The 56,567-nt window shown below is 65.3% G+C and carries 56 protein-coding genes (1 of these 56 running past the window's edge); 29 read left to right on the forward strand and 27 right to left on the reverse strand.

Annotation, left to right across the window (positions count from 1 at the left end; all coding sequences use genetic code 11):
• Positions 1-577: 577 nt before the first annotated feature.
• Positions 578-859 (reverse strand): hypothetical protein, encoded by a 282-nt coding sequence (locus ATO9_RS07830; protein ID WP_043747438.1) that lies wholly within the window; start codon positions 857-859, stop codon positions 578-580.
• A gap of 216 nt (positions 860-1,075) precedes the next feature.
• On the opposite strand from ATO9_RS07830, the gene ATO9_RS07835 reads away from it, so the two are divergent.
• The 4 genes from ATO9_RS07835 to ATO9_RS07850 all read left to right on the forward strand — a co-directional run bounded on the left by ATO9_RS07835 (position 1,076) and on the right by ATO9_RS07850 (position 4,761).
• Complete coding sequence (locus tag ATO9_RS07835) at positions 1,076-2,314, forward strand: MobA/MobL family protein (RefSeq protein WP_043747439.1); 1,239 nt, start codon at positions 1,076-1,078, stop codon at positions 2,312-2,314.
• A gap of 231 nt (positions 2,315-2,545) precedes the next feature.
• Positions 2,546-3,070: a hypothetical protein gene (locus ATO9_RS24225; protein ID WP_156127821.1), complete on the forward strand. Its 525-nt coding sequence runs from the start codon at positions 2,546-2,548 to the stop codon at positions 3,068-3,070.
• Between the two features lie 72 nt (positions 3,071-3,142).
• Positions 3,143-3,562 carry a hypothetical protein gene (locus tag ATO9_RS07840; RefSeq protein ID WP_156127822.1) on the forward strand — a complete coding sequence of 140 codons (420 nt, stop codon included), beginning with the start codon at positions 3,143-3,145 and terminating at the stop codon, positions 3,560-3,562.
• Between the two features lie 647 nt (positions 3,563-4,209).
• Complete coding sequence (locus ATO9_RS07850) at positions 4,210-4,761, forward strand: 3'-5' exonuclease family protein (protein WP_162183061.1); 552 nt, start codon at positions 4,210-4,212, stop codon at positions 4,759-4,761.
• Between the two features lie 30 nt (positions 4,762-4,791).
• Here ATO9_RS07850 and ATO9_RS07855 read toward each other — a convergent pair whose 3' ends face one another.
• From ATO9_RS07855 to ATO9_RS07900, 10 genes are all read right to left on the reverse strand, one after another.
• Positions 4,792-6,123 (reverse strand): DUF6538 domain-containing protein, encoded by a 1,332-nt coding sequence (locus ATO9_RS07855; RefSeq protein WP_043747442.1) that lies wholly within the window; start codon positions 6,121-6,123, stop codon positions 4,792-4,794.
• Positions 6,124-6,525: 402 nt separating this feature from the next.
• Entirely contained in the window at positions 6,526-7,617 is a 1,092-nt protein-coding gene (locus tag ATO9_RS23420; protein WP_052418182.1) for a TonB family protein, read from the reverse strand.
• Entirely contained in the window at positions 7,614-7,994 is a 381-nt protein-coding gene (locus tag ATO9_RS07865; RefSeq protein ID WP_337588274.1) for an ExbD/TolR family protein, read from the reverse strand. The genes ATO9_RS23420 and ATO9_RS07865 overlap by 4 nt, the downstream gene beginning before the upstream one ends.
• Entirely contained in the window at positions 7,991-8,368 is a 378-nt protein-coding gene (locus tag ATO9_RS07870) for an ExbD/TolR family protein (RefSeq protein WP_420329715.1), read from the reverse strand. The genes ATO9_RS07865 and ATO9_RS07870 overlap by 4 nt, the downstream gene beginning before the upstream one ends.
• Positions 8,368-9,288: a MotA/TolQ/ExbB proton channel family protein gene (locus ATO9_RS07875; RefSeq protein WP_043747444.1), complete on the reverse strand. Its 921-nt coding sequence runs from the start codon at positions 9,286-9,288 to the stop codon at positions 8,368-8,370. The genes ATO9_RS07870 and ATO9_RS07875 overlap by 1 nt, the downstream gene beginning before the upstream one ends.
• Before the next feature lie 3 nt (positions 9,289-9,291).
• Entirely contained in the window at positions 9,292-11,238 is a 1,947-nt protein-coding gene (locus tag ATO9_RS07880; protein ID WP_043747445.1) for a TonB-dependent receptor domain-containing protein, read from the reverse strand.
• A 127-nt stretch (positions 11,239-11,365) separates the two neighbouring features.
• On the reverse strand, positions 11,366-12,118 hold the full coding sequence (locus ATO9_RS07885) for an iron ABC transporter ATP-binding protein (RefSeq protein ID WP_043747446.1): 753 nt from the start codon (positions 12,116-12,118) through the stop codon (positions 11,366-11,368).
• The gene (locus ATO9_RS07890) at positions 12,115-13,080 is read right to left on the reverse strand and encodes an iron chelate uptake ABC transporter family permease subunit (protein ID WP_043747447.1); all 966 of its coding nucleotides are present in this window, start codon (positions 13,078-13,080) and stop codon (positions 12,115-12,117) included. Before ATO9_RS07890 ends, ATO9_RS07885 begins: the two co-directional genes overlap by 4 nt.
• Before the next feature lie 37 nt (positions 13,081-13,117).
• Positions 13,118-14,062, reverse strand: coding sequence for an ABC transporter permease (locus tag ATO9_RS07895; RefSeq protein ID WP_043747448.1), 945 nt, complete (start codon positions 14,060-14,062; stop codon positions 13,118-13,120).
• A 12-nt stretch (positions 14,063-14,074) separates the two neighbouring features.
• Positions 14,075-14,983, reverse strand: a complete 909-nt coding sequence (locus ATO9_RS07900; protein WP_043747449.1) for a siderophore ABC transporter substrate-binding protein — start codon at positions 14,981-14,983, stop codon at positions 14,075-14,077.
• A 137-nt stretch (positions 14,984-15,120) separates the two neighbouring features.
• On the opposite strand from ATO9_RS07900, the gene ATO9_RS07905 reads away from it, so the two are divergent.
• The 6 genes from ATO9_RS07905 (at position 15,121) to ATO9_RS07925 (ending at position 17,316) form a co-directional block, all read left to right on the forward strand.
• Complete coding sequence (locus ATO9_RS07905) at positions 15,121-15,405, forward strand: DUF2218 domain-containing protein (protein ID WP_043747450.1); 285 nt, start codon at positions 15,121-15,123, stop codon at positions 15,403-15,405.
• A gap of 2 nt (positions 15,406-15,407) precedes the next feature.
• Complete coding sequence (gene hemP, locus ATO9_RS23860) at positions 15,408-15,560, forward strand: hemin uptake protein HemP (RefSeq protein WP_081979535.1); 153 nt, start codon at positions 15,408-15,410, stop codon at positions 15,558-15,560.
• A 153-nt stretch (positions 15,561-15,713) separates the two neighbouring features.
• Entirely contained in the window at positions 15,714-16,346 is a 633-nt protein-coding gene (locus ATO9_RS07910) for a TetR/AcrR family transcriptional regulator C-terminal domain-containing protein (protein WP_052418183.1), read from the forward strand.
• Positions 16,343-16,675, forward strand: a complete 333-nt coding sequence (locus tag ATO9_RS07915) for a TfoX/Sxy family DNA transformation protein (RefSeq protein WP_043747451.1) — start codon at positions 16,343-16,345, stop codon at positions 16,673-16,675. The genes ATO9_RS07910 and ATO9_RS07915 overlap by 4 nt, the downstream gene beginning before the upstream one ends.
• A gap of 60 nt (positions 16,676-16,735) precedes the next feature.
• Positions 16,736-16,909, forward strand: a complete 174-nt coding sequence (locus ATO9_RS23865; protein WP_043747452.1) for a YqaE/Pmp3 family membrane protein — start codon at positions 16,736-16,738, stop codon at positions 16,907-16,909.
• Positions 16,906-17,316: a DUF4112 domain-containing protein gene (locus ATO9_RS07925; RefSeq protein WP_052418184.1), complete on the forward strand. Its 411-nt coding sequence runs from the start codon at positions 16,906-16,908 to the stop codon at positions 17,314-17,316. The genes ATO9_RS23865 and ATO9_RS07925 overlap by 4 nt, the downstream gene beginning before the upstream one ends.
• 11 nt (positions 17,317-17,327) lie before the next feature.
• On the opposite strand, the gene ndk is transcribed toward ATO9_RS07925, so the two are convergent.
• Complete coding sequence (gene ndk, locus ATO9_RS07930; protein ID WP_043747453.1) at positions 17,328-17,750, reverse strand: nucleoside-diphosphate kinase; 423 nt, start codon at positions 17,748-17,750, stop codon at positions 17,328-17,330.
• Positions 17,751-17,940: 190 nt separating this feature from the next.
• On the opposite strand from ndk, the gene ATO9_RS07935 reads away from it, so the two are divergent.
• From ATO9_RS07935 to ATO9_RS07945, 3 genes are all read left to right on the forward strand, one after another.
• Positions 17,941-18,405: an NUDIX hydrolase gene (locus ATO9_RS07935; protein ID WP_043748477.1), complete on the forward strand. Its 465-nt coding sequence runs from the start codon at positions 17,941-17,943 to the stop codon at positions 18,403-18,405.
• Positions 18,406-18,440: 35 nt separating this feature from the next.
• Positions 18,441-19,922: an inorganic phosphate transporter gene (locus ATO9_RS07940; protein WP_043747454.1), complete on the forward strand. Its 1,482-nt coding sequence runs from the start codon at positions 18,441-18,443 to the stop codon at positions 19,920-19,922.
• 133 nt (positions 19,923-20,055) lie between these two features.
• Positions 20,056-21,912: an ABC-F family ATP-binding cassette domain-containing protein gene (locus ATO9_RS07945; RefSeq protein WP_043747455.1), complete on the forward strand. Its 1,857-nt coding sequence runs from the start codon at positions 20,056-20,058 to the stop codon at positions 21,910-21,912.
• Here ATO9_RS07945 and ATO9_RS07950 read toward each other — a convergent pair.
• Positions 21,909-22,283, reverse strand: coding sequence for a hypothetical protein (locus ATO9_RS07950; RefSeq protein ID WP_156127823.1), 375 nt, complete (start codon positions 22,281-22,283; stop codon positions 21,909-21,911). The two genes, ATO9_RS07945 and ATO9_RS07950, sit on opposite strands and share 4 nt — an antisense overlap.
• A 247-nt stretch (positions 22,284-22,530) precedes the next feature.
• Between ATO9_RS07950 and ATO9_RS07955 the strand changes: the two genes are divergently transcribed.
• Positions 22,531-23,154 (forward strand): MarC family protein, encoded by a 624-nt coding sequence (locus tag ATO9_RS07955; RefSeq protein WP_043747457.1) that lies wholly within the window; start codon positions 22,531-22,533, stop codon positions 23,152-23,154.
• A 49-nt stretch (positions 23,155-23,203) separates the two neighbouring features.
• Complete coding sequence (locus tag ATO9_RS07960; RefSeq protein WP_238318691.1) at positions 23,204-23,764, forward strand: retropepsin-like aspartic protease family protein; 561 nt, start codon at positions 23,204-23,206, stop codon at positions 23,762-23,764.
• On the opposite strand, the gene ATO9_RS07965 is transcribed toward ATO9_RS07960, so the two are convergent.
• Together ATO9_RS07965 and ATO9_RS07970 are read right to left on the reverse strand one after the other, a co-directional pair.
• Positions 23,761-24,231, reverse strand: a complete 471-nt coding sequence (locus ATO9_RS07965; protein WP_043747459.1) for a DNA polymerase III subunit chi — start codon at positions 24,229-24,231, stop codon at positions 23,761-23,763. The genes ATO9_RS07960 and ATO9_RS07965 overlap by 4 nt on opposite strands.
• Positions 24,232-24,247: 16 nt before the next feature.
• Complete coding sequence (locus ATO9_RS07970; protein ID WP_043747460.1) at positions 24,248-25,729, reverse strand: leucyl aminopeptidase; 1,482 nt, start codon at positions 25,727-25,729, stop codon at positions 24,248-24,250.
• 220 nt (positions 25,730-25,949) lie between these two features.
• Between ATO9_RS07970 and lptF the strand changes: the two genes are divergently transcribed.
• The 5 genes from lptF (at position 25,950) to rsmA (ending at position 32,500) form a co-directional block, all read left to right on the forward strand.
• Entirely contained in the window at positions 25,950-27,125 is a 1,176-nt protein-coding gene (lptF, locus tag ATO9_RS07975) for an LPS export ABC transporter permease LptF (protein ID WP_052418246.1), read from the forward strand.
• Positions 27,122-28,219 carry an LPS export ABC transporter permease LptG gene (gene lptG, locus ATO9_RS07980; RefSeq protein ID WP_043747461.1) on the forward strand — a complete coding sequence of 366 codons (1,098 nt, stop codon included), beginning with the start codon at positions 27,122-27,124 and terminating at the stop codon, positions 28,217-28,219. The genes lptF and lptG overlap by 4 nt, the downstream gene beginning before the upstream one ends.
• Positions 28,216-30,369 carry an LPS-assembly protein LptD gene (locus ATO9_RS07985; RefSeq protein WP_043747462.1) on the forward strand — a complete coding sequence of 718 codons (2,154 nt, stop codon included), beginning with the start codon at positions 28,216-28,218 and terminating at the stop codon, positions 30,367-30,369. The genes lptG and ATO9_RS07985 overlap by 4 nt, the downstream gene beginning before the upstream one ends.
• A 63-nt stretch (positions 30,370-30,432) precedes the next feature.
• Complete coding sequence (locus tag ATO9_RS07990; protein ID WP_043747463.1) at positions 30,433-31,656, forward strand: peptidylprolyl isomerase; 1,224 nt, start codon at positions 30,433-30,435, stop codon at positions 31,654-31,656.
• 1 nt (position 31,657) lies between these two features.
• Positions 31,658-32,500: a 16S rRNA (adenine(1518)-N(6)/adenine(1519)-N(6))-dimethyltransferase RsmA gene (gene rsmA / locus ATO9_RS07995; protein ID WP_043747464.1), complete on the forward strand. Its 843-nt coding sequence runs from the start codon at positions 31,658-31,660 to the stop codon at positions 32,498-32,500.
• A gap of 203 nt (positions 32,501-32,703) precedes the next feature.
• Here the strand turns inward: rsmA and ATO9_RS08000 are convergent, their stop codons facing one another.
• From ATO9_RS08000 to ATO9_RS08010, 3 genes are all read right to left on the reverse strand, one after another.
• Entirely contained in the window at positions 32,704-34,053 is a 1,350-nt protein-coding gene (locus tag ATO9_RS08000; RefSeq protein ID WP_043747465.1) for a cytochrome P450, read from the reverse strand.
• On the reverse strand, positions 34,050-35,279 hold the full coding sequence (locus ATO9_RS08005; protein ID WP_043747466.1) for an alpha/beta hydrolase family protein: 1,230 nt from the start codon (positions 35,277-35,279) through the stop codon (positions 34,050-34,052). The genes ATO9_RS08000 and ATO9_RS08005 overlap by 4 nt, the downstream gene beginning before the upstream one ends.
• Before the next feature lie 85 nt (positions 35,280-35,364).
• Positions 35,365-36,114: a cytochrome c biogenesis CcdA family protein gene (locus tag ATO9_RS08010; protein ID WP_043747467.1), complete on the reverse strand. Its 750-nt coding sequence runs from the start codon at positions 36,112-36,114 to the stop codon at positions 35,365-35,367.
• 92 nt (positions 36,115-36,206) lie between these two features.
• Here ATO9_RS08010 and ATO9_RS08015 point away from each other — a divergent pair, with 92 nt between their 5' ends.
• Positions 36,207-36,431, forward strand: a complete 225-nt coding sequence (locus ATO9_RS08015) for a sulfurtransferase TusA family protein (RefSeq protein ID WP_043747468.1) — start codon at positions 36,207-36,209, stop codon at positions 36,429-36,431.
• A gap of 310 nt (positions 36,432-36,741) precedes the next feature.
• On the opposite strand, the gene ATO9_RS08020 is transcribed toward ATO9_RS08015, so the two are convergent.
• The 6 genes from ATO9_RS08020 to ATO9_RS08045 form a co-directional block, all read right to left on the reverse strand.
• Entirely contained in the window at positions 36,742-39,570 is a 2,829-nt protein-coding gene (locus ATO9_RS08020; protein WP_043748491.1) for an Rne/Rng family ribonuclease, read from the reverse strand.
• Positions 39,571-40,371: 801 nt separating this feature from the next.
• A complete protein-coding gene (locus ATO9_RS08025; protein WP_043747469.1) occupies positions 40,372-41,712 on the reverse strand; it encodes a sigma-54-dependent transcriptional regulator in 1,341 nt (446 codons plus the stop codon).
• 19 nt (positions 41,713-41,731) lie between these two features.
• Positions 41,732-43,531 (reverse strand): sensor histidine kinase, encoded by a 1,800-nt coding sequence (locus ATO9_RS08030; protein ID WP_081979498.1) that lies wholly within the window; start codon positions 43,529-43,531, stop codon positions 41,732-41,734.
• A 60-nt stretch (positions 43,532-43,591) separates the two neighbouring features.
• Positions 43,592-44,260, reverse strand: a complete 669-nt coding sequence (purQ, locus tag ATO9_RS08035) for a phosphoribosylformylglycinamidine synthase subunit PurQ (RefSeq protein ID WP_043747470.1) — start codon at positions 44,258-44,260, stop codon at positions 43,592-43,594.
• An 11-nt stretch (positions 44,261-44,271) separates the two neighbouring features.
• A complete protein-coding gene (locus ATO9_RS08040; protein ID WP_043747471.1) occupies positions 44,272-45,309 on the reverse strand; it encodes a zinc-binding dehydrogenase in 1,038 nt (345 codons plus the stop codon).
• A gap of 262 nt (positions 45,310-45,571) precedes the next feature.
• The gene (locus ATO9_RS08045) at positions 45,572-46,075 is read right to left on the reverse strand and encodes a hypothetical protein (RefSeq protein ID WP_052418185.1); all 504 of its coding nucleotides are present in this window, start codon (positions 46,073-46,075) and stop codon (positions 45,572-45,574) included.
• Positions 46,076-46,263: 188 nt separating this feature from the next.
• Between ATO9_RS08045 and ATO9_RS08050 the strand changes: the two genes are divergently transcribed.
• The gene (locus ATO9_RS08050) at positions 46,264-47,424 is read left to right on the forward strand and encodes a M24 family metallopeptidase (RefSeq protein WP_043747472.1); all 1,161 of its coding nucleotides are present in this window, start codon (positions 46,264-46,266) and stop codon (positions 47,422-47,424) included.
• Entirely contained in the window at positions 47,421-48,167 is a 747-nt protein-coding gene (locus tag ATO9_RS08055; protein WP_043747473.1) for a maleate cis-trans isomerase family protein, read from the forward strand. Before ATO9_RS08050 ends, ATO9_RS08055 begins: the two co-directional genes overlap by 4 nt.
• 4 nt (positions 48,168-48,171) lie before the next feature.
• Here the strand turns inward: ATO9_RS08055 and purS are convergent, their stop codons facing one another.
• On the reverse strand, positions 48,172-48,402 hold the full coding sequence (gene purS / locus ATO9_RS08060) for a phosphoribosylformylglycinamidine synthase subunit PurS (protein ID WP_043747474.1): 231 nt from the start codon (positions 48,400-48,402) through the stop codon (positions 48,172-48,174).
• Positions 48,403-48,413: 11 nt separating this feature from the next.
• Positions 48,414-49,172, reverse strand: a complete 759-nt coding sequence (gene purC / locus ATO9_RS08065) for a phosphoribosylaminoimidazolesuccinocarboxamide synthase (RefSeq protein WP_043747475.1) — start codon at positions 49,170-49,172, stop codon at positions 48,414-48,416.
• A 154-nt stretch (positions 49,173-49,326) separates the two neighbouring features.
• Between purC and ATO9_RS08070 the strand changes: the two genes are divergently transcribed.
• From ATO9_RS08070 to bmt, 3 genes are all read left to right on the forward strand, one after another.
• Positions 49,327-49,638 (forward strand): DUF1476 domain-containing protein, encoded by a 312-nt coding sequence (locus ATO9_RS08070; RefSeq protein WP_043747476.1) that lies wholly within the window; start codon positions 49,327-49,329, stop codon positions 49,636-49,638.
• Positions 49,639-49,873: 235 nt separating this feature from the next.
• Positions 49,874-51,745: a phosphatidylglycerol lysyltransferase domain-containing protein gene (locus ATO9_RS08075; RefSeq protein ID WP_052418186.1), complete on the forward strand. Its 1,872-nt coding sequence runs from the start codon at positions 49,874-49,876 to the stop codon at positions 51,743-51,745.
• Positions 51,746-51,832: 87 nt separating this feature from the next.
• Positions 51,833-52,852: a betaine--homocysteine S-methyltransferase gene (bmt, locus tag ATO9_RS08080; RefSeq protein ID WP_043747477.1), complete on the forward strand. Its 1,020-nt coding sequence runs from the start codon at positions 51,833-51,835 to the stop codon at positions 52,850-52,852.
• A 142-nt stretch (positions 52,853-52,994) separates the two neighbouring features.
• On the opposite strand, the gene ATO9_RS08085 is transcribed toward bmt, so the two are convergent.
• Positions 52,995-54,101, reverse strand: coding sequence for a PQQ-dependent sugar dehydrogenase (locus ATO9_RS08085; protein ID WP_043747478.1), 1,107 nt, complete (start codon positions 54,099-54,101; stop codon positions 52,995-52,997).
• A 144-nt stretch (positions 54,102-54,245) separates the two neighbouring features.
• Between ATO9_RS08085 and ATO9_RS08090 the strand changes: the two genes are divergently transcribed.
• The 3 genes from ATO9_RS08090 to ATO9_RS08100 all read left to right on the forward strand — a co-directional run.
• The gene (locus ATO9_RS08090; protein WP_043747479.1) at positions 54,246-55,439 is read left to right on the forward strand and encodes an ABC transporter substrate-binding protein; all 1,194 of its coding nucleotides are present in this window, start codon (positions 54,246-54,248) and stop codon (positions 55,437-55,439) included.
• 100 nt (positions 55,440-55,539) lie between these two features.
• On the forward strand, positions 55,540-56,319 hold the full coding sequence (locus ATO9_RS08095) for an ABC transporter ATP-binding protein (protein ID WP_043747480.1): 780 nt from the start codon (positions 55,540-55,542) through the stop codon (positions 56,317-56,319).
• 58 nt (positions 56,320-56,377) lie between these two features.
• Positions 56,378-56,567, forward strand: the 5' portion of a protein-coding gene (locus ATO9_RS08100) for a hypothetical protein (RefSeq protein ID WP_162183062.1). The gene runs 299 nt beyond the window's last position; 190 of the gene's 489 nt are visible here — the first part of the coding sequence; its start codon is at positions 56,378-56,380; the stop codon falls past the right edge of the window.

Below are 56,567 nucleotides of genomic sequence, written 5' to 3' on the forward strand. Positions count from 1 at the left end.
CATAGGCGGCTGAGAAACAACGCTCTTGTTACAAGAGTGCGCCGGGTCCCATCAGTTAGCCGCCGCGTAGGCGGTAGAGGAGAAAAAGGTGTTTCCGTGTGCAACGGCTCCACCCTATCTCCTTGTCAGGGACCCGGCGTGAGCCGCCGCATAGGCGGCTGAGAAACAACGCTCTTGTTACAAGGGTGCGCCGGGTCCCACCAGTTAGCCGCCGCGTAGGCGGTAGAGGAGAAAAAGGTGTTTCCGTGTGCAACGGCGCCAACCTATCTCCTTACCAGGGACCCGGTGTGAGCCGCCGCGTAGGCGGCTGAGAAACAACGCTCTTGATACAAGAGTGCGCCGGGTCCCATCAGTTAGCCGCCGAGTAGGCGGTAGAGGGACCTGGATCTCCGGCCCGAACTCTGTGATCCTTGCGTTGAAGATGCGGATATCGCCCCGGTGGAAGATCGCAGGTCCCCAAGGAAAAACCTTCGGAGACGGCAGTCAGATTGCCAATCTCTCAGGTCTCAACCGCTCCGATTCAGTTCTTCATGGAATCACCCGGTAGCTGCTGATCGCGACTAACGGTCGATGCTGGCTATTGCTTCTCTCCGGGCGACGCGGGCAGAGGCTCAAGACCGAGAAACTTCCGATCTGTCGGTCGATTGATGTGTTTGTCGATGAACCGTTCCAACCTCTTGCGATCCTCCGGGCTGGCCTTGGCCATCGCCGCCAGAAACGCACCACCGTGGATGTATTTACGCCGATCGTCTTCCTTGCGCTGACGCTTCTTCTCCTCGCCCTCCGCAGATTTCAAGCGCGCCTGCGCCTGCTCCAGTTTTTCCCTGAGCATCTCTACCCGTTTGCTGCGATCTGTCATGGGAACACCTCCTGATTTCTCATCTCCGAAAGGGAGATGTTGCCCGGCCTTGCTTCGCGCACCCAAAAATCGGAACGACGACGCGGGAACAGCTGTGCACGGCACCCGTCCCCGCCGCCGAGAGGCAAGGGCGCAGTTACGCAAAGTTGAAACTTTGCCGCGCGCTGCCGCGAGCATTGAGGAGCGGATACCCGCCCCGAGCACGATTTCATTTCTATGAAACACTTGCGCCCACATCCAGCCAGCCATTGCCCACTCCTGGTCATTTCCCGGTCGGACGGACGGTCATCCGTCGCCGCGGCCGCTTACGCCTCTCGGAGCCGGATGACCGATCATCGGACTGGTCTGATTTTCAACTATCGCAATGTTCCGGGTCTCCTGCACGAGGGCCTCGTGGGCTGGAAATCCTCTGCCGAGGAACTTTGGAACGCCGCCGAGAAATCCGAGGTGCGAAGCAACGCGCGTGTCGCGAGGGAACTGAGGCCGGCCCTGCCCGCTGAGCTGCCGCACAACGAGCAGATCCGTCTGGTTCACGGGTTTGCGTGCTGGCTGCGAGACTCGTTCGGTGTTGCCGTCCATTATGTGACCCACGCCCCCAGATTCTTCGACGAAGAATGGGGGAAGGCGCTCTGGAAAAACCGTGGGACGGAGGTCGGCGAACAGGACTATTTTACCGCTCTAAAAGACCCAACAAAGAGCAATATCAACTTTCATGCGCACATCCGGTTCACGACCCGGGAAGTCGAGCGCGATAGTGGCGTTTTCGGAGAGAAAACGCGTGTGCTCGACGCACGGGACACCGGTGCCGCCTGCGTCCTTCTCATGCGCCAAGAATGGGAAAACCGAACAAACGCCGCGCTCAAACGCTGTGGATCATCCGCTCGTATCGACCTGCGTTCCTATGCCGATCAAGCAGCGGCTGGCGACGCGCCGGAAGGGCTTGAGCCCCAGAGGCACGAGGGACCGAAGACGGCAGCGATCAAAAGAAAACGGCGGCAGGCAAAAGCAGCACCAGCGGGGGCCAGACAACGGGACCGCGCGACCGTGCGCTCAAGGAATGAGGCTCTGTGGCAGGCGTGGGATCTGAAGCGCGCAAGGCAACGGGAAGAAGCTCGGAGATCCGGAGAGTCGCAGCATATCGCGAACAAGCGGGAGGCTGAGCGCCGACAGGAAGCCACGGCTCATGCTGACAGGATCCGTTCGGCCGATACTGATGAAGCAATAAGGGCCGCGGTCGAACAGTCACACTCCGTCGAGAGCACTCGAGCTGGATGCGGCTGGGCCCAGGCTATCAGCGACGCAATGGCCGGACGCGGTCCCTTCGCCGAAGGTTTCGAGAACGACGAAACGATAGATCCCGAGAACTGCAATCTGCCCCATGCTCCGGAACCCGAACCGATCATGCGGCCGGTCGCGGTGAAGCGCCGCTCTCCGCGGCAGCGCACACGGGGATAGAGGCGCGGCACAGGCGACGGTTTGTTGCTGAGGCACTCCGCATTTCTCCTACCGACTGTATGCCCGCCCGCCTCCAATAGCGCCGAAACGAGGTTAAGCGGCGATCCTGCTGCACTTCCACCGAGAGGGATATCTGCACCGGCTGCACGCGCGTTGTGACGCGCATCCGGTGGCCGATACCCGAGAGAGGCAATGTTGGACCGCGTCGATCATCGAAGCCAGGAGATATTGATGTTCGATCACACAATCCATGTCGCAGCCAACTGGGCCGAATATGTCGAGCCAGGTCATGTCGTGCTGTTTCGCTTCCCCGTTCGCTATCCGCAAACGAAAGACGGATTGCCGACGGCCCGCCCCTGCCTCGTGCTCGAAGTCGATGGCGAAGGAGCTTCCCGCAAACTCGTGCTTGCCTATGGGACAACTGCGACATCGATTTCACACACCGGCTACGACATTCGCCTCACACGCTTGTCCGACCTAAAAAGTGCAGGTTTGAAACGGCCCACTCGCTTCATCGGCGCTCGTCTGTTGTCGGTCAGTCCGAACCATGATGGCTTCCCCATTGGAATGACCGGCACACCGGTCACAGGTCGTCTGGCAGATGCCCCTTGGGAAAGGATGCAATGGGTGCGCGCGCGTCTCCATGCCGAGCACGGTATAGCCGTCGAGCACCAGAGGGAACGCAGCTCAACCTCCGTCGCCGTTGAGCATCGCATGCGGCGAACGATGAAATCGGGACGCCAATCGGCAGTCTAACCACCGGCAGTATGACCGGCCCCTCCATGGTGAGGGCCGGTCGCACTCCGGCTCGCAGACTTGGAGAGAAACATGTTTCCGAAACCCACCACATACGCCAACGGCAACAACCATCGCATGGTGCATTTCTTCGATCAGAAAATGCATGGAGATTTCGAGAGGATGGAGGACATCCTCGCTGACGCGTCACGCCATACCCGAGCGGCGTGCGAAGAGATCAGCCAGCTTCCCTACGAGGCGTGCAAACCACTCCAGCGGTGGTCTGGCGATCTCGACAAGCATCTCGAACAAAACTCACTGCTCACTGAGGATTTCCGCCACGCTACTCGTTCGGCGCTTCGCGAAATGGCGAAGCTGGAGCCGGAGCTGGCCCCCGGTCTGATAGACGATGCCATGCGATTTTTGCGCGATGCTCTGGAGGCGTCCTACCGGGTCTGCGACTTGCTCGCAGCGGAGCAAGCCATCGCCAAGCACCGGGGAAACCGTAACTGACGCCGAGATCGCCGGGGCTGGATCCCCCGGCGCCAGGGCGCGCTGGCCCCACTCACCTTTCTTTTGCTCAAGTTGGCGCGCCCGTCCTGACACCACCGCCTTTACCGGCAATGAATACCAGGAAGTGATCATCGTTCCCGGAAAGACCGATCACAGGTCAGAACGAACTGTTTCCTATACAGATGTTTATCCCGCGAAATCTGTCGGCTACTTTCAACCTCAGCACGAACGGAGCCACTTCATGTAGCGAACACCTTCCATGCCCTCGAAACCAGCCGCATCCCTGCGGTGGTCGGGCATGGAGTGCTATGTCGAAAAAGACAACCGCGCGGGCCGCGGCGAACGCAAGAGCCCAAGTCTCCCTGACCTCCTCGACCGCGCGGATCGAACAGGTCAGAACTACCCTCTGTCAGGCAGCGAGGCTGATCACCCAGGGCGAAACCTGGATGCTCCCATACCTGAAAAGGCTCAAGGCCGAACTTGATCGGCTCGAAGACGACCAAGACCTTCTCCTTCAAGCCCAAGAAATCGCCAACGCCGCCCCTCGCAGGGCGGCGTAATGCTTTCACATCTACCGGAAACGGAGTGATCAGCGCGTGCAGCTTAACATGGCGTGCATGTCGTATGGTGCTATCGTCGAGAGAGATATGTCCGACAACACAGAAAACACTGAAAAAAAGGCTGCTATGTCACACTATGCGGTCATCGACTTCGAAGCCAGCAGCCTTTCGTCTGACAGCTGGCCGATCGAGATCGGTTTGTCATGGCTCGACGAAGGTCAGGTTAGGACCTGGTCATCTCTTATGCGGCCATCCAGATCATGGAACCTCGATGACTGGTCTGATGAGAGCGCAGCAGTTCACCGGATCCCCATAGAAATCGTCCACGCTGCGCCATGCGTCGATGTAGTCGCGGCCCGTTTCTTCGAAGTCCTCGGAACGCGCCAGTTGGTCTCCGACGCGCCGGTCTTTGAAACACACTGGTTAACGAGAATGACCGAGGCCGCTGACCAGCCGGCCAAAGGACCGGTGCTCGATTTCCACCGGGTTTCATTCGCGAACTTCAGCGGCCTTGCCCTCGATTTGCTATACGAAACGATCGAGAGAAAGGTTGTGCCGCATCGAGCTGGCCCCGACAGCGCCCGATTGGTTGCTGGTTGGCGCAGAGCCCTTGCGCATCATGAGGACCACCTCTCGTAGATTTTGCCGCAGCACCCGGTTTTGCCACGATCATGCGAGATGATCGGGCACCGGCAAGGACAGCTGCTGGGCAATCTCGTGCCGCTTTTCGAGCGTCACATCGTCACCGTAGACCGGCCGCCCCCGGATCTTTTTGATGCTGTGGCCCATCATGTGGCCCTTCTCCGTTTCGCTCACCCGGAACGCCTCCATCCTGCTCTCCCAGGAATGCCGCAGACCTCCGATCGTGTGCTCTGGCGAAGGAAAGAGACCACTTGTCCTAAGACGGCCATTCACATTGCCGGAATACCCACCCCTACCGCGATACCTGGGGAACCCATCCGGGTTTCGCCGTGCCGCCGCCAAGGCGACGCCCACCAATGGCACCTGACGCTTCGACGCATGGTTCTTGATTTCGCGCCGGTGCTCGCCGCCGCTATTCGCGACGAGGATGTGGGGAATGGCTGCATCCAGCACGATCGCCTCAGGCGGGAGATCGTGGATTTCAGATTGTCGACACCCAGTCTCAATGGAGATCAGAAGGATGTCCCGCGCTTCGGCATTGAGATTGTCGAACGCCCCAGGTGCGAACCATTTCTCGACGATCCAGTCGGTCGGAATCTCCAGCTTCCGGTTTTCATCATTGTGCCGATCACGCAGACTGACCCTCCGATACGGCTCGGGAGGGTTCGGTCGCGCGATGTTCTCGTAGTAACGCCTAAGCATTCCTGCGAGGTTGGCGAACTCTTTGTTTGCGCTCTCAATCGCGAGGCCTTCGGCAGCCACCCTGCGCTTCCACCACGCTCGATGCCGTAGCGCGACCGCATGGTCGATATCCTCCACGAGGATGTCGGCACCGTCCAACGCCGCCCGTAGGTTGCTGGCAGCCCGGATTTTCGCATTGCGCCAGACCCGCATCTGGTTGGGATTTTTGAACCGATTGTCGAATGCAGCAAGCTGCTCATCAGCAGCCGCGAACTGGGATAGTCGCAGGCCCGTCTGCTCCACGCCGCCAAGCAAGGCCGTCGCGACCTTTGGATCGCTTCCATGCCTTTCCACGGCGGCGAACCGACCCAACAACTCATCCAGAGGCGCTGTCACGAGATCCGCGACCGGGCGATAGGGAAATCCTTCATTGGCCGCGATATGCGATGCAGCGGCCAGTTGATCTACGGTGCCTGACATTTCCGGTGTGAGTGCCCGCATCGCTTCAAGATCCTTGAGAATCTGAGCTTCAGCAGCGGGCAGAAGCTCGCGCGCGCGTCGCTCGCTGTCCGTTCGTAGACTGCGATGAATCTCACTGCGACCGGCGACATCGAGATATCTCCGCGGCACCCGCATCCGGAGATGCCAGATGCCGTTTCGCTTGTGCAATCCCGCCATGATTTCCCCCGTATCCGAGCCGGACCCGATTCCACAGATTCAGCCGGGTTTGCTCCACATTTTGCTACACAATGCCCGGCATGTCTCGCATCGTGATGTGTCGCAACTATCTTGAAATCATGGCTTTTTCAGGATGCAGATTGTCGCATTCGAATCCCTGTCTCTCCGCCACTTTTCCTTGATTTCACTGCGAAATCTGGAAAAGTGACAACCACACCAACGCTCTGATGAATTTTCAGCTTTTCGTCAGCCGGTATGTTCGTCGGTTTGAAGACGCAAACCTTGCTTTGGCCTCCTGCTTCATTCTGCTTTTCGGTTGGTCGCAGAAGTTCGCAAACACCGCTGTAATCCGACGCCAAAGGTCCACGACCCGAGGCCCCCGGCAACCAGTCACAAACGACTCTACCGGAAATCCATCGGCAGGCTGAAACTGCGGGGGGCGCCGCCCAGTTCACGGGGCGCGCGTGGCATGCGACCGGCAGAGCGGATCGCCTGCACCGCCGCACGGTCCAATGCGCCAAGGCCGGAGGATCGGCTGATGCCCGCCGCCGTGACCTGTCCAGACGGCGACACGGTAAGCGACACGACCACACGCCCGCCACGGCCACCGGGATGGCGCTTGCGGCTTTCGATACGGGCGCGGATCTTGGCCCCCCAGACCGAGATCAGACGTTGCTGCTGGGCACGGCTCAGGCTGCGCGCACCGGATGCCGTGGCATTACCGGCCTGTGCCGCCCCGCCCGTCCCGGCAGAGCGTTGCGCGTTCCGGTTCGTGTCGCCCTGCCCCTGGTTGCGCGTCTCGGCCTGACGCGGTTCGGGACGCCGCTGCGGTTCGGGGCGCGTCGCCTGCTGGACAGGAGCGGGCCGCTCCACGCGTTCGGGGCGCTGCGGCGGCGGACGCAGGCTGGTGCGCGGGATCGTTTCGGACGACGCCTGCTCCTGCGGTTCAGGCTCCGGCTGCGGCTCTGGCGGCGTCGTGTCAATCTGGGGCAGCGCGGCCATGCGTTGCGGCGCCTGTCGCTGCGGCGGCTCTGGCCGGTCGGGCGTGGTGTCGCGGGTGGGCTGCGGCAGGTCCGGCGCGGCATCGGGCGTCGCGGTTTCCGCGCGTTCCGGCGCGATGGCCTCCGCCTCGGGTTCGGGCGGCAGTGGCGTTTCGGTGTCAAAGCTCGGCAGGGCCACCTGCCCGTCCATCATCGCAGGACGATCCGGCAAGGCCTGCGGCACGGCACGATCGACCTGCGGCGCCGGCGGCGGCGGGGCGATATCGGGCTGGGCCACGGGTTGCGGCGCTTCGGTGACAGGCGCGATCTCGGGCGGGCGCTCCCACTCCTCGACCATGGCGGCCAGCTCTGCAGAGGCGGCGGTCATGGTGACGGAATTCTCACCGCCCTGCCCGCCTGTCTCCTGCCCGCCATCCTCCTGCGGCCATTGCGCAAAGAACAGGACGTGCAGACCGGCGGCCAGTGCCACGAATACCGGGAAATCAACCTTCATTGCGGCACCGTCACCAATTCGACCGATCCCACGCCGCGCCCGGCCAGTTCCGCCAGGACCCGCGCCACGACCGACGCCTCGACCCCGGCATCGGCGCGCAGACGCGGCGCATCCGCCGCGGCTTCGGCAAAGGCCGTCACGGCCGCCTCGCCCCGCAGATCGCCATAGGCCAGCGTGCCGTCCGACCCGACATAAAGGATTGCCGGCGCCTTGTCGGCGCTCTCGCCCTCCGCCTCGGGCGGCGTGACCTCGACCGGTTCCGGCGGGGCCAGTTCGGATGTCATCAGGAAGAAGATGAGCAACAGGAAGACCACGTTGATCATCGGCACGACGGATTCGGTCGCGCGGCGTTTCACGGGGGTGGCAAAATCCATCATTCCACCAGAACCAGGGCCGAGAAGCCTTCGGCGCGCAGCGCTTCGGCCACGCCCAGCACACGTTGCAGATCGGCGGCATCGCGGCCGCGCAGGATGATCGCATTATCGGGGCCCGACATCATGCCTCGCAGCGCGTCCGGCAACGCCCTCAGATCCGTATCGATCCCGTTCAGGCGCAGCGCCTCGGGCGCGATATCGACCAGACGCGGCGGCCCTGAATATCCCGCACCGGCCCCGCCAAGCGGCATGGGCATCACGGTTTCGATCCCGAAACGCGAGGCCAGCATGAAGAAGACCAGCAGCAGAAAGACCACGTCGATCAACGGGGTCAGACTGGGCCGCCTGCGCGGCCGGGACTGCGCGAACAGCATCATTATTCGGCGGCCACGCGGGCCTGTGCCTCCTGCGTCGCGCCCGACGCCGGGGTCACGAAGATGCGGGCGGCGATGTCTTCCATGTCCGCACGCACCGACTCGATCACCGATTCAAACCAGGTCAGCGCGGCCGAGGCGGGGATTGCCACCGCCATGCCTGCCGCCGTGGTCAGCAGCGCCTCCCAGATGCCGCCGGCCAGCATGGCCGGGTCGGCGCGGCTGCCCGCCTCCTGCAACGCCTGGAAGGCCGAGATCATGCCAAGCACCGTGCCCAGAAGGCCCAGCAGCGGCGCGATGGTCGCAATCAGTTCAAGCGCGCGAAGGCCTGCGGATTGGTCGGCCATCTGGCGTTTCGCGACCCGCACGGTTTCCTCGCGGGCCAGGTCGTCCGACATATTGTGACGCGCTAGCATGGCCGCATGGGTCAGCTTGCTGCGCAGACCCTTGCGGCTGCCGACGATCGCCACCGCTTCGCTTTCGCGGCCCGCTTCCCATAGCTCTACCGCGCGGAACGAGGCCTTGCGCGACCAGGCACCGGCGCGGAACAGGCGCCACAGCTTCCACAGGATCAGCGCGGCGGTCAGAACCGAAAGCGCGGCGATCACCCAGATCGCAGGCCCGCCATCCACCAGGAACCGCAGCGCCTGATCCAGGGCAGAGCCCGGCGCGACACCGTCGATCACCGGCGTGACCTCGGGCGTTTCGACGGCAGGCACGGTTTCAACAGACGGTGCCGTATCGACGGATGGCGCCGCATCGACCGAACCGCCCGCCTCGCCCGCCGGGGCAGTTTCAACCGGATCGGTCACCGGCGCCGCCTCAGGGGCGACGTCGGGCGATGGCGTCCCGCTCTCCTGCGCGACGACCGCGCCCGGCAGGGACAGGAGAAGAACAGGGGAAACGGAACGCATCATTTTCATGGCTCAGAACTTCGTGCTGACGGTGAGGGCAATGGTCCGGCCGGGTTCGGTCAACGGCACCACGCGGGCAAAGTCGATGCCGTCCGACGACCGGTTCGAATAGGTCTCGTTGAAGACGTTGCGCACATCCAGCCGGACTTCGATATTGTCGTAGCCGCGCGGGGTGTAGGTGCCGAAGACGTTGAAGACCTCGTATCCGGGCAGCTGCGTGCCGCCGTTATTTTGGTCCAGAACGATTTCCGCGGTACCACCCAGGGTGATCTCGGGCGTCACGTCATAGGCGGCGGACAGGCCGAAGATATGGCCCGCCGGACGACCCCAGTAGTAATCGGTCGACCCGATGGCCTGGCCGTCCTTGCGCACGTCGGCATAGGTGTAGTTCGCCTGGAAGTACCCCATGGCCGCGTCATAACGCAGCGAGGCATCGACCCCCTTGGTCGTGAGCGTCGGATAGAAATCCCCCGGTCCGCCATTGCGGCTGCCGTCGAAGAGGTAGGGCGCATCCTTGATCTCGGTGTAGAAGACGGCCGCGTCGGCGGTCCAGCCACCGGTCTGGTAGCGCAGACCGATCCGCGCATTGTTCGCGCGCGAGGCCCGCATCACCCCGTAGGTCCAGGGTCTCGGAGCCCCGCGGGAGGAGTTGATCAGCGCAGCTTCGCTCAGCTCGTAGCCGCCCCAGACAGAGGCCGCGCCGATGTTCAGCGACAGCGCCTCGGTCAGCATGATGTCGGCAGCGGCATTGACGCTGACGCCTGCCTCTTCATGGGTCGAGCCATCCGCCAGTTCGAATTTCTGCATGTCGGCGCGCATACCGTAGGACAGCGACACCCGGTCGCTCAGATCCTGGCGCATCTGGGCAAAGACGCCCACGTTGTTCAGGGTTTCCTTCGCGCCCGGCGCATTGCCGGCGCCCGTGCCCTCTGCGGTGTCGTGGAAGAAATCCGCGCCCGCAGTCAGCACGCCGTTGCCCAGGGTGAACTCGTTCTTGAACGTCCCGCTGAGGCTGGTGTTCTTGCCCTGCGCCTGGCCCGCATCCACCAGCTGTTCGTTATAGGCCAGCTGGATGATCGGCGCCCAGGCCCCCTGCGGCGCCTCGTCGGTATAGGTGAAGGTGTAGGATTTCCGCTCTGCCACGGCCTGTTGCAACGTCGTCGGACGCCCCACGACAGCGGCAAAGTCGGGCCGGGCAAAGCCGCCCTGGAACGCGCGTTGGCCCGCATCGCGGGTATGGTCGGCCGAGAATTCCAGCCGCTTGCCGTCTTCGGTGGTGAAGGCCAGCTTTGCGACATAGTTCGACACATCCGCGCCGGTGCCGATCACCGTATTGCCCGAACCGTCGGTGTAATCGTCGCCCTTGGTGCGGGTGCCGCTCAGCAGGTATTCGAACCCGCCCTCGCGCCCGAAGATCGTCAGGCTGGACCGCAGCGTATCGCCGTTGCCCGAAAATCCGACACTCGCCTGACCGCCGAAATTATCCCCGATTTCAAGCAGATCGCGGGCATCCTTCGTCTCATACGCGACCGAGCCGCCCAAGGCGCCCGGCCCCTGATCGGCGGGTGCGAGACCCGAAGACACCTCGACCTGCTTCAGAAGCGCCGGGTCGATCAGCACGTTGCCGGTATGGTGGAAGGCCGACTTGTTCTGCCGTGCCCCGTCGATGGTGATGGAGAGCAGGCTTTCCTCGATCCCGTGCACAAAGACCTTCTGCGCGATCGAGGCCCCGCCGCTCGCGGTGATCTCCGACTCGCCTTCGAACACGTCCGCCATGCTGGCCGGGTTGCGCTGTTCCAGGTCTTCCTGGGTGACCGTGGTGTTCCCCAACACCTGCTGCGCTGCTTCGGATTCGACGCGGATCGCGTCCAGTTCGATCACTTCCTGCGCCTGCAATTGTGCCATCGGCACCAAGATTGCCGCGCTGGCCAACAGCCATGCCTTACCCTTCAAGGTCATCGTCACGTGTCCCGTTATTCGTTTGTGATGGAGTGCTTGCGGAACGCGGGCAGGCCGACGTCTGGCTGGCTTTGGGTGAGCGGATATTTTTTCCTAGTATTTTTGTCAACAACTGGCGGCGATTATTTCATACGATCACGACCGGCCGCCCATCGACCATGCGCACCCCCGCTTGGGTGCCGAAAACCTCACCGATCATGGTGTCGGTGATGACATCCCCGGGCGTTCCCTGCGCCGCGATCCGCCCGTCCTTCATCACGACCAGTCGGTCGGCAAAGGCGGCAGCGTAGTTGATATCGTGCAGCACGATGACGATCGTGCGCCCCTCCTCGTCCGCCAGCTCCCGCATCAGGCGCATCAGGTCCCGCGCGGCGGCGATGTCGAGGTTGTTCAAAGGCTCGTCCAACAGCAGGTACGGCGTGTCCTGCGCATAGGCCAACGCGGCAAAGGCGCGCTGTTTCTGCCCGCCCGAGATCTCGTCGAGGAACCGCTCGCGCAGCGGGTCGAGGCTGAACCGTTCCAGTGCCCGGTCGACAATCGCATGATCCGCCTTGCCCGGCCGCCCCCGGTGCCAGGGATAACGGCCAAAGCTCACCAGGTCGGCGACGCGCAGCCGGGCGCTGACCCTTGTTTCCTGCGGCATCACCGCCAGCACGCGGGCCAGGTCCTGGTCGCTCACCTGCCCCACGGCGTGCCCCGCCACGCGGATATGGCCCGACTGGATCTTGCGCAGCCGTGCGACCAGCGACAGCAACGTCGACTTGCCCGCGCCGTTGGGCCCGATCAGCGCGGTCATCCCGCCTTCGGGGATCACAAGGTCGACCCCGTTCAGGATAGGTGCCTTGCCGATGGAATGATGCAGGGCCTCGATCTCGATCATGCCGCACGCCTTTTTATCAGAAGGATCAGGAAGACCGCGCCGCCGATCAGCTCGATCACAACGGTCAGGGGGGTCTGGAAGCCCAGCAGCCGCTCCATGACCAATTGTCCGCCCACCAGGATCACGGCCCCGATCAGCGCCGCCGAGGGAATCAGCACTGCGTGACGATGCGAGGGCGTGACGATATGGGCAAAGGCCGTGACGATCAGGCCGAAAAAGCTCGACGGTCCGAACCCGCCCGAGGCCAGCGGCCCGACCAGCGCCGTCGCCGCCGCCACCAGCACGCAGATCAGGATCAGCGCCTGCCGCTGCAACCGCGCCGGCGGTTCGCCCAGGCCTGTCGCGGCCGCGTCGCCCAGGGCCAGCACGTCCATACGGTGCCGAAGGCGCCAGGCCAGCACCAGCGCCACGGCGATCGCGACAAAGGACAGCGCCAGCAGCGTCCCGTCGATCTGCGTGAACCGGGCAAAGGACAGTGACTGCACCATCTGGAACTCGCTCGGGTCGATCATCCGTTGCAGGAATTCCGTCAGCGCCCGGATCAGCAGGCCCAGCACGATGCCGCACAGGACCAGCCGAACCATGTCGCCCCCCGCCAGCCGCATCAGCCCCGCGAACAGGACCAGCCCCAGCACCGACATCGCCGCCAGGTTCCCTGCGAACAGCCAGGCCGCACCGATCTGCGCATAGCCGCTCGCCCCCAGCGAATGCACCAGCAGCGTCAAGACCAGTACGTACAGCGCGTCGAACCCCATCAGCGACGGGGTCAGGATGCGGTTTGCCGTGACCGTCTGGAACATCACTGTCGCCACCGACAGCGCCACGCCCACGAGGATCAGCGCCGCCAACTTGGTGGCGCGATAGGGCAGCAGAAAGCTCCACGGCCCCTGCGCCTTCAGCACCATGTAGGCCAGCGCCGACAGAACCAGCACGGCGGCCAGGATCGCCAAGCGCCCGGACATGGAAGACCGGGATATCGAAGGCCTGAACAGCGAAAGACTAGACACGCGCCGCCCCCCGCCGGATCAGCACCAGGAAGATCAGCGCCCCGATCACCGAAATCGTCGTCGCCACCGGCACCTCGTAGGGCGCTCGGATCCAGCGCCCCAGCATGTCGGCCACCAGCACGATCAGCGCCCCGGCCAGCGCCGTCAGCGGCAGGGCCCGGCGCAAATTGTCCCCCGCCATGCGCACCACGAGGTTCGGCACGACCAGCCCGACAAAGGGGATCGCGCCCAGCGTCACCACCACAAGCGCCGTGACCACCGACACCGCCACGATGGCCGCCGCGGTGATGCGACCCACGTTCACGCCCAGCGTGCGCGCCGTATCCTCGCCCAGGCTCAGCAGGGTCAGCCGATCCGCGATCAGGAAGGTCGCGGCCGAGGCGATAGCGGCGATCCACAGCAATTCATACCGCCCGCGCAGCACGCCGGACAATTCGCCCGTCAGCCAGACCCCGAGGAACTGCATCATGTCGCCCTGGTAGGCGACGAAGGTCACCACCGCGCCGATCACGCCGCCATAGACAAGCGCCACCAGCGGCACCAGCAGGGGCTGCGTCGGCGGCAATGGCCGGATCAGCGCCATCAGGCCAAGGCTGCTGACCAAGGCCGCGCCAGAGGACGCGACCATCTTGGCCCAGATCGGCGCGCCGGGCACCAGCAGCGTGATCACCAGGATGCCAAGCGCCGCGCTCTGCCCCGCGCCCGCCGTCATCGGCTCCACGAAGCGGTTGCGTGCCAGCAGTTGCATGATCTGTCCGGTGATCGCCAGCCCCGCCCCGGCCAGCATCGCGGCCAGGGTGCGCGGCAAACGGCTCTCCCAGATCAGCGCGCGCGCCTCCGCGTCGCGGAAAACGTCACCCGGCGCGACATCCGCCACGCCAAGAAACAGCGAACAGATCGCCATCAGGGCCAACAGGCCCAGCCCGAAAAGGCGCATTCCTTCGCCCCTTCACATCGCGTTCAGGGCAGCGGCGACCTCGTCCAGCGTCCGGTTCAGGGACCCGACCCCGCCCGTCGCGATATACAGCTCGGCCGAGGACAGGTAGATGATCCGCCCCGCCTGCGCGGCCTCGGTGCCCGCGATCAGGCTGTTGTCCAGCGTGGCCTGCGCCGATTGCGTGCCGTCCCCGATCGCCGCGCCGCGGTCCACGACCAGCAGCGTGCCGGGATCGGCCTCGGCCACGTATTCAAAGGACACGGCCTCGCCATGGCGGTTCTCGGTGATGCCCTCGACCGCGGGGGTGAACCCCAGCTCCGTATGCAGCCAGCCAAAGCGGCTGCCGGGGCCGAAGACCGACATTTTCGGCCCGTTTGTCATCAGGATCAGCGCGGTGCCGCCCTGGGCCTCCACCGCCTCGCGCAGTTCCGCCCGCTTGGCCTCGAGCCCCGAGGCGATCTCTGCGGCGGCGTCTTCGCGGTCCAGCATCCGGCCGAACCCTTCCAGCCTTGCCAGCCCGTCCGACATCGCGTCAGTGCCCACGCTCATATCCGCCACCGGGGCGATATGGCTCAGCGGGTCGGCCATGGCGACGGCGCGCGGGCCGACCACGATCAGGTCGGGCGCCAGTGCGGCGATTGCCTCGAAATCGGGCTCGAAGAAGGACCCGACGGTCGGCACCTCGGACAGCGCCTCGGGCAGGTAATCGACATAGAGCGGCGTGATCACCCCGACCGGCGTGACGCCAAGCGCCGACATCGTGTCCAGCGCCGAAATATCCAGCACCACGATCCGCTCCGGCGCCGCGGGGAGCGTCATTTCTCCGGTCGCGGTTTCGAAGGTCACGGGGTCGGCAAGAACGGCAAATGCAGAGCTGGCAAGAACGGCGACTGCGGACAGGACGCGGCTGGCATAGCGCATGGCTGTATTACTCCTCGGAGGGGATCGAATGTGCTGGCTTGCGACGCGACGCTGGCTGTTGACACGGTTCTAAGGGCTTGGCAAATCAGGGTCAACGAAATACCTTACAAAAAGAATCGAGAAATGAGAGTCGCACCATGAAGACGGCAAATGCCCGATATGAAACGGAAAATGCTTCACGCTACCTCCAGCAATTGTGCAAGCATTTCGCGCATAAAGTGAAGGTCGAATACGATTCGCATAGCGGCCATGCAGAGCTGCCCCCGGGTCCCGCACGGCTCAAGGCCGATGAAAACGCCCTCGATATCGAGGTCACCGGCCCCGATGACGAAGGCCTGACCCGCGCCAAATTCATCATCGAGGATCACCTCAAACGCTTTGCCCACCGGGAACAACCGGATGCGCTGACATGGACGGCGTGAACATGACAGGGGACAGCGGACAAGCCTCTGACGACAAACCCCGCTACTCGGCACGGGAGCTGACAGGCTCCGGCCAGACCGCCGAGATCGTGCTGGACGGCCAGATCTACACGCTGCGGATCACCCGCTCGGGCAAGCTGATCCTGACCAAGTAGGCACAGCCGTTGGTGCCTGTTATTTCATCCCTGGACCTGGGGCCGCCGACAGCCATGTCGCCGGCCCCTTTTTTGTCCCGGATCGCCCTTGCCTGCGTGAAACTTACGCCGTAATTATACAAAAACTTACGACGTAAGCACATCAGATCAATCATGCCCAGAACACCCCTGTCCCGCGAACGCATCCTGTCCAAGGCCATGGAAATGGCCGATGCCGAGGGGCTGTCGGCCCTGTCGATGCGCAAGGTCGCCGCGCAGCTGGATGTGGAGGCGATGTCGCTCTACAACCACGTGAAAAACAAGGGCGACATGATCGACGGCATCACCGATCTGGTGGCCGGAGAGATCACCCTCCCGACCCCCGATTTCGACTGGAAGGGCGAGATGCGCGCCCGGTCGCAATCTGCTCACCGCGTGCTGATGCGCCACCCCTGGGCCGTATCGGTCTTTGTCGAATCCGGCCTGCCCGGCCCCAACATGATGACCTATCTCGACGCCTCGCTGGGCTGCCTGATGGCCGTCGGTTTCACCCCGGTCCAGGCCGACTTGGCCCGCAACACGATCGACAACCACATCTACGGCTTCACCCGCCAGCAACTGGCCCGCCCGCGCCGCGCCCGCGACTTCAAACGCGTCGCCAAGGCCGAGGCAAAGGCGATCCCCAAGGACAGCTACCCTGCCCTGCACCGCCGCAGCCTCGCACTGGCCGACACCACCGCCGAGGAACGCGAAGATTTCGATTTCGGCCTGACCCTGATCCTCGACGGCCTCGAAGCGCTGCTATGAGCGGCGCGCCCCTCACCTCGATCCGCAATATCGGCCCGGCCATGGCGCAGGAGATGCAGCGCGCCGGTTTCCGTGATGCCGACCACTTGCGCGACCTTGGCGCCGATGCGGCCTATGCGCGGATGATCGACACCGGCACGCGCCCCCATTTCATCGGCTATTACGCCCTTGTCATGGGGCTTCATGGGCGACCCTGGAACGATTGCCAGGGGGATGAAAAGACCCGGTTGCGCGCCAGCTTCGACGCGCTTTGCGCCGCAAGAAAGACCCCCGACAACAGCGCGATAGAGGCAGAGCTCGACAAGCTCGGGCTGGGCCTGCGGCGCTGATCGGGGAACATTTTACCCCCTGTCCCTGTTGACCCCGCAACCGGATCGAAAGGACAGACCATGGATATTCTCCGCATTCTCATCGCCATTTTCATCCCGCCCTTGGGCGTCTTTCTGCAGGTCGGTCTTGGCGGCGCCTTCTGGCTGAACCTGCTGCTGACGATCCTGGGCTACATCCCCGGCATCGTGCACGCCCTCTACATCATCCTGTCGCGCGGGCCCGAACACGCATGACCCTCGATGATCACGCACGATTTGCGCGTCTGGAACGGCTGGAGCGTCTGGCCAACACGATGGACAGCGCGGTCCGGATCCCCGGCACGGGGATCCGGCTTGGCCTCGATTCCATCGTCGGCATCATCCCCGGCATCGGCGACCTGCTGACTGCCGGCCCCTCCGCCTACATCGTGTCCGAGGCGCATAACCTCGGCCTGCCGCGCCGCACGCTGGCGCGGATGGGCCTCAATATCGGGGTCGACTGGCTGATCGGCACCGTGCCGCTGATCGGTGACATCTTCGACATCGGCTGGAAGGCGAACCTGCGCAACGTCGCGCTGATCCGCCAGCATCTCGAACGCGGCACCCTCCCTGCGGACACGAAAAAGGCCGCACCGGGAACGGCGCGGCCTTCGATCGGTTGACGCGGGTTGGCTTAGCCGACCAGCTCGAGGCCCGAGAAGAAGTAGGCGATCTCGACAGCGGCGGTTTCCGGCGCGTCGGAGCCGTGGACGGAGTTTTCGCCAACGGATTCAGCGAATTCGGCGCGGATGGTGCCAGCGGCTGCTTCGGACGGGTTGGTGGCGCCCATCACTTCGCGGTTCTTGGCGATTGCGCCTTCGCCTTCCAGAACCTGCACGACGACCGGCTCGGACGCCATGAATTCGCACAGTTCGTCGTAGAACGGACGCTCGGCATGCACGGCATAGAAGACGCCGGCCTGTGCCTTGGTCAGGTGGATCCGCTTCTGGGCGACGATGCGCAGGCCGGCATCTTCGAACTTGGCGTTGATCTTGCCGGTCAGGTTGCGGCGGGTGGCGTCGGGCTTGATGATGGACAGGGTGCGTTCGGTAGCCATGTGCGTCGTCTCTCTTTCAAAGGCGGAGCCTGCGGGCTCCAGATAAAATCCGCGCCCGCGTATCACGCGGTCGTCACTTTGAAAAGCCACCATTCGATGACAGCCCGCGCCCGCGTGCCGCGCCCCCCGGGGTTGAGCCACGGCGCCATTGACGTTAGAGAACCCCGTCTTGAACCCGGAGTGCAACAGCGTGTTCGCAAAAATCTGGACCGACTACATTGCGCCCCTTCTCGGGCGCCCACCCCGCTTCCAGGCGGCAGCCCTGTGCTATCGTTACGGCGATGCGGGGCTCGAAGTGCTGCTGATCACCTCCCGCACGACCAAGCGCTGGATCCTGCCCAAGGGCTGGCCCAAACCCGGCACGGATGCCGGTGGCACCGCGCTGGAAGAAGCATGGGAAGAGGCCGGGATCAAGCCACGCGGCGGTCGCCCCCGCAAGATCGGCCGCTACCGCTATGACAAGGTGCTGAGCGGTGGCCTGCCGGCCGCGACCGATGTCGATGTCTACGCGATCAACGTCGAAAAGCTCTATGACGACTTCCCCGAGGTCGGCCAACGCGATCGCCGCTGGTTCACCCCGCAGGAGGCGGCAGAGCTGGTCGATGAAGAAACGCTCCGCGATCTGCTGCTGACCCTCCCCGCCGATCTCGCCTGATCGCGCTGCCCGCGCCCTCACAGAAAGACCGACCCGTGCCGCAGGACACCCCCACCAATCGCTGGAAGACGCTGGACCAGGACCTCAACCGGCTGTCCCGGCTCGAAGCGGCCTCCATGTACGCTTCCCGCCCCCTCGTGGGCGTCGGCGCGTCGCTGGTCTTCGTCACCCTCGCCGCCCTTGCTGCCGCGATCTTCACCGGCGGCGAACCGCAAAGCCTCGCGGTGATCGTGGCGGCGGCCTTCGGCGCCTACATGGCACTGAACATCGGGGCCAATGACGTCGCCAACAACATGGGACCCGCCGTCGGCGCCAAGGCGCTGTCGATGCTGGGCGCCATCGCCATCGCCGCGATCTTCGAAAGCGCAGGCGCGCTGCTGGCGGGCGGTGACGTCGTCGCCACGATCTCCAAGGGGATCATCGACCCCGCAGGCTTCACAGATGTGCGCATGTTCATCCGCGCGATGATGGCCGCGCTGCTGTCGGCGGCGATCTGGGTGAATATCGCGACCTGGGTCGGGGCGCCGGTTTCAACCACCCACTCCGTCGTGGGCGGCGTCATGGGGGCCGGCATCGCCGCGGCGGGCCTTGCCACCGTCGACTGGGGCACGATGGGTGCCATCGCCGCCAGCTGGGTGATCTCGCCGCTGCTGGGGGGCGTGATCGCCGCCGCCGTGCTGGCCTTCATCAAGTGGCGCATCATCTACGTCGAGGACAAGATCGCCGCCGCCCGCACCTGGGTGCCCGTGCTGATCGGCCTGATGACCGCCGCCTTCGCCGCCTATCTCGCGCTCAAGGGGCTCAAGCGGATCATCAAGATCGACATGACCGACGCGCTGCTGATCGGCGCCGTGGCAGGCATTGCCTTGGGCGCGCTGTCTGCCCCGCTGATCCGCCGCCAATCCGAGGGGCTCGAGAACCGCAACCGCTCGCTCAAGGTGCTGTTCCGCATCCCGCTCGTCGTCTCTGCCGCGTTGCTGTCCTTCGCCCATGGCGCCAATGACGTGGCCAACGCCGTCGGGCCGCTCGCAGCTGTCGTCTATGCCCAGCAATCCGCCGGTGTCGCCGGCGAGGTGTCGATCCCGCTCTGGGTCATGATCATCGGCGCGCTCGGTATTTCCTTCGGCCTCGTCTTCTTCGGGCCCAAGCTGATTGGCATGGTCGGCAGCCAGATCACCAAGCTGAACCCAATGCGCGCCTATTGCGTCGCGATCTCGGCCGCGATCACCGTCATCGCCGCATCGTGGCTGGGGCTGCCGGTTTCCTCGACCCATATCGCCGTGGGCGGTGTCTTCGGGGTCGGGTTCTTCCGCGAATGGCACGCCGCACGCCGGGCGCGGAAATTCCAGGCGGGTCAGCCGCCCGCCATCCGCTTGCCCGGCCAGGAACGCGCCCGTCGGAAACTGGTCCGGCGCTCGCATTTCCTGACCATCATCGCGGCCTGGGTCATCACCGTGCCCGCCGCGGCCCTGTTGTCGGCGGGCTGCTTCGCCCTGCTGCACGGGCTGGGCTTCTGATCGCCGACACAAGCGGCGCCCCGACCGGGGCGCCCCCTGCGGCACACACGATCCGGACAAAAGCGCCCGGCCCACTTGGCACTGGCACAAACGCCTCTGGCCCCCGCCCGAACCCTCTGCTACGTCGCGCCTCATGCTGCGCATTCAGAACATATCTTTCGCCATGGCCGGCCGTCCCCTGATCGAGGACGCCTCCGTCACCATCCCCGAAGGCCACAAGGTCGGCATCGTCGGGCGCAACGGCGCCGGCAAGACCACCCTGTTCAAGCTGATCCGCGGCGAATATCCCGTCGATACAGGCTCCATCTCCATGCCCGAACGCGCCCGCATCGGCGGCGTCGCGCAGGAGGTGCCGGGCAACGAGGTCTCGCTTCTCGATACCGTTCTGGCCGCCGATACCGAACGCGCCGGGCTGATGGCCGAGGCGGAAACCGCCACCGATGCCACCCGCATCGCCGACATCCAGACCCGCCTCGCCGATATCGACGCCTGGTCCGCCGAGGGCCGCGCCAGCGCGATCCTCAAGGGCCTGGGCTTTTCCGAAGCCGAACAGCACATGCCCTGCTCGGCCTTCTCCGGCGGCTGGCGGATGCGTGTGGCGCTGGCGGGGGTGCTGTTCTCGCAGCCCGATATCCTGCTGCTCGACGAACCGACCAACTACCTCGACCTCGAGGGCGCGCTCTGGCTGGAAAGCTACCTGCAGCGCTACCCCCATACCGTGCTGATCATCTCGCACGATCGCGGGCTGCTGAACCGGGCCGTGGGCGCGATCCTGCATCTCGATGACCGCAAGCTGACGCTCTATTCCGGCCCCTACGACCAGTTCGCCCGCCAGCGCGCCGAACGCCGTGCCGTCATGGTCGCCGAGGCCCGCAAGCAGGAGGCCCGCCGCGCCCACCTGCAAAGCTTCGTTGACCGGTTCAAGGCCAAGGCCTCCAAGGCGAAACAGGCGCAATCCCGCGTCAAGATGCTGGAAAAGATGGAAAAGATCACGCCGCCCGAAGAGGCCGCGCGCACCGTCTTCTCCTTCCCCGAACCCGAGGAACTGTCGCCCCCCATCATCCGGATCGAGGATGGGGTCACCGGGTATGGCGACAAGGTCGTCCTGCGGCGTCTGAACCTGCGCATCGACCAGGATGACCGCATCGCCCTGCTGGGCCGCAATGGCGAGGGCAAGTCGACCCTGGCCAAGGTCCTGTCCGACCGACTGGCCCTGATGGAGGGCAAGATCACCCGGTCGTCCAAGCTGCGCATCGGGTTCTTTGCCCAGCACCAGGTGGATGAACTGCATATCGACGAAACGCCGCTCCAGCACATCCAGCGCGAACGCCCGAACGAGGCGCCGGCCCGGCTGCGCGCCCGTCTCGCCGGGTTCGGCCTGATGGCGGAGCAGGTGGAAACCGAGGTCGGCCGCCTCTCCGGCGGCCAGAAGGCGCGGCTGTCGCTGCTGCTGGCCACGCTCGACGCGCCGCATCTGCTGATCCTCGACGAACCGACCAACCACCTCGACATCGAAAGCCGCGAGGCCCTGGTCGAGGCGCTGACCGCCTATTCCGGTGCCGTGGTGCTGGTCTCGCACGACATGCATCTTCTCAGCCTGGTCGCGGACCGGCTCTGGCTCGTGAAGGATGGCAACGTGTCCTCCTTCGACGAGGATCTGGAGGCCTATCGCGCCTTCCTTCTGAACCAGAACAAGCCCTCCGAAGACGCTGATAAGAAAAAGGAAAAACCCAAGCCCAAGCGTGCCTCCCGCGATCAGATCCTGGCCCTGCGCGCAGAGGTCCGCAAATGCGAGGAACGCCTGCAGAAGCTTCAGGAGATGGCCGACAAGCTGTCGAAAAAGCTGGCCGATCCCACGCTCTACGAACAGGAACGGATCGGAGAGCTCGAGGTCTGGAACAAGAAATATGCCGAGGTGTCAGAGGCCATCGAACGTGCCGAAACCCTCTGGATGCAGGCCGAGGAAAAGCTGGAAACCGCGCAGGCCTAGACCGCCTGGTCCACCGGCATCAGCGGTTTGACCTCGGGCAGGATCTCCTCGAGGTACTCGATTGTCTTCAAACGGAATTTCCGCGCCTTCACCTCAGCGGGCAAGCGGCTGAGCCAGTGGGAATTCTGGTTTCGGAACTCGCTGACCGACCCGTCGGGCCAGACATGGCGGCGCGGCAGCATCAGCGGCCGGAACACGTCGATCATGTGCTGCACCTCGTGGACCGACGCGAACCGGAAGGTGAAGTCGTCGATTTCGACCCACAGCATCGGATAGCCCTCCGCCACCCGGTGCGATGAGGGCATCAGGACATTGTAGCTCATCGGGGACGCCTGCCGCGTGGCCGAATAGGTGATCCAATAGCGTTTCACATCAATCGCCGGTTTGCTTTCAATGCCATAGGCAGACTCAATCCTGCCCCAGAGCCTCCGCGCAACCTGCAACTGAACGTGTTGGTTCATCTTGCTCACAAATCCTTATGGACGCGTCATTATTCAGCATCCGGCAACAATCGATTTACCCGAAGATGGTTAACATCCCGTCGCCCCCGGCACGGCGGGCAGAGCGCCATGCAAAACAGGGCTTTTCCTTTGCGCCGCCGCGTGGTCCAAACACCCCATGGATACCGGATTTCTCATCACTGCCTTCGTCACGCTTTTCGTGATCATCGACCCGGTCGGCCTGACCCCGCTTTTCGCCGCGCTGACCCAGGGCCAGTCCGCCCGCCAGCGCCGCGCGATCGCCATCCGCTCCTGCGGGATCGCCCTCGGGCTGCTGATCCTCTTTACCCTGCTGGGCGAGGCCGTGATGGGCTTTGTCGGAATCTCCATGCCCGCGTTCCGGATCGCCGGTGGCATCCTGCTGTTCCTGACCGCGCTGGAAATGCTGTTCGAACGCCGCTCCAAGCGCCGCGAAAGCCAGACGGAACAGGCCGAAGAGGACCTGCCGGACCCGTCCGTCTTCCCGCTGGCCACGCCCCTGATCGCCGGCCCTGGCGCCATCGCCACGGTGATCCTGCTGGCCGGCCGGCAATCCGATCCGCTGGGCATTGCGCTGGTCGTGGGCGTGGTCGCGGCCGTGCTGCTGGTGGTCTTTTCCTTCTTTCTGACCGCGACACTGCTGGAGCGCATCCTGGGCCGCACCGGCATCAACGTGGTCACCCGCATCCTCGGCATGCTGCTCGCGGCATTGTCAGTGCAATTTGTCCTCGACGGGCTCAAGGATTTCGGTCTGGCCGGGTGACGGGCCTGAACCGCGGCCCTATATCTTTCTCATGGATACGAATTCTTGGATGAACCTCGCATACCTCGTCCTGCTCGGCGGTGCCCTGGGCGGTTGGGTGATCTACCAGAACCGGGGCCGGATGAACCAGATGATGCAAGGTGCCGTCGCCTGGGGCCTGATCTTCATCGGTGTCGTCGCCGCGATCGGGCTCTGGGGTGACATCCGGCAATCCGTCGCCCCCCGCCAGGCCGTCCTCCAGGGCGGAGAGATCACCGTCCCCCAATCCCCTGACGGCCATTACTACCTGACCGCCGAGGTCAATGGCGAACCGCTGCGCTTCATGGTGGATACCGGGGCCAGCGACATCGTCCTGACCCGTGCAGATGCCGCGCGGGTCGGCATCACCGAAGACGACATCGTCTTTTCGGGCCGCGCCCTCAGCGCGAACGGAGAGGTGCGCATCGCGCCTGTCCGCCTCGACAGCGTCGCGCTTGGCCCCGTCGTGGCACAGGGCGTCCGCGCTATGGTCAATGACGGAGAGATGCGCCAATCCCTCATGGGGATGAGCTATCTCCAGACCTTTTCCAAGATCGAGATCGGCGACGGCGCCCTGCTTCTGAAACCCTAGGCGTCCTTCGCGGCGCTTTCGGCCTTCATTTCCCAGCGGCCCCCGGCCTCGGACCAGTATTTCGCACCGCATCCGGCATCGACCAGCGTCCTCCACTGCACCCGCGCACGTTGCAACGCGTCGTGGTCATTGCCGTCGAACAGCACGCAGACCCGCTCCATCGCCCTGACCTCCTCCGGGGTCAGTTCGGCCCCGTCGATGGTCATCAGGCAGGCCGGGTCGTTGGCGGCGGCCCCGGTGGTCAGCAGGATCGGTTGCAGCGCATCGTGTTCGCCGCCCGCCAGGCCATGGGGCAGGAAGTCCTCCTCCGGCCCCAGCCACAGCTTTTCATCCAGCCAGGCCAGACGGTCGGGCTGGCCACCGCGCACGGTGATCCGCCAGCCCGCGCCGCGCGCCTTGCCCAGAAGCATGGGCAAGGTCTGGTCCACGGCGGACATGGTCAGGTGGTAGAAATAGGCCTCTCCCACGGCGTGGCCTCCGGTCTCAATCCTTGACGGGCTTCGGCTCGAACTTCAGCTGGACCAGCTGGTCCAGTGCCCGCACGCCCCATCCGGTGGCGCCGGCCGGGGCAAAGGTCGTTTCGCTCTTCACGCTGGCCACGCCTGCGATGTCGATATGGCACCAGGGCGTCTCGTCCTTGACGAAGCGGCGCAGGAACTCCGCGGCGGTGATCGACCCGGCCGGGCGACCGCCGGTATTGCCGACATCGGCGATCCGCGATTTCAGCTGCTTGGCATAGGCCGCGCCAAGCGGCATCCGCCAGGCGCCTTCGCCCACCGTTTCGGCGGCACGCAGCAGCCCGCGGCACAGGCTGTCATCGGTCGAGAAGACACCGGCATTCTCATGCCCCAGGCCAATGATTATCGCACCGGTCAGCGTGGCAAGGTCAATCATTCCAGTGGGTTGGAAGCGTTCCTGCGTGTACCACATGACATCGCACAGAACCAGGCGACCTTCGGCGTCGGTATTCGTCACCTCGATCGTGTCGCCCTTCATCGAGGTCACGACATCCCCCGGACGATAAGCGCGGTCCGACGGCATGTTCTCGACCAGCCCGACCAGGCCCACGACATTGGCCTTGGCCTTGCGCAGGGCAATCGCCCGCATCGCGCCGGCCACGGTGCCCGCGCCGCCCATATCCATGGTCATGTCTTCCATGCCCGCGGCGGGTTTCAGCGAAATCCCCCCGGTATCAAAAACGACGCCCTTGCCGACCAACGCCAGCGGCTTCTCGTCGCCGCCACCGTTCCACTGCATCACCACGACCTTCGACGGGCTGGCCGATCCCTGGCCCACGGCCAGCAGCGCGCCCATGCCCAGCTCTTCCAGCTTGTCCTCTTCCAGAACCTCGACCTCGAGGCCAATTTCCTTCATCGCGGCCAGGCGGTCGGCGAATTCGGTGGTGGTCAGCACGTTGGCGGGCGCGTTCACGAGGTCGCGGGTAAAGAACACGCCCTCGGCCACGGCCAGCTTGGGCGCGGCGGCGGCTTCGGCGCTTTCGGGGTTGGAACACATGACCGTCACCGCGCCCAGCGTCTTGGGATCGTCGGTCTTCTGGTCAACGTAGGAATAGGCCATCAGCACCAGCGCCTCGACCAGCGCGGCGGGCTGGCGGAATGCCCCCGCAAGGATCAGCATGTCCTTTTCGCCCAGGCCCTTGCCCAGCGTGGCGCCGGCCTTGCGCACGGCCTCGGCCTCAACCCGGCGGTCCAGAACGACCACCTCGAGACTTTCGGCGGCCATGCCGGTGGGCCAGCCCAGGCTGATGACCGCGCCGCCCTCTGCCTTGCCGAAGGCCTCGCTTTCCACCAGCCGTTTCAGCGCGCCCTTGGTCAGGCGGTTCACGCGCCGCGCGGCGGGCGACATGCGGCCTTCCTTGTCGACGATCACGGCGACCTTTCCGGGCGCCTCTGCGATGGCGTCGATATCGGTGGCGGCAAAGCTGACTTTGGCGGTCTGGGTCAAGGGTCTCTCCTGTGGATCGGTTTCGGCCCGGCCGGTCACGGCGGGCCCGTTTGTCTGGCATTCTGTCGCGTCGGGCCGCGCGGCATTCCACCCCGCACCCGGCCTCCGGGCGAAGCTAGCGCCGCCCCGCCGCTTTGACCAGATAGCAGTTTTCCCCCGCATTCAAATCCGCTAGGTTCGGCCCAAGCCCGAGAACGGGCGGCAAGACTTGGGGGAATACTTGGCACGTTTCGACAGATATCTCCTGTCGCAGTTCATGGTGCTGTTTGGATTCTTCTCGCTGGTCCTCGTCTCCATCTACTGGATCAACCAGGCGGTGCGACTGTTCGACCGGCTGGTGGGCGACGGGCAAAGCACCTTCGTCTTCCTGGAATTCACGGCGCTCAGCCTGCCCAACGTGATCCGCATCGTGCTGCCGATGGCCTGCTTTGCGGCCACGGTCTACGTGACCAACCGGCTGTCATCCGAATCCGAACTGGTGGTGATGCAGGCCACCGGGTTCTCGCCCTGGCGCCTGGCCCGACCCGTCCTCGCCTTCGGGCTGATCGTCGGGCTGATGATGTCACTTATGACCCATATCCTCGTCCCCGCCTCCATGTCGCAGATGCAGGAACGGCAGGAGGACCTGCAACGCAACGTCACCTCGCGATTACTGACCGAGGGCACGTTCCTCCACCCGATCGACGGGATCACCTTCTACATCCGCGACATCGCCCCCGATGGCACGCTGACGGACGTCTTCCTGTCCGACCGCCGCGATCCCGAAGCGCCCCAGACCTACACCGCCGCCCGCGCCTACCTTGTCGCCGATGGCAGCGGGGCCGAGGGCGCCAGCGGCAAGCTGGTGATGGTCGACGGGCTGGCGCAGACGCTGAACTCGGAAAACAACCGGCTCTTCACCACGCATTTCAAGGATTTCACCTATGATATCGGGCGGCTCTTCGGTGATGTCGGACAGCCCTTCGTGCATGTGCGTCACTTCTTCACGCCGCAGCTATTCCTGCAGCCGGAAACCGTAGCGACCCTGACCAGTTCCTCGCTCGGCTCCGTCCTGGAAGAGGCGCATGGCCGGTTCGGTCAGGCGCTGCTGTGCGTGGCCGCCGCGCTGATCGGCTTTGCGACGCTGATGATCGGCGGCTATTCCCGGTTCGGCATCTGGCAACAGGTCGTGCTGGCGATCCTGCTGATGCTGATCGTCAAGGGGGTCGAGGGCGTGGTGCAGGACCCGGTCCGCAACAATGCCGCGCTCTGGCCGCTGGTCTACCTGCCGGGCCTCATCGGCATCGGCATCGGCACCGGGCTGCTCTGGCTGTCGACGCAATCCAGCCGCCCCTGGCTGCGCCGCCGCACCGTGACAACCCCGGACGCCCCCCAGGATGCGGGGACCGCCCCGTGATCCTGAACCTCTACTTTGCCCGCCGCTTCCTGCGCTCCTTCCTGGGGCTGCTGGTGGTGTTCCTGGGCATGTCCATCGTGATCGACCTGGTGGAACATCTGCGGCGGCTCTCGGGCACCGACACGACCTTCGTGCAGGTGTTCCAGCTGACCCTGCTGAACGCGCCCAAGGGGATCTACACGATCCTGCCGCTGGTGATGATCCTGTCCACCGTGGCGCTGTTCCTCAGCCTCGCGCGGTCCTCCGAACTGGTGGTGACCCGCGCCGCCGGACGCTCCGCCCTGCGGTCGCTGATCTCTCCGGTCGTGGTGGCGCTGCTGATCGGCGCGGTCGGCGTGACCATGATCAACCCGATCGTCGCCGCGACCTCGAAACGCTACGCCGTCATGCTGGAGAACTACCGTACCGGCACGATCGACGCCGTCTCCGTCTCGGCCGAGGGGCTTTGGCTGCGCCAGGGCGGCGATGACGGCCAGACCGTGATCCGTGCCGCTCGCGCCAATCCGCAGGCGACCGAACTCTACGACGTGATGATGATCGACTATGCCGCGACCGGCGGCCCCGAACGCCGGATCGAGGCCCGCCGCGCCCGTCTGATCGCCGGCGCATGGGAGCTGACGGACGTCCGCATCTGGCCGCTCTCCATCGGGGCCAACCCCGAGGCGCTGACCCAGCAGGTCGAACGGATCGAGATCCCCTCGACCCTGACCGAGGCCCGCATCCGCGACACGTTCGGCGATCCCTCGGCCATCCCGATCTGGGAATTGCCCACCTATATCCACCTGCTGGAGGAGGCCGGGTTTTCCGCCCGCCGCCACGCCGTCTGGTTCCAGATGGAGCTGTCGCGCCCCCTCTTCCTCGTCGCCATGGTTCTGATCGCCGCGGCTTTCACCATGCGCCATGCGCGCTTCGGCAAGACCGGGGTCGCGGTGCTGTCGGCGATCATGCTGGGCTTCGCGCTCTATTACATCCGCAGCTTCGTCCAGATCCTGGGCGAAACCGGCCAGGTGCCCGTCGCGCTCGCCGCCTGGGCGCCACCGGTGGCATCCTTGCTCTTGGCCATGGGCCTGCTTCTGCATATGGAGGACGGATGACCCGCCTCCTGCGCCTCGTTTCCCTCACCCTCGCGCTGCTGCTGCCCGCCACCCTGCACGCCCAGCAGGACGATGAGGCGATGCCGGCCATGCTGGTGGCCGACCAGGTCCGACTGGATGGCCGCACCCGCCTGGTCGCCGAAGGAAATGTCGAGGTTCTTCAGGGCGATACCCGGCTGCGCGCGGCCCAGATCACCTATGACCGCGACACCGAGGAATTGCTGATCACCGGCCCCATCGTCATCACCAATGGCGAGGACGAGCTGATCCTGGCGGACGAGGCACGGCTGGAACGCGATCTCCGCAACGGCCTGGTGCGCAGCGCCCGGGTCGTTCTGGACCAGCAATTGCAGCTGGCCGCGGCCAGGCTAGACCGGGTCAACGGTCGCTATTCCCAGCTGACCCGCGCCACCGTGTCCTCCTGCAAGGTCTGCGGCACGCAGGCACCGCTCTGGCAGATCCGCGCCCGCCGCGTGGTGCACGATACCGAGGCCAAGCAGCTCTATTTCGACGATGCCCGGTTCGAGGTGAAGGGCATCCCGATCTTCTACCTGCCCCGCCTGCGCCTGCCCGACCCGACCCAGACCCGCGCCACCGGTTTCCTGATCCCCTCGATCCGGCGCAATTCGCAGCTGGGGACCGGGGTGAAAATCCCCTATTTCATCCGGCTCGGCGATCACCGCGACCTGACGATCACGCCCTATATCTCACCGCGCACCCGGACGCTGGAATGGCGCTACCGGCAGGCCTATGTGAATGGACGCATCACCTTCAACGGCGCGATCACCCGCGACGACCTGCGCCCCAACAAGACCCGCGCCTATATCACCGGCACAGGCGTGTTCGAATTGCCGCGCGACTTTGTGCTGGATTTCGCGATCGAATCCACCTCCGACAACGCCTATATCTCGGATTACAGCTATTCCGACGCCGACCGGCTCGAAAGCCGGGTGACGCTGTCGCGGATCCGGCGGGACGAATATTTCGCCGCCGAACTGGCCTATTACCACACGCTCCGCGTCAACGAGAACAACTCGACCATTCCGTCGATCATCGGCGATGCCCGCTATGAACGCCGCCTCTTCCCCCGTGCGGGCGGAGAGCTGCGCCTGACCGCCGAAACCCACAGCCACCTGCGTTATTCCAACCTGACGGTCGACGGCACCGACCCCGACACCGTGTCCGACGGGCGCGACCTGGGCCGGATCAGTGCCGGGATCAGCTGGGGCAACCGCTGGACCCTGCCCGGCGGCATCCGCGCGGCATTCCGCACCGGCGTCGTCGTCGATGCCTTCCGCGTCCGCCAGGACCTCGCCGCGCGGCCCGACTCGGTCGATCAGGTGACGCCCAATGCGCAGCTGATCCTGCGCTGGCCCTGGACCCGGCAGGATCCCGGTGGCGTCACCCAGATCATCGAACCCATGGCCATGGTCGCCTGGAGCGGCGGCCAGCGCCCCAACCTCGTCAACGACGAAAGCACCCGGGTCGAGTTCGACGAGGGCAACCTGCTCGCCCTGTCCCGCTTCCCCGCCGCCGACCGCCGCGAACGCGGGTTGCAGACGGCCGTCGGCGTCAGCTGGTCGCGCATCGCCCCCGAAGGCTGGGACGCGAAACTGACCTTCGGCACCGTGCTGCGCAAGACCGCCGACCCGGCCTTTTCCGCCTCCTCCGGCCTCGCCGGCACCCGCTCCGACCTGCTGGTGGCGGGACAGCTCAAGAACCTCAACGGGCTGACCCTGACCGGGCGCGGCCTCTTCGATACCGGGCTGGTCCTGAACAAGGCCGAGGCGCGGGCACATTGGAACATTGGCCGCTACGACCTGTCGGCCAGCTATATCTGGCTCTCCGCCGACCCGGCCGAGGCCCGCCCCTCCGCGGTGTCGGAATGGGCCTTCGCCTCGTCCATCGACCTGGGCCAGCACTGGACGGCCCTGGTCTCAAGCCATTACGATATCGCGGCAAATCAGCCGATTTCAGCCGGGTTGGGGCTGATCTACTCCAACGAATGCGTGGATGTGACGCTTTCGGCCTCGCGCAGCTTCACCTCTTCCACTATCGTCACCCCAGCCACAGATTTCAGCCTTCTGATCGGGCTGCGCGGTTTCTCGGCCAACACGTCCGGCCGAGGCGCGACCCGCTCCTGCAACTAGACCGCCAATGTTCCGCATGACGACCAGATCGGCGACCACGACCAAAGACGAACGGACCTGACAATGCGCCATTTCCTCCGCCTCTGCCTGACCCTGACGCTGCTGACCGGCGCGCTGGCCATTGCCGTGCCCGCCAGCGCACAATCCTCCTTCGGACCGGCGATCAAGGTCAACGACGCGGTCATCACGCAATACGAACTGGACCAGCGGATCCGCATGCTGCGCCTCTTCCGCACCCCCGGCGACATCCCCGAACTGGCGGCCGAGCAGCTGATCGACGACCGCCTGCGCATGACGGCCGCAGCCCAGCTGGGCATCTCGCCCAGCGAAGAGGAAATCGCCGCGGGCATGGAAGAATTCGCCGGGCGCGCCAACCTCTCGGCCGAACAATTCCTGTCCGCCCTGCAACAGGCCGGCGTTTCGGCCCAGACCTTCCGCGATTTCGTGCGCGCGGGCGTGGCCTGGCGGGAAACCGTGCGCGCGCGCTTCGGTCCCCGCATCCAGATCTCCGAATCCGAGATCGACCGCGCCCTGGCCACCGGCGGCGCTTCCGGCGGGTCCGTCCAGGTGCTGATGTCCGAGATCTTCCTGCCCGTCGAACCCGGCACCGAGGAAGAGACCCAGGCCCTGGCCGAGCGCATCCGCCGCTCCAACGCCACCGGATTCGCACGCGCCGCCCGCGAATATTCCTCCGCCCCCTCGGCCGGCCAGGGCGGCCGCGTCAACTGGGTGCCCGTCTCCAACCTCTCGCCGCAACTGCGCCAGGTGATCCTCGGGCTGCGCCCCGGCCAGATCAGTGCCCCGGTCGAGGTGGATGGCCAGATCGCGCTCTTCCTGCTGCGCGCCGTCGAGGAAAGCGATACCCGCACGCCCGAATATGCCGCGGTGGAATATGCCGCCTATTACATCGCCGGTGGCCGCTCCGAACAGGCGCTGGCCGAAGCCGCCCGCGTCAAGGCGCGCGTCGACACCTGTGACGACCTTTACGGCGTGGCCAAGGGCCAGCCCGAAAGCGTGCTGGAACGCGGCACACGCGCCCCCAACGAGGTGCCTGCCGACATCGCCCTGGAACTGGCCAAGCTGGATGCCGGCGAAGTGTCGACGGCCCTGACCCGCTCCAACGGGCAGACCTTGGTCTTCCTGATGCTCTGCGGCCGGTCCTTCGACCTTTCGGGCGCGGTATCGCGCGAGGGCGTGGCGCTCGACCTGCAGAACCAGCGGCTCGCCACCTATGCCCAGGGCTACCTGCAACAGCTGCGGGACGAAGCGCGGATCGTGCGCCGGTAACATGGCCACGATCGACGGCCTGCCGCCCCTGCGAGAGGTGATCGCCACCCACGGGTTGGCGGCCAAGAAATCGCTGGGGCAGAACTTCCTGCTGGATCTGAACCTCACGGCCAAGATCGCCCGCCAGGCGGGCGAGCTGTCGGACTGCGACGTGCTGGAAATCGGCCCCGGCCCCGGCGGCCTGACCCGCGGGCTGCTGGCCGAAGGCGCGCGACGGGTGCTGGCAGTGGAAAAGGATGCGCGCTGCCTGCCCGCCCTGGCCGAGATCTCGGACGCCTATCCGGACCGGCTCCAGGTCATCAATGCCGATGCGCTTCAGCTCGACCCGCTGGAGCATCTGACGCCCCCGATCCGCGTTGCGGCCAACCTGCCCTACAATGTCGGGACGGAATTGCTGGTGCGCTGGCTGACCCCGCCGCAATGGCCACCCTATTGGCAAAGCCTGACGCTGATGTTCCAGCGCGAGGTGGCGGACCGCATCGTGGCCCGGCCCGGCTCCAAGACCTATGGCCGCCTGTCGCTTCTGGCTTCCTGGCGGGCCGAGGCCCGGATCGTCATGACCCTGCCGCCCGAGGCCTTCACCCCGCCGCCGAAAATCTCCTCGGCGGTGGTCCATATCACCGCCCTGCCGGAGCCGCGCTACCCGGCCGATCCCAAGGTGCTGGAACAGGTCATCGCCCGCGCCTTCAACCAGCGCCGCAAGATGCTGCGCGCGGCGCTGAAAGGGCTGAAACCGGATATCGAGGACCGGCTGATCGCGTCGGGCATCAAGCCCACCGACCGTGCCGAAACGGTCAAGCTGGAACAATTCTGCGCCCTCGCCCGCGCCGTCGCCGCCCCCTGACCACCCTCTGATCCAATCGTGCGCCTGCGGCGCATTCCTTTCTACTCGCGCCCCTGCTGCCCAGGGGCGCTCGGGTCCTGCCTCCGGCGGGAGTATTTCCGGCAAGATGAAGCAGGGGATCCACGCCCTTTCATCTGGCCGAAAATATCCTCGGGGGGAGCCGGCCCCGCAGGGGCCGGCATGGGGGGCAGACGCCCCCCCCGCTACCGCGCCTCCAGGCGCAAATTGATGCCTTTTTCCGAGCGGACCGTCAGGTGCGCGACCGGGTTGGGCGGCGCGCCCACGGGCGTCACGCGGAAATGGCGCAGGATCATCGACAGGATCAGCGGCCCCTCGACCATGGCAAAGCCCGCGCCGGTACAGACCCGAGCCCCGGCGGAGAACGGGATATAGGCGTCACGTCCGCATTGGCGGCCATTCTCGGTCTGCCAGCGGGCGGGGTCGAACCCGTCGGGATCGTCCCAGAGCCGTTCATGGCGGTGCAGATGCCAGGGGCTGAGCACCACCTGCGAGCCCTTGGCCACATCGCGGTCGCGGAAATGTTCGGGACATGCCGCCTCGCGCACCATCATCGGCACCGGCGGGTAGAGCCGCAGCGCCTCGCGGAACACGTCGCGGGACAGTTTCAGGCGGGACATGACGGCGAAATCGGCGCCCGCATCCAGGGCCCGCGCCTCCTCTGCCAGCCTGTCCTGCCACTCGGGATGGGTGGCCATGAGGTAGAGCGTCCAGGCCAGGGCAGAGGCCGAGGTTTCGTGCCCCGCGAGGAAGAAGATCGCAACCTGGTCGACCATTTCAGCGGTTTCGAACATTTCGCCCGTCTGCGGATCGCGGGTCGTCATGATCTTGGTGGCCAGGTCGTCGGGCGCCGTCCCAGCCGCGATCTGTGCCTGACGTTCGGACGTCAGCGTGGTGATCAGCCGGCGGATGTCGCGGGCCGCCGCGCGCGTGTCCCGCTTGTGAAACCGCGGCATCCAGCGCGGCAGCGGCACGAAGGCGGCAATGTTCAGGATCGGCGACGAGCGCTGGTAATCGCGGAACCGGGTAAAGACCTGCGCCGCGATCTCGTGCTCGATCGGGATCGAGAAGAGGGTCCGGAAGATCACGTCGGCCGCCGCGTGCGAGGTTTCCTCTTCGATCTCGACATCCGTGTCGGTTCGTTTCGACAGCCGTGAAATGCAGGCCTCTGCCGCGTCCCACATGGCCGGGAACGTGTCCTTCAGCCGCCCGCCCTCGAAGGCCGGGTCGATGATGCGCCGTTGCCGTTTCCAGTGATCACCGTTCGACAGGAAGACGCTGTCGCCCAGCAGCGGCCGCAGCCCTTCGTTCACCCGTTCGGATTTCGGGAAATCGTCGGGCCGGTCCTTCAGCACGGTCTTCACCAGGTCGGGCTGGTTCACCATGTAGGAACGGAAGAAGGGCGTGCGGAATTCGGCCATCCAGGCGCGGTAGAGCCGCGCGGGCTGGGCCGACAGGATGTCCTGACGGAAGAGCCGCACATAGCGCCAGAGCGAGACGCGATCCGCCCGCGCCTTGGGCTTGGGCGGGGTCATGCGACGCTCCGGTAGCGGTTCACCGGGGTCTCGATCCGCGACTTGGACGGGACACGCCCGTCAAAGCGCGCGCCCAGAGTCTTCGGGCCGGCGGTGATGCGGAAGTAATCGTAATCTCCGGGCCGGTCGAAGGCGCAGAGATATTGGAAATGCAGCCGGAAGAACCGCCAGCGCATCTCTTTCCATTTTTCGGGGCTCAGGGTCTGGGTGAAGGCGGCCGAGATCACCAGCGGCCAGCGCTTGCCCGTCTCCGGCGCCACGCCCGTGACGCTGACCGGATCGCAGAGCGCGAAGGCGCAGCCATCGCCCGGCGCGGTGACATCGACCCAGGACAGCTCCTCCCGCTGGCACAGGAAGGCGAGGTCGGCGCGCAGCCGCTGCGCCCGCGGCAGGAAGGACACCATCGGCACCACCTGGCCCAGCGACAGGAAAGACAGGACCGGCCCCTCGGACGGCACACGGCCGTCGCGGATCAGGTCCGCCAGGATCGAGACCGCCAGATGCGCGCCCGAGGAATGGCCGACCACCAGCACCTCGTCGCTGTCGCCCTGCAGGGCCTCGGCGATGGCGTCGGCAAAGCGGGCCATACGTTCCTCCAACGCCTCAGGGTTGGACCCCAAGGTCCTGGCGGAAAAGGAATAATCATGCATCAAGTAATAGGCGAAGAGCTTTCCGTCCTTGGACCGGAACCAGCGCAGCCCGACCCAGATCAGCGCCAGCCCCGCCGCAATCGTGACCCAGGGGGCCAGGAGCGGCGCGACAACGGACACGCCTAGGAACACCACAAACCCCAGCCCGCAGGCCACCATTGTGCAAAGCGCCAGTTGCAGCAGCAGCATCCCGACCGGGTAGAGCGCGGCGATGACCGGCCCCTTGCGCAGCCGCATCAGCCGGAACAGCGCGCCGGAAAAGATATAGGCCGAGGCCGTCCAGATCAGCTGAAGGTAGGTCGCAGGAATGGTCGAGGACATGCTGTCGCGCACGATGTCGGACCAGACCAGCACCTCGACATCGGTATTGCAGCGCGCGCCCTCGATCTCGGCCTCCACGTGCCAGCCATAGGAGCCCTTGGTCGTCTTGGGGCGCAGACCGATCTCATAGCCGGAAATCTCCGCCTGTGCGGCGGATTCCTTGCGGTACAGCTCGCGGTAGCGCCGCGGATGAATAGGGTCGTAGCCGGGGATGTAGAAGACCCGGCGCCGTGTCACGGTGGGAGAGCTGCTCATCTCTCTGCCTCGGTTTGTTTGGGCCGAGGATACCGGGAAATGGCGGCGACATTAAGACTTTTTAGCGGGCCAAGCGCGGCGCGGATCAGCCCAAGGTGGCGAGGCTCGGGAAGGTTTCGAGCAGCCAGAACGACATGGCCGAGAACCCGCCGGTCAGCATCAGCAGCCCGATGGTCCACAGCAGAAGCCCCATGACCCGTTCGATCCGTTCCATGTTGCGCTTCATCCAGGCCATCGCCCCGCCGAGGCGCGGCAGGAAGGCCGCCACCAGCAGGAACGGAATGCCCAGCCCCGCCGCGTAGACCGCCAGCAGCGCCGTGCCCTTCGCGACCGAGGCCTCGGAGGCGGCCAGCGACAGGATCGCGCCCAGCTGCGGGCCGATGCAAGGGGTCCAGCCAAAGGCGAAGGCCAGGCCCAGCACATAGGCGCCGAACGCGCTGCCGCCGCGGTCGCCCGCATCCAGCCGCGCCTCGCGGTCGAGGAACCCGATCCGGTAGACGCCGACGAAATGCGCCCCGAAGATCATCACCAGGATCCCGGCCACGATATTGAAATAGCTTTGATATTGCAGGAACAGCGTGCCCACCGACGAGGCCGCGAAGCCCAGCAGCAGGAACACCGTCGACAGGCCCAGTACGAACATCAGCGCCGCGCTCACCGCTCGTCCCCGGCCCGATCCCTGGCCCAGATCGTTCAGCGACACGCCGGACATGTAGGCGATATAGGGCGGTACGATGGGCAGCACGCAGGGGCTGAGGAACGATATCCCCCCCGCGATCAGCGCCACGATCATCGCGGGCAACAGGCCCGCATCTATGATGTCTATCCCGAACATGTCCTCCGATTATCGGCTTCTGCGTCCGGCGTCACGTGGCGTGTTGTCACAAAGCCGTGGACGCGGATGCCGCGTCCCGGTAATCGCAGGGCATGGACGACGTGGATATCGACGCGATCGGGCTGCTCTGCCCCCTGCCCGTGCTGCGGCTGCGCAAGCGCCTGCAACCCCTCGCATCCGGGGACAGCCTGACCATGTTGGCCGACGACCCCGTCGCCGCCATCGACATCCCGCATTTCTGCCATGAGGAGGGTCACGCCCTTCTCGAAAACCGCGCCGAGGGCGAGGCCCGCTATTTCGTGATCCGCAAGGGCTGATCTCAAGGCTAGGCCTTCGAACCTACGCAGGCAGTCCCCTTGGCGCGGGCTGAAAGCCCGGGCCGCGCCCGACCCTCCCCCAGGGAGGGCGCATGGCGATGTCATTCCCAGCAAGATCAACAGGGAATGCTTTTACGTGCCACACCGCCCCAAGCAGACAAACGCCCACCCAGGGTCGGGCGCGTCCCTCAGTGCGGTGCGGAAAAGCAGCAAAGCAGACAACCACCGGCTGCCCCTGTCAAAAAGCATCCGCCAAAACGAAACCAGCCGCCCCAAGGGACGGCTGGTCTGCAATTTCATTTGCCAGGCGTCAGCCCTTGCCGATCGACCACCAGCCGCGCTTCTTCGGCTTGTCGGGCTCCGCCGGTGTGTCGGTGGAGGCACCGGCCATCGCGGCCTCGGGCGTCTGTTCGCGCTCGGGCACAGGCTCTGCGGCCTTGGGCTCCTCCGCCGGGGCATCCGCCGGGGCTTCGGGCGCAGGCGCGTCCTCGGCCACGGGCTCAGCGGCAGGTTCCTCGGCCACGGACGCGTCGGCCACCGGATCAGCCGGGGCTTCGGCCACAGGCTCCGCAGGCGCATCGGCCACGGGTTCAGCCACAGATTCGGGCGCTGCATCCACAGCCGCCGCGTCCGGCTCTGCCGCGGGCACCGCATCGGCTGCAACCTCGCCCGCAGGCTCAGCCTCGGCCGCGGGGGCGGCTTCGGTCTTGGGCTTGGCCCGGCTGCGGGTCCGCTTGGGCTTCGCGGGCGCCGCTTCGGCATCGGCCGGAGCGTCAGCCTCGGAGGCCTCTCCCGTCACACTTGCATCGTCAGCCGTGGCCTCTGCCGCTTCGGGCTCGGGCTTCTTGCGGCTGCGGGTCCGGGTGCGCTTGGGCTTCTCGGCAGGGGTTTCCTCGGCCGTTGCAGCCTCCGCACCGGCGCTGTCATCGGACTTGGCGGTCTCGCCCTCACCCGACTTGGCCTCCGTGGCCTCGCCCTGATCGGACGCGCCCGCGTCACCCTGCGACGAGTCGTTCGCCTGATCGTCGCCAGAGCCGTTCTCCGAATAATCCTTGCTGCTCTTGCGGCGACGCCGACGACGGCGCTTCTTCTTGGGCTTCGGCTCTTCGCTGGTCTGTTCCGGCGCGTCGCCGCCCGGCAGGTTATCCTCGCCTTCGGCCTCTTCCACCGCCTCTTCGGCCTCGTCATAGCTGTCCATGAAGGACGCATCGGCAGAGACGAAATTCACGACCTCGGCCACCTTGCGGGTCGCCGTCTTGAACTTCTCGACCGAGAAATCGGGGCTGATCAGATGCGGGTCGCCTTCGATCCGGACCGACAGGCCATAGCGGGCCTCGATCTGGGCGACATGCTCGCGCTTCTGGTTCATCAGGTAGTTCGCGATGTCGACGGGGCACTTCACCAGCACCTCGCGGGACCGGCCACGCACGCCCTCTTCCTCGATCTGGCGCAGGATGTTCAGCGCCATGCTGTCATCCGACCGGATCAGGCCTGTGCCGTGGCAGGCCGGGCACGGCTGGGTCGAAGCCTCGAGCATACCGGGCCGCAGACGCTGCCGCGACATCTCCAGCAGGCCGAACCCGCTGATCCGGCCCACCTGGATGCGGGCGCGGTCGGTCTTCAGCTTGTCCTTCAGCTTCTTCTCGACGGCGGCGTTGTTCTTGCGCTCGTCCATGTCGATGAAGTCGATAACGATCAGGCCGGCAAGGTCGCGCAGACGCAGCTGGCGCGCGACCTCCTCGGCCGCCTCCAGGTTGGTCTTGGTCGCGGTTTCCTCGATCGAGCCTTCCTTGGTGGCCCGGCCGGAGTTCACGTCGATAGCCACCAGCGCCTCGGTCACGCCGATCACGATGTAGCCGCCGGATTTCAGCTGCACGGTCGGGTTGAACATCCCGCCCAGGTAGCTTTCCACCTGGTAGCGCGCGAATAGCGGCATCGCGTCGTGGTAGTTCTTCACGTTTTTGGCGTGGGACGGCATGATCATCTTCATGAAGTCCTTGGCGATGCGGTAGCCGCGCTCGCCCTCCACCAGCACCTCGTCGATATCGCGCGAATAGAGATCGCGGATCGACCGTTTGATCAGGTCGCCCTCTTCGTAGATCTTCGCCGGCGCGATGGATTTCAGCGTCAGTTCGCGAATCTGTTCCCACATGCGCTGCAGGTATTCGTAATCGCGCTTGATCTCGGTCTTGGTGCGCTTGGCCCCCGCCGTCCGCACGATCAGGCCCGCGCCCTGGGGCACGTCGATCTCGGCTGCGGTTTCCTTCAGCTTCTTGCGGTCCGCGGCATTGGTGATCTTGCGGCTGATACCGCCGCCACGGGCGGTGTTGGGCATCAGGACGCAATAGCGGCCGGCCAGCGACAGGTAGGTGGTCAGCGCAGCGCCCTTGTTGCCGCGCTCTTCCTTGACGACCTGTACCAGCAGGATCTGGCGAACCTTGATGACTTCCTGGATCTTGTAGCGGCGCGGACGCGGCTTGCGGACCGGGCGGATGTCTTCCTGGTCGTCGTCATCGGCCACCGACTCGATCTCGGAATCGCGGTCGGACGCTTTCGAGCCCGTCTCGCCATCCTCGTCGTCGTCATCCGCGGCTTCGGCTTCGGTATCCTCGGCAGGTTCCTCGACGGGCGTCTCGGCCACCGTCTCCATCGGAGACAGCCCCTCCTCATCGCTCTCGGCGCCATCTTCCAGGTCGATCGTCTCCATGCCCGAGATCTCGCCATCGGCGGCCTCTGCACTGGTGACCGCATCCTCGCTCTCGACCTTTTCGGCCTTGGCAGAGGGGCGGCGGCGCGAGCGGGACTTCTTCTTCTCGTCCTCGGCTTCGTCCTTGGCCTTCTGCGCTTCGGCGTAGGCCCGCTCCTCCTCCATCAGCGCCTCGCGGTCGGCGACGGGGATCTGGTAGTAATCGGGATGAATTTCGGAAAAGGCCAGGAAACCATGCCGGTTCCCGCCGTAATCGACAAACGCTGCCTGCAACGAGGGTTCGACCCGCGTTACCTTGGCCAGGTAGATATTGCCGGCTAGCTGGCGTTTGTTCTCCGATTCAAAGTCGAACTCTTCGACCTTGTTTCCGTCGACCACCACGACGCGGGTCTCTTCCGCGTGGGTGGCATCGATAAGCATTTTCTTTGCCATGTTGTCCATTCGCACGCGAAACCGTCCCCCGGGCCTGGCGGCGCAAGAGACGTTCTGACGTGACTGATAGGGGCGATTTTGCGGGCCTGGCGGGTCATATCGACGGGGCGGCGCAAATGCGCCCTGCCCTCGCCTGTCATATGTCCGTCGCGCCTCATCGCGGTTCTTCTCCGGCGGCTTGAGCCTGTCATCGGACCGGCCTGCCACCCGTTCGGTGCCACATCAGCCTTTCAAGACCGTGTGGCGTTGCTTCGATCCCAGAAGGGATCCATTCGGTCTGGTCCGCGCCAAGGTGGGTCTTTCTCGCCACCTGTCCGGTCACTGAACCAGAGAAACTCTCTACCGGAGGACTGAACTCCGGATCGTTTGTCCACAATAGAACCTGCACAGGTTAAATGACAATGGAGAAAATCATCATGAGGAATGCATCTGCGCCTTTCCATCGCCGCAGCGCCCGTTTTCAGGGCTCTACCGGAGCGTGCACCGGGCGGTCGGGCTTCGTCTCTCTTTCGCGTAATGGTTGACCCGACGTCCAAATATTACGTCACCGCTCTGCCCCCGCACGGAATCAAGCCGTAGGCGCCGTGCGAGCGCCGTCTCGCCCCAACGGGGCGGCGCTTTGGCAACCGCAGCGGCCAGCCCTGGACGAAGATGCAGCTTGCACCATGAAAGTGGCGTAGCGGATCGGTCTCAGCGCCGTCCCGCGAGACGGCGCTCGCACGGCTTCCGCCTCACTCCTCAAAAACGAAAAACGGCCGGACCAAATGGTCCAGCCGCTCAATTCCCGCAGGAAACCCGGGATCAGGACGCGATGTAATCGGCCCGCTGCAACCCGTATTTCGCCATCTTCTCGTTCAGGGTCCGGCGTGGCAGGCACAGCTCGTCCATCACCGACGCGATGGAGCCCTTATGACGCCGCATCGTGTTGTCGATCAGCATCCGTTCGAACGCCTCGACATATTCCTTCAGCGGCTTGCCCTCGGTCGTCACCACGGCCTGCATGTCGTCATGCTCGGTCATCAGCAGCGACGCGATCGTGCCCGACCCGCGGCGCGATTGCAGCACTGCGCGTTCGGCCACGTTGATCAGCTGGCGCACGTTGCCCGGCCAGGGCGCCTGCAACAGCTGGGCGGCCTCCTGCGCGGCCACTTTGGGGGCCTCGCAGCCATATTCCTCGGAAAACTGCTCGGTGAAGGTGGTGAACAGGGTCAGCACGTCCTCGCCCCGCTGGCGCAGCGGCGGCACGGTGATGCGCAAGGCGGCCAGGCGGTAGAACAGGTCAGACCGCAGCGCATCCTCGCAGGTGCGCTCGGCCTCCTGCATGTTGCAGATGGCGACGATCCGGGTCTCGGCCGGGGTGCCCTGCTCGTTCATGGCATTCAGCAGCTTGCCCTGCACGGCGTCGGACATCGCCTCGACATCCTCCAGTACAAGAGTGCCGCCGCGGGCCTCCTCGATGGCGGGCAGCTGGCTGTCCTCGGGGTTCATCGGGCCGAACAGCCGCTTGGTCAGGGCGTCCTCGTCCATGGCGCCACAGCTGACCAGCACGAACCGCTTGCCGGCCCGCGCGCCGACCGCATGCAGCGCATGGGCGACCAGCGTCTTGCCGGTGCCGGTCTCGCCGTCGATCAGCACGTGACCGTCGGCCTGGCCCAGGTCGAGGATATCTTCACGCAGCCGCTCCATGGCCGGGGAAATCCCGATCAGCTTCTTCATCAGCTGGCCACCGTCGGACAGCTCGCGCCGCAACTGGCGGTTGTCCATGACCAGGCGGCGGGCATTCGCCGCCTTCTTGGCCAGCTTGTTCATCCGTTCCGGGTCGAATGGCTTTTCCAGGAAGTCGAAAGCGCCCAGGCGCATCGCCTCAACCGCCATGGGCACGTCGCCGTGGCCGGTGATCATGATCACGGGCAGCGCACTGTCCGATCCCATCAGCTTGCGCAGGAACTGCATCCCGTCCATGCCGGGCATCTTGATGTCGGAAATCACGATCCCGGGGTAATCGGGACCAAGCGCCTTCAACGCGTCCTCCGCGCTCGGGAAGGTTTCGGTGTCGTACCCAGACAGGGCCAGCCACTGGCTGATCGACTGGCGCATATCCTGCTCATCGTCGACGATGGCGATCTTCATGGCCTTTTGCATTTTCGTTTTCTCCGGTCTTCTACTCTGCCGCCTCGATCTCTTCGTTCAAGATAGGCAATTGTATCTCGAAAACAGCCCCACCCGCCTCTGCGTTCCGTGCGGTGAGCCGGCCGCCGAGGTCGTTGACGATCCCCGAGGAGATGGCAAGCCCCAGTCCAACCCCGTCTCCGGGCTGCTTGGTGGTGTAGAAAGGCTCGAACAGATCATCGAGGTTCTCGATCCCCGTGCCGTTGTCCCGGACGGTGATCGTGGCGGTTTCCCCGGCACTCAGGATGACATCGATCGCCGGATTCTCGACCGAGGAGGTCGCATCCAGCGCATTGCGCAACAGGTTGATCAGCACCTGTTCCAGGCGCAGCCGATCGGCCATCACCATGACCTGCCGTTCGGGCAGCGCACGGGTGATACGGACCTGTCTCTGGCGCAGCTGCGGCTCCATCATGGACAGGGCCGAGGCCAGGGAATCCCCAACGTCTACAGGGGCAAACGTGTCTCCGCCCTTGCGCGCGTAGGATTTCAGCTGGCGGGTGATCGCGCCCATCCGGCCGATCAGGTCGTCGATCCGCTGGAACGACGACAGCGCCTCTTCGGGCCGGTTGCGCCGCAGCAGCAGCGCGGCCCCGGCCAGGTAGGTCTTCATCGCGGCCAGCGGCTGGTTCAGCTCGTGGCTGACAGCCGCCGACATCTCGCCCAGGGCGGCCAGCTTCGACGATTGCGCCAGCGTCTGTTCCGCCACTTTCAGCGATTGCTGCATGCGTTCCCGCTCGGCGATTTCCCGCTGCAGCCTTTCGTTCAAGGCGCGAAGTTCCGCCGATTCCTCCTGGAAGAACGCCATGCGCAACGCGTTCTTCCGGCTCAGCGCGTAAAACGCCAGCGCCAGCAGGATGGCAAATCCCATGATTTCCAGTGCCAGAACGCCGTTCACCTTCTCGCGGACGCTGGAATAGGTGGTGAAGGACGCGATCTGCCAGCCCCGGAACGGCAGCCGCGACGACACCCGCATCACCGCCTCGCCCTTCACATAGGCATCAGCCGGCAGGACGGACCAGTCCGCGGTCGCCTGGATGGCCCGCTGGATGGCGCTGTCGGGCGGTTCGCGCACCAGCGCCGCACCCTCGGTCAGGCCGCGCCAGCGCGGTTCCGTCGCCAGGATGATGTTGCCGGTCGAGTCGGTCACCAGCACCGCGTCGGAAATCCCCGCCCAGGCCCGTTCGAATTTCTGCAGGTCGACCTCGACGACGATGACGCCGGCGGTTTCGCCCTGGCTTTCCACCTTACGCGAATAGGTAAAGCGATAGCCGATGCCCTCCCGCTCCGCGACGGTGAAGACGGTCGACGAGGATCGCAGCGCGTCGACGAAATGCCCGGTCCCGGCATGGGCCTCGCCCAGGCGGTTGCGGTCGGTCGCGGCCACGGTGCGCCCATCCCGGTCCAGCAGCATCAGCGAGGCCGCGCCGATCTCGTCGACGAAGGAAATCAGCCGCTGGGTGGATTGCGAGAAATCGTTGGAATTGAGCGCGCCGATCAGCGCCGGGTCACGGCTCAGCAACTGCGGCACGATGGAATTCCGGCGCAGCTCCGACACCAGGTTGCCGCCGTAAAGCGCCAGCCGCAGCTCGGCCCGGTTGCGGGTGTTCTGGGTGAACCGGTCGGTCAGCGCGGAATTGGTGACCCAGATCACCACCGACGCCACCAGCACGAAGATCAGCAACGCGATCCGTGTTCGCCAGGAAATCGTCCGCCGCCCGGTCACAGTGCTGCGACGGCCGGATTGCCCCAGCCCGAAACGTCCAGAATTGCCCTGCGAAGCGTCGGCCATGGCTCAGCTTACGTCACGGTCAGCCGCCGCTCAAGCGGCGCGCAACCCGGGCCGCACGGCTCAGGCGGAAACCAGCCCGCCCACGAGGTGAGTGAACATCGCCCGCCCGTCGCTGCCGCCCAGGGCCTCGTCCGCGGCGCGCTCCGGATGGGGCATCATGCCCAGGACCCGGCGATTGGCGCTCAGCACGCCCGCCACATCCCCGGCCGACCCGTTGGGGTTGTCGTTGTAGGTAAAGGCGATCCGGTCCTCGCCCTCCAGCTGGGCCAGCAGCTCCGCATCGGCCTGGTAATTGCCGTCGTGATGCGCAATCGGGATCTGCAATTCCGTGCCGGCATTCCAGGCGCGGGTGAAATCGCTGTCGCTGGTGCGCACGGTCAGCGGCACTGTGCGGCAGATGTATTTCAGGTTGGCATTGCGGATCAGCGCGCCGGGCAGGATCCGCGTCTCCGTCAGGATCTGGAACCCGTTGCAGATGCCCAGGGCATAGCCGCCCCGCTCCACATGCGCCTTCAGCGACGCGCAGATCGGCGAGTTTGCCGCGATCGCCCCGCAGCGCAGGTAATCCCCGTAAGAGAAACCGCCCGGCACGCCGACGATATCGACGCCGTCGGGCAGCGTGTCGTCCTTGTGCCAGACCATGGTCACATCGGCGCCCGCCTTCTCGAAGGCGACCTTCAGGTCACGGTCGCAGTTGGAACCCGGAAAAACGAGGATGGCGGCTTTCATGGTGGCGTCTCCTAAGACGAGAAATCCGTGATGACGGCCACGCCCGGCGGCGTTGGCCCGTTGAACGCTGCCAGTTCCGCCCCGGTCTTGGACAGCGGGATCTCGCGCGCGATAAGCGGGCTCATATCCACCTTTCCGCTCTGGATCAATCCAAGCAGCGACGGATAGCGCCACGATGGCATCCCGCGGGTGCCGTAGAGTGCGATATTGCCCTGGTAGACGGCAGACATGTTCACCTGCATCTGCGCCGTATGGCCCACGGGCATGCCCACCTGCACGTGCCGGCCCAGCGGGCGCAGGCATTCCAGCGACCCGTTCACCGTGGCCTCGATGCCAAGCGCCTCGACGCTGACATGGGCGCCGCCGCCGGTCATCTCCTTGATCTGCGCGCCGACATCGCCGCCAGAGGCATTGACCGCCGCGTCGATGCCAAGGCTCAGCGCATGGTCCAGCTTCTCCTGCACCACGTCCACGACCACCACATGCGCGCCAAGCGCCTTGCCCAGCAGCGCCGCCGACAGACCGATGCCCCCGGTGCCATGCACCGCCAGCCATTCCCCGCCCTGCAGCGCCGCGCGCCCGGTCAGCGCATGCCAGGACGTCGTCACCCGGCAGCCCAGCCCGGCGGCCAGCGTGGGCGACATGCCCTCGGGCAGGCGCGCCAGGTTGTGATCGCGCGGCACGGCGACATATTCGGCAAAGGCCCCCGGTTCGATGAAGCCCGGCAGGCGCTGGTCGAGGCAGGTGTTCTGCGCCCCCGCCTGGCATTGCGGACAGGATCCGCAGGCCAGGATGAACGGCGCCACCAGCACATCGCCTACCTGCCACTGGCTGTCCGGGCCGGTCTCGACCACCTCGCCGCAATATTCGTGCCCGCCGATCTGGCCCGGCTTCACGCGGGGATGTTCGCCCACCCAGCCGTGCCAGTCGCTGCGACAGACCCCGCAGGCCAGCACCTTCAGGATCACCCCGTCCTCGGGACAGGCCGGATAGGGCACATCCTCGATCGACAGGTCCTCGTTATAGGCTCTCAGTACCGCGGCACGCATGGATCACTCCTCCCGTATCTCCCGCGGCCAGATGACCCGGCGGCCGGCCAAAGATCAAGCGTTCCGGGCGTCAGGCAGTGTTGCCCGGCGCACGCCCCGTTAACCCGGGGCCCCCGGCAGCGGCGCACCGACGCAATACCGACGTGATACCGACGCGATGCCGATAGGCCCGCAACGCCCCGAAACCCCTGTTAACCCTGGCCGCGGGGCCGATTCGCCGGCTCCGCCGTTGCCGACCACCGCACGGTGCCCCCGCAACACCTCAGCCGACCTTGGGCGGTTCCACCTCTTCGGGCGTCACAGACGACCCCTCTGCGGGCGGAGGCCGCCGCCATTGCACCATGTCATAGAGCGCCTGCGGGCTCATCCGCTGGGCATTCGCCATGCCAAGTGCCGCGGCGCAGATCTCGGAACAGAACCACTTCGCCTCGTCATGCCGGGCCAGCGAAAACACTTGCGAGAACAGGATGCCCACGTAATCGTACCTGGCCCCTAACCTCTTGCGAATAAAGGTGACAATCTCTGCGGCGTCTGAGTTCACCTCGACCAGGTCCCAGCTTTCCACCTTCAGCGTGATGGGCTTTTCCCGCACCCCGCCATCGCGCCCCGACGACGACAGGCACAGGTGCTCCTGCCCCAATTCCGCCGGCCCCTCGATCAGCTCCACATGGCTGTAGGGCGACCGCGTGGCGAACCGGATCAGCCCGTCCTGGAGGCGGTGCCAAATGGACGATCCGCGCCCCTTGTAGAATGCCAAAGTAATCATCACGGCCCTCCGCTGCTCTGGATCAGCCTAACCGCCTTGGATCACAGGCAAAAGTAGGCCTTTCCCGACCTTTTCGGCAATTTCAGAACCGTCCTGAGACCGCGAAAAAGTTTGCTCCACTCGCGTAATACGGGCAATCTGAACGCCATGTCGAACATCCGAACCCCAGACCTCTCCGAGGCCGGAAAGTGACGCCCCGCGGCTTTGCCGAGGCGGAGTTCCTGACCCGCCTGTCCCGCGCACAAGCCGCCATGCAAACCGCTGACATCGCGGCGCTTTTCCTGACCACCGAACCCGAGATTCGCTACTTCACCGGCTTCCTCACCCGCTTCTGGGAAAGCCCCACGCGCCCCTGGTTCCTGGTCGTTCCCGCGCAGGGCGATCCCGTTGCCGTCATCCCCTCCATCGGTGGCCACCTCATGGGGCAAAGCTGGATCACCGACATCCGCACCTGGCGCGCGCCCGACTATGACGACGACGGCGTGACGCTCCTTGCCGACACGCTCGCCGAACTCACCCCCAAGGGTGCGCGCATCGGTCTGCCCAGTGGTCGCGAGACCCATCTGCGGATGCCGTTACAGGATTTTCAGCGCCTTCAGTCGCTCCTCCCGGACCGCGATTTCACCAATGATGCCAATATCATGCGCGGCTTGCGTGAAGTGAAGTCCGAAGCGGAGATCGAAAAGCTCCGCGCTGCCTGCACCATCGCCTCCGCCGCCTTTTCCAGCGTGCCGGACATCGCCAGACCGGGCATTCCCCTGGCGAAGGTCTTCCGCGACTTCCAGCGCCTCTGCCTCGCCGAAGGAGCCGATTGGGTGCCCTACCTCGCCGGCGCCGCGGCCCCCGGTGGCTATGGCGATGTGATCTCTCCGGCCGATGATCGCCCGCTGGCCAAGGGCGATGTGCTGATGCTGGATACCGGTCTGGTCCATGACGGCTACTTCTCTGATTTTGATCGCAATTTCAGCATTGGCCGGGCTTCGCCACAGGTTCGCGACGCCCATGTGAAATTGATCGAGGCGACCCAGGCCGCCTTTGCCATCGCCCGCCCCGGCGCCACCGCCGCCGACCTCTTCCACGCCATGGACCGGATCGTCACCGGCGGCGCTGGCGGGTCGGATGCCGGGCGGCTGGGGCATGGGCTGGGCATGCAATTGACCGAACCGCCCTCGCTCATCCCCGCAGATGACACGCCGCTGGTCCCCGGCATGGTGCTGACCCTCGAACCGGGGATCGAGGTCACACCGGGACGCATCATGGTGCACGAGGAAAACATCGTCATCCGAGAGACCGGGGCGGAGTGGCTGTCACTTCCCGCACCCCCTGAGATTGTCGAGATAACCTCATGACAACGCAGATTTTTCCACATGAGATCACGAAGCAGAAACCGCCCCAGATCGGCCTTGTCGTGCTGCAAACCGACGAAACGATCGAGGTCGATTTCCGCCGTCTCTTCTATGGCGGGGCAGAGCTTCTGGTGACGCGCATCCCCTCGGGCGACGAGGTGACGCCGGAAACCCTCGCCGCGATGGAGGCCCATATGGCCGACGCCGCGTCCCTGCTGCCCCCCAATACGCCCTTTGCCGCGCTCGGATATGCCTGCACCTCGGGATCGGCCCAGATCGGGCCAAAGCGCGTGGCCGAGATCCTGCGCCAGACCGTCAGCGCTGACGCCTATACCGACCCGGTCACCGCCCTGGTGGCGGCCTGTGAAACGCTGGGAATTCAACGGCTTGGCCTGTTATCTCCCTACATGGCCGCGGTGTCGGACCGGATACGCTCGGTCCTGTCAAACCGCGGGATCGAAACTCCGGTCTTCGGCACCTTCAACGTCACCAACGAAGCACGGGTGGTCCGCATCACCCCCGCCTCGATCATCCAGGCGGCGGAGATGCTGGCCGCCAAGGGCGGGATCGACGCGCTGTTTCTCAGCTGTACCAACCTGCGCACGCTCGACGTGATCCAGACGCTGGAACAGCGGCTCGAGATCCCCGTGCTCAGCTCCAACCAGGTGCTGGCCTGGCACATGGCAAAAGGGGCCGGAACGCGTCTTGCGCCCGGCCCCTGGGGTCAACTCTCTGAAAACAGGTGATTTTTCAGACCATCTCGACGGAGTAGCTTTCGATCACGGTATTGGCGAGAAGCTTCTCGCACATCTCCTTGACCGTGTCCTCGCTGGTGCCGTCGGCCAGGTCCAGTTCGATCACCTTGCCCTGGCGCACACCCTCGACCCCGTCGAAGCCGAGCGATCCGAGCGCGTGGCGCACCGCCTCGCCCTGCGGGTCCAGAACACCGTTTTTCAGCATGACATGAACACGGGCTTTCATCGCGGCACCTTTCAGTTGATCAGCGTGGGCTTGGTATGGCCGTTGGATTTGGGCATCACGCCCAGGCGTTTGGCGACTTCGGTATAGGCATCGGTCAGCGACCCCAGATCGCGGCGGAACACGTCCTTGTCCAGCTTCTGGCCGGTTTCGATGTCCCACAGGCGGCAGCTGTCAGGGCTGATTTCGTCAGCAATGATAAGACGTTGGAAGTCGCCGTCATAGACGCGGCCGATCTCGATCTTGAAATCGACCAGCTTGATCCCGACGCCGTACATCAGGCCGGACAGGTAGTCGTTCACCCGCAGCGCCAGCGCCAGGATGTCGTCCATGTCCTGCTGCGAGGCCCAACCGAAGGCGGCGATATGTTCCTCGGTGACCAGCGGGTCGCCCAGCTTGTCGTCCTTGTAGCAATATTCGACGATCGGACGCGGCAGCGCGGTGCCTTCCTCGATGCCGAGGCGCTTGGACAGCGACCCTGCGGCGAAGTTGCGCACGATGATTTCCAGCGGAATGATCTCGCAGGCGCGCACAAGTTGTTCGCGCATGTTCAGCCGCTCGATGAAATGAGTCGGCACGCCCACATTGGCCAGGCCGGTCATGAAGAACTCGCTCAACCGGTTGTTGAGCACGCCCTTGCCCTCGATCGTGGCCTTCTTCTCGGCGTTGAACGCGGTCGCATCGTCTTTGAAATATTGAACAATCGTCCCCGGCTGCGGGCCTTCGTAAAGGATCTTCGCCTTGCCTTCGTAGATTTTCTTGCGGCGTGCCATGGCTGCCCTTTCTCTGGGTCCGGAAACCGGCCCCTTCCAGTGTTGCGCCCTCTTAGTCCATGGGCGTGATTGTCGCAAGCGCGGCCCGGCCCTTGCGCGAACGCGCCGGCACGGGCATATCGGGTCCGAGGATTTTTCACGCAAGGGACACGCCATGAGCACCTTCGACGATCGCGAAAACGCATTCGAGAACAAATATGCCCATGACCAGGAGATGCAGTTCCGCGCCGAAGCGCGCCGGAACAAGCTGCTGGGCCTGTGGGCGGCAGAGCTGATGGGCAAGACCGGTGACGATGCCGCCGCCTATGCCCGCGAAGTGGTCAAGGCCGATTTCGAAGAGGCCGGCCACGAGGACGTGGTGCGCAAGGTCGCCGGCGACCTGGGCGACAAGGCCACCGCGGACGAGATCCGCGTGAAGATGGAACAGCTGCTGAAGGTCGCCAAGGGCCAGCTGGTCGACGAATGATCTGACAGCCCCATACAGGGTCTGATCGAAGGGCTGCCCCCGCCGGGGCGGCCCTTTTGCGTGTCTGCAGCGGCGAGATACCTAGAATTGCAGGCAAATCGCTGCAGCGCCCGGCGGCAGCGCCAGCAGGATAGCCCTGATCGCCTGCCCCTCCAAATTTGCAATGAATTGAGGGTTTAAGGTCCCGGTAGGACATCTCTCCTACTCCTCCTTCCCGGTGAGAGTGGAGAGATTGATGACCAGACGAACGCCCAACTGGGCGGCCGCGCAGGACGTGCGCGCCGCAACCCTGTCCCGTGCGCTGCCCCTGCGGCAGTTGCGGCTGCTGCTGCCCCTCGGGATCGGGCTGGCCTGCCTTTGGCTGCTTCAGGGACGGCTGAGCACGCTGGACATGCGCGCGGTGACGCAGGTCATCACCACGACCCATCCCGCGCAATGGCTGGCCGCCGCCGGGGCCACCGCGCTCAGTTTCTGGGCCATCGGGACCTATGACGCGGTGATGCACCGCCATCTGCGCACCGGCGTTCCGCCCCGCGTGGCGCGGATCACCGGGGCCGGGTCCGTCGCGATCGCACAGGTGCTGGGGCTTGGCCTGCTCACCGGGGCGCTGGCGCGCTGGCGGATGCTGCCGGGCGCGCGTCCGGGGATGGCGGCGGCGGTTACCGCGGCCGTTTCGGGCTCCTTCCTGGCCGCTTGGGCCCTTCTGGCTGCGGTCGCGGCCATCGCAGTGCCCGCGATCGCGATGCCCGGCCTGGCCATCCTGCTGATCGTCGGGGCCTGCCTCGCCCTGCCCGTCCTCGCGTTTCGCCATCCGGTGCTGCGCTGGCGGCGCTGGTCGCTGCGCCTGCCGACCCTCCGGGCCCTAGGGGCGATGACGCTGCTTGCCGCGCTCGACATCCTGGCCGCGGCCACCGCGTTGCATGTGCTGATGCCGGGCCATCTCTCTGTCGACTTCCTGCTGCTGCTGCCCGTCTTCACGCTCGCCATCGGCGCCGGCCTTTTCAGTTCGACGCCCGGCGGGGCCGGCCCGTTCGAGCTGACCCTGCTGGCCTGCCTGCCCGCCATCGACCAGGAGGCGCTGCTGGGCGCGGTGCTGGCGTGGCGGGTGATCTATTACGCGATCCCTGCGCTGCTGGCGCTGATCCCGCTGGCCCGTCCCTTTGCCGTCGCCGCGCGGTTGCCCTGCACGGCACGGCCTGATGCTGCGGCGCTCTCGCAGGCCTCACGCGCGGAATGCGGCGTGGCACGGCAGAACGGGGCAGAGCTGCTCTCGTCCGGCACCGACAGCGCCATCGTCGTGGAAACCGGGCAGAGCCTGACCCTGCTTTTCGATGCGTTTTCGGGCCGGGGGGATGCGTCGATGCTGCACGCGCTGCGCAGCGAGGCGGCGGAGCGGACGCTGGTGCCCGCAATATACAAATGCTCTGCCTCGCTGGCCGCCACCGCCCGGGCCGAGGGCTGGCACGTCCTGCATATCGCCGACGAGGCGGTGATCGACCCGCAGCGCTTCTCGCTCGATGGATCGCAGCACCGGCAATTGCGACGCAAGCTGCGGCATGCGGCCAAGGCGCGCGTAACGGTCAGCGAGGCCTGTCCCCGCGATGCCACCCTGCACCGGACGCTGGCCGCGATCGACCGGCACTGGGTGACCCAGCATGGCACGGCACGCGGGCTGTCCATGGGCCGGTTCGACCCCGAATACATCGCCGGGCAACGCCTTTTCCTGGCCTGGCAGGCCGGTCGTATCATCGCCTTCGTGACCTTCCACGAAGCGCGGGACGAAATGACGCTGGACCTGATGCGCCATGGGCCGGGGCAACCCGACGGCGTGATGCAGGCGCTGATCGCCGCGGGGATCGTGGCGGCCCAGAAAGAGGGTCGCATGTTCAGCCTGGCCGCCCTGCCCGCCCGCCCCGGTGGCGAGGGGCCAATCCTTGCCCGCTTGCGCAAATGGCAGGTCAGACTGACCGGCAGCGACGGCCTGATCCGCTTCAAGGAGGCCTTCGCACCGCGCCGCAAACCGCTCTACCTCGCAGCGCCAACGCTTTCAGCACTGACCCTCGCTGCGGCGGACCTGGCACGCGCCATTCAGGCCCCCGAGGGGTAGCGCCCCTTTCAACCCCGCCACGGGCACGTTATGTCAGGGGCAGACATGCGCAGGCCAAGGGGTCCGCGCTCCAGCCCGGAGGATTATATGACCGACGCTCTTTCCCGCCTGCTTGAAACCCGTGACTGGCTGATGGCCGACGGGGCAACCGGGACCAACCTGTTCAACATGGGCCTGTCGTCGGGCGATGCACCGGAATTCTGGAACGTGGATCACCCGGACCGGATCAAGCAGCTGTACTCCTACGCCGTGGATGCGGGCAGCGACATCTTCCTGACCAACACCTTCGGCGGCAACGCGTCCCGCCTGAAGCTGCATGACGGCCAGGACCGCGTGCGAGAGTTGAACCGCCTCGGGGCCGAACTGGGCCGCGAGGTCGCCGATGCGTCGGGCCGGACCGTGGTGGTCGCGGGTTCGGTCGGGCCGACCGGGGACATCATGGTGCCGATGGGGTCGCTGACCCACGAATTGGCGGTCGAGATGTTCCACGAACAGGCCGAGGGCCTGAAGGAAGGCGGCGCGGATATCCTGTGGCTGGAAACGATCTCGGCCCCCGAGGAATACAAGGCCGCGGCAGAGGCCTTTGCCCTGGCCGGCATGCCCTGGTGCGGAACCATGTCCTTCGACACGGCAGGCCGCACGATGATGGGCGTGACCTCCGAAGCGATGGTCAAGATGGTGGAGGGCCTGCCCAATCCGCCGATCGCCTATGGCGCCAATTGCGGTGTCGGCGCGGCGGACCTGCTGCGCACGGTGCTGGGCTTTGCCGCCCAGGGCGTGGAGCGTCCGATCATCGCCAAGGGCAATGCCGGTATCCCGAAATACGAGGATGGCCACATCCATTACGACGGCACGCCAGAACTGATGGGCGATTACGCGGTGATGGCCCGCGATTGCGGCGCGACGATCATCGGCGGCTGCTGCGGGACCATGCCGGAACACCTTGAAAAGATGCACGAAGCGCTGGAAACCCGGCCCCGTGGCGATCACCGCCCGACGCTTGAGGAGATCGCAGAGAAGCTTGGCGGATTCTCCTCTGCCACGGACGGGACGGGCGACGATGCCGGGCCCAAACGGTCGCGCGGCGGACGTCGCAAGAAGGCGTGAGGCCGGGCCAAGCGGCTGAGATTTTGATGGTTGAACGGCCCCGGATGACGATCCGGGGCCGTTTGCTTTTGGGCATCGCTGGGCGTCGGGGTCAGCCGCGTATCAAAGGGCCACGGCGCGGCGGCTTGCGGCCTTGGAACGCTTACTCCGGCACCAGCCGATAAACCGTCCCGCGATCTTCCGAGATGAACCACAGGTAGCCGTCCGGCCCGGTCCGCACGTCACGTACACGGCGGGTTTCCAGGCCTTCGATCTGTTCGACCTCGCGCAGGGGATCACCGGAGAGCCGCGCGATATAGTCGAATTTCAGCGCCCCGACAAAGGCATCGCCCTGCCAGTCGGACACCCGCCCATCGTAGAAGGTCATGCCCGACGGGGCGATGGAGGGGTCCCAGTAATGCACCGGCTGTTCCATGCCTTCCTTCTCCGTGCCCTCGCCGATTTCACCGCCCGAATAATGGCGCCCATATGCGATGACGGGCCAGCCGTAATTCGCGCCCTTCCGGATCAGGTTGACCTCGTCACCGCCCCGGGCACCGTGTTCGTTGACCCAAATGCGGCCCTCGCCATCCATCGCAGCGCCCTGCGGGTTGCGGTGACCGTAGGACCAGATCGCCGGTTGCGCGCCGTCCTGGCCCACGAAGGGATTGTCCGACGGGACGGAGCCATCGCGGTTCAGACGCAGAACCGACCCGTTATGCCGCGCCAGGTCCTGGGCGGCGGGGCGGTCGCCGCGCTCTCCGATCGTCATGTAGAGCTTGCCGTCCTCCCCCTCGACCAGGCGGGATCCGAAGTGCCGGCCGCCAGAGCTGCCCTCGGCCATTTCGAAAATCACCTCGGTACCCTCCAGCGTTGTGCCATCCTCAGACAGGCGCCCGACGCTGAGCGCGGTGCCCGAGCCGCCGGATTGCCGTTTCGCATGGGTCAGGTAGACCTGCCGCGTCTCGGCGAAGTCGCGCGGCACTAGGATATCGAGCAAGCCGCCCTGCCCCTGTGTCAGGATATCGGGCAAACCGTCAATGCGGCTCGCCTCACCGTCGCGCACGATCCAGAGCCGCCCTTCCTTTTCGCTGACCAGGAACCCGCCATCCGGCGGAAAGGCCACCGCCCAGGGTGTCGCGAATCCCGATGCGACGGCCTCGGCCCGCATGGTGCCGGCAGACGTGTCGAGCGCAACGGCGGAACCGGCCAGGGACAGCGCCAGGCCGCCTGCGGCCAGTGATGCGGAAACAATCTTGGAAAATGCCATGAGAAACTCCTGTTGTTGACGCTGAACTAGGGCGCGGGACGGGGCCAACAAGCCGGTCTCACGTCAACATCACGAGGCCTTTCCTTTTCGTGAAACGGCGCATAGCATCACGCCAGAACAAGGTTCCAACTAGGGAGACGAACCATGAAAAAGCTTCTTCTGGCTTCTGCCGCGATTGCCGGGCTGACCGCCACGGCACAAGCCGCAAGCCACGCCAACGAAGTCAAGATCGGCATCATCCTCGGCTTCACCGGCCCGATTGAATCGCTGACCCCCGCCATGGCCGCCGGTGCCGAGATGGCGATGAGCGAAGTGACCGAAAGCGGCATGCTGATGGACGGTGCTACCGTGACCCCGGTCCGCGCCGACAGCACCTGCGTCGATTCCGGTGCCGCCACCGCCGCCGCCGAACGTCTGATCACCTCCGAAGGGGTTAAGGGCATCATGGGCGCGGATTGTTCCGGCGTGACCGGCGCGATCCTGACCAACGTGGCCGTGGCCAACGGCATGGTCATGATCTCCCCCTCCGCGACGTCGCCGGGCCTTTCGACCGCCGAAGATGACGGCCTGTTCTTCCGCACCGCGCCCTCCGATGCCCGCCAGGGCGTCGTGATGACCGAAGTGCTGATGGATCAGGGCATCGAATCCGTTGCGGTGACCTACACCAACAACGATTACGGCAAGGGCCTTGCCGACAGCTTCCAGCAGGCGTTCGAGGCCGCGGGCGGCACCGTGACGATCTCGGCCGCGCATGAAGACGGCAAGGCCGACTATTCCGCCGAAGTGGGCGCGCTGGCCTCTGCCGGTGGCGACCGCCTTGTCGTGGCAGGCTACGTGGACCAGGGCGGCGCGGGCATCGTGCGCGGCGCGCTCGACACCGGCGCGTTCGACACGTTCCACTTCCCCGACGGGATGATCGGCGCGGCGCTCGAGGAAAACTTCGGCTCCGAGCTTGACGGCTCCACCGGCCAGGTGCCGGGCACCGACAGCCCGGGCGCAGCCCGCTTTGCCGAAGCCGTGGGCGACACCTTCGACCCGACCGGCCCCTATACCGGCGAAAGCTATGATGCCGCGGCGCTGATCATGCTGGCCATGCAGGCGGCGGGCTCCGTCGAGCCGGGCGACTACAAGACCAAGGTGATGGAAGTCGCCAACGCCCCGGGCGAGAAAATCTACCCCGGTGAGCTGGGCAAGGCGCTGGAGCTGATCGCAGCCGGCACCGATATCGACTATGTCGGCGCGACCAATGTCGAACTGATCGGCCCGGGCGAGGCCTCCGGCTCCTATCGTGAGATCGTCTTTGAAGGCGGCAAGATGGAGACGGCTGGCTATCGCTAAGTCACCGATTGTCATGGGAAACGGCCCGGTTTAAGCCCGGGCCGTTTTCAATCAGGGGACCGACGGGCCATAGAATGCCCGCACCCAAGGGGGACATGCCTTGATCACTGTCACGGATTTGCACAAGCATTTCGGCGGCTTCCATGCCGTTGACGGGGCCAGCCTGACCATTGAACCGGGAACGATCACCGGCCTGATCGGGCCGAACGGTGCCGGCAAGACGACGCTGTTCAACGTGATCGCGGGGTTGCTGAAGCCGACCTCGGGCAAGGTGACAATGGATGGCGAGGACATCACCGGCCTGCCGCCCCATGCCCTGTTCGACAAGGGATTGCTGCGCACCTTCCAGATCGCCCACGAGTTCCATTCGATGACCGTGCGCGAGAACCTGATGATGGTGCCCGCCGACCAGTCGGGCGAAACCCTCTGGAATGCCTGGTTTCATCGTGGTCGCATCGCATCCGAGGAACGCGCGCTGCGTGAAAAGGCCGATGAGGTGCTGGAATTCCTGACCATCGCGCATCTGGCCGACGAAAAGGCCGGCAACCTGTCCGGCGGGCAGAAAAAGCTGCTTGAGCTGGGCCGCACCATGATGGTCGACGCCAAGATCGTCTTCCTGGACGAGGTCGGCGCGGGCGTGAACCGGACGTTGCTGAACACGATCGGCGACGCGATCATCCGCCTGAACAAGGAACGCGGCTATACCTTCGTCGTGATCGAGCATGACATGGATTTCATCGGTCGGCTTTGTGATCCCGTCATCTGCATGGCCGAGGGCAAGGTCCTGGCCGAAGGCACGCTGGACGAGATCAAGGCCAACGAGCAGGTGATCGAGGCCTATCTGGGCACCGGGCTGAAGAACAAGGAAATGCAGGCGTGAAGCGCGGCTCGACCATTACCTTACATCTCTACGGCATTGCCCTGATATGAAACACTTTTTGACCTCCCTCACCCTGACCGCGCTACTGCCGGCCGCCGCCATGGCCTGCGAGGAGATATCGTCGAACTACAAGCTGTGTCTTGAGGGCACGCCGTGGGAAACGGCCGAGATCATGCCGAACGCCGAGGGCGCGACCTTCATCGTTCGACCCTTTGTCATGGATTACATCGAACCCTATGCGGGCCGGT

It is taken from the genome of Pseudooceanicola atlanticus (assembly GCF_000768315.1).
GTDB lineage: Bacteria > Pseudomonadota > Alphaproteobacteria > Rhodobacterales > Rhodobacteraceae > Pseudooceanicola > Pseudooceanicola atlanticus.

Bases quoted from the DNA above. Each gene is read 5' to 3' on its own strand.
- ATO9_RS07830 (WP_043747438.1), bottom strand. From the start codon at position 859: ATGACAGATCGCAGCAAACGGGTAGAGATGCTCAGGGAAAAACTGGAG.
- ATO9_RS07835 (WP_043747439.1), top strand. From the start codon at position 1,076: ATGAAACACTTGCGCCCACATCCAGCCAGCCATTGCCCACTCCTGGTC.
- ATO9_RS24225 (WP_156127821.1), top strand. From the start codon at position 2,546: ATGTTCGATCACACAATCCATGTCGCAGCCAACTGGGCCGAATATGTC.
- ATO9_RS07840 (WP_156127822.1), top strand. From the start codon at position 3,143: ATGTTTCCGAAACCCACCACATACGCCAACGGCAACAACCATCGCATG.
- ATO9_RS07850 (WP_162183061.1), top strand. From the start codon at position 4,210: ATGTCCGACAACACAGAAAACACTGAAAAAAAGGCTGCTATGTCACAC.
- ATO9_RS07855 (WP_043747442.1), bottom strand. From the start codon at position 6,123: ATGGCGGGATTGCACAAGCGAAACGGCATCTGGCATCTCCGGATGCGG.
- ATO9_RS23420 (WP_052418182.1), bottom strand. From the start codon at position 7,617: ATGAAGGTTGATTTCCCGGTATTCGTGGCACTGGCCGCCGGTCTGCAC.
- ATO9_RS07865 (WP_337588274.1), bottom strand. From the start codon at position 7,994: ATGATGGATTTTGCCACCCCCGTGAAACGCCGCGCGACCGAATCCGTC.
- ATO9_RS07870 (WP_420329715.1), bottom strand. From the start codon at position 8,368: ATGATGCTGTTCGCGCAGTCCCGGCCGCGCAGGCGGCCCAGTCTGACC.
- ATO9_RS07875 (WP_043747444.1), bottom strand. From the start codon at position 9,288: ATGAAAATGATGCGTTCCGTTTCCCCTGTTCTTCTCCTGTCCCTGCCG.
- ATO9_RS07880 (WP_043747445.1), bottom strand. From the start codon at position 11,238: ATGACCTTGAAGGGTAAGGCATGGCTGTTGGCCAGCGCGGCAATCTTG.
- ATO9_RS07885 (WP_043747446.1), bottom strand. From the start codon at position 12,118: ATGATCGAGATCGAGGCCCTGCATCATTCCATCGGCAAGGCACCTATC.
- ATO9_RS07890 (WP_043747447.1), bottom strand. From the start codon at position 13,080: ATGTCCGGGCGCTTGGCGATCCTGGCCGCCGTGCTGGTTCTGTCGGCG.
- ATO9_RS07895 (WP_043747448.1), bottom strand. From the start codon at position 14,062: ATGCGCCTTTTCGGGCTGGGCCTGTTGGCCCTGATGGCGATCTGTTCG.
- ATO9_RS07900 (WP_043747449.1), bottom strand. From the start codon at position 14,983: ATGCGCTATGCCAGCCGCGTCCTGTCCGCAGTCGCCGTTCTTGCCAGC.
- ATO9_RS07905 (WP_043747450.1), top strand. From the start codon at position 15,121: ATGAAGACGGCAAATGCCCGATATGAAACGGAAAATGCTTCACGCTAC.
- hemP (WP_081979535.1), top strand. From the start codon at position 15,408: ATGACAGGGGACAGCGGACAAGCCTCTGACGACAAACCCCGCTACTCG.
- ATO9_RS07910 (WP_052418183.1), top strand. From the start codon at position 15,714: ATGCCCAGAACACCCCTGTCCCGCGAACGCATCCTGTCCAAGGCCATG.
- ATO9_RS07915 (WP_043747451.1), top strand. From the start codon at position 16,343: ATGAGCGGCGCGCCCCTCACCTCGATCCGCAATATCGGCCCGGCCATG.
- ATO9_RS23865 (WP_043747452.1), top strand. From the start codon at position 16,736: ATGGATATTCTCCGCATTCTCATCGCCATTTTCATCCCGCCCTTGGGC.
- ATO9_RS07925 (WP_052418184.1), top strand. From the start codon at position 16,906: ATGACCCTCGATGATCACGCACGATTTGCGCGTCTGGAACGGCTGGAG.
- ndk (WP_043747453.1), bottom strand. From the start codon at position 17,750: ATGGCTACCGAACGCACCCTGTCCATCATCAAGCCCGACGCCACCCGC.
- ATO9_RS07945 (WP_043747455.1), top strand. From the start codon at position 20,056: ATGCTGCGCATTCAGAACATATCTTTCGCCATGGCCGGCCGTCCCCTG.
- ATO9_RS07955 (WP_043747457.1), top strand. From the start codon at position 22,531: ATGGATACCGGATTTCTCATCACTGCCTTCGTCACGCTTTTCGTGATC.
- ATO9_RS07960 (WP_238318691.1), top strand. From the start codon at position 23,204: ATGAACCTCGCATACCTCGTCCTGCTCGGCGGTGCCCTGGGCGGTTGG.
- ATO9_RS07985 (WP_043747462.1), top strand. From the start codon at position 28,216: ATGACCCGCCTCCTGCGCCTCGTTTCCCTCACCCTCGCGCTGCTGCTG.
- ATO9_RS07990 (WP_043747463.1), top strand. From the start codon at position 30,433: ATGCGCCATTTCCTCCGCCTCTGCCTGACCCTGACGCTGCTGACCGGC.
- rsmA (WP_043747464.1), top strand. From the start codon at position 31,658: ATGGCCACGATCGACGGCCTGCCGCCCCTGCGAGAGGTGATCGCCACC.
- ATO9_RS08000 (WP_043747465.1), bottom strand. From the start codon at position 34,053: ATGACCCCGCCCAAGCCCAAGGCGCGGGCGGATCGCGTCTCGCTCTGG.
- ATO9_RS08005 (WP_043747466.1), bottom strand. From the start codon at position 35,279: ATGAGCAGCTCTCCCACCGTGACACGGCGCCGGGTCTTCTACATCCCC.
- ATO9_RS08010 (WP_043747467.1), bottom strand. From the start codon at position 36,114: ATGTTCGGGATAGACATCATAGATGCGGGCCTGTTGCCCGCGATGATC.
- ATO9_RS08015 (WP_043747468.1), top strand. From the start codon at position 36,207: ATGGACGACGTGGATATCGACGCGATCGGGCTGCTCTGCCCCCTGCCC.
- ATO9_RS08020 (WP_043748491.1), bottom strand. From the start codon at position 39,570: ATGGCAAAGAAAATGCTTATCGATGCCACCCACGCGGAAGAGACCCGC.
- ATO9_RS08025 (WP_043747469.1), bottom strand. From the start codon at position 41,712: ATGCAAAAGGCCATGAAGATCGCCATCGTCGACGATGAGCAGGATATG.
- ATO9_RS08030 (WP_081979498.1), bottom strand. From the start codon at position 43,531: ATGGCCGACGCTTCGCAGGGCAATTCTGGACGTTTCGGGCTGGGGCAA.
- purQ (WP_043747470.1), bottom strand. From the start codon at position 44,260: ATGAAAGCCGCCATCCTCGTTTTTCCGGGTTCCAACTGCGACCGTGAC.
- ATO9_RS08040 (WP_043747471.1), bottom strand. From the start codon at position 45,309: ATGCGTGCCGCGGTACTGAGAGCCTATAACGAGGACCTGTCGATCGAG.
- ATO9_RS08045 (WP_052418185.1), bottom strand. From the start codon at position 46,075: ATGATTACTTTGGCATTCTACAAGGGGCGCGGATCGTCCATTTGGCAC.
- ATO9_RS08055 (WP_043747473.1), top strand. From the start codon at position 47,421: ATGACAACGCAGATTTTTCCACATGAGATCACGAAGCAGAAACCGCCC.
- purS (WP_043747474.1), bottom strand. From the start codon at position 48,402: ATGAAAGCCCGTGTTCATGTCATGCTGAAAAACGGTGTTCTGGACCCG.
- purC (WP_043747475.1), bottom strand. From the start codon at position 49,172: ATGGCACGCCGCAAGAAAATCTACGAAGGCAAGGCGAAGATCCTTTAC.
- ATO9_RS08070 (WP_043747476.1), top strand. From the start codon at position 49,327: ATGAGCACCTTCGACGATCGCGAAAACGCATTCGAGAACAAATATGCC.
- ATO9_RS08075 (WP_052418186.1), top strand. From the start codon at position 49,874: ATGACCAGACGAACGCCCAACTGGGCGGCCGCGCAGGACGTGCGCGCC.
- bmt (WP_043747477.1), top strand. From the start codon at position 51,833: ATGACCGACGCTCTTTCCCGCCTGCTTGAAACCCGTGACTGGCTGATG.
- ATO9_RS08085 (WP_043747478.1), bottom strand. From the start codon at position 54,101: ATGGCATTTTCCAAGATTGTTTCCGCATCACTGGCCGCAGGCGGCCTG.
- ATO9_RS08090 (WP_043747479.1), top strand. From the start codon at position 54,246: ATGAAAAAGCTTCTTCTGGCTTCTGCCGCGATTGCCGGGCTGACCGCC.